This window comes from Streptomyces sp. NPDC058469 (assembly GCF_042721125.1).
Lineage (GTDB): Bacteria > Actinomycetota > Actinomycetes > Streptomycetales > Streptomycetaceae > Streptomyces.
Genome location: NZ_JBHXME010000024.1, coordinates 1 through 45,861 on the forward strand (window position 1 = coordinate 1; position 45,861 = coordinate 45,861).

General features: G+C 70.6%; 41 protein-coding genes. 23 read left to right on the plus strand and 18 right to left on the minus strand.

What is annotated here, in order from left to right:
* The 3 genes from ACFWP5_RS14160 to ACFWP5_RS14170 all read right to left on the minus strand — a co-directional run.
* On the minus strand, positions 1–1,210 hold a 1,210-nt coding region (locus ACFWP5_RS14160), incomplete at its 3' end, for a ThuA domain-containing protein (protein ID WP_384154887.1).
* A 26-nt stretch (positions 1,211–1,236) separates the two neighbouring features.
* Complete coding sequence (locus ACFWP5_RS14165) at positions 1,237–3,459, minus strand: RICIN domain-containing protein (protein WP_384154889.1); 2,223 nt, start codon at positions 3,457–3,459, stop codon at positions 1,237–1,239.
* Between the two features lie 52 nt (positions 3,460–3,511).
* A complete protein-coding gene (locus tag ACFWP5_RS14170; protein WP_384154891.1) occupies positions 3,512–4,882 on the minus strand; it encodes a ricin-type beta-trefoil lectin domain protein in 1,371 nt (456 codons plus the stop codon).
* 305 nt (positions 4,883–5,187) lie between these two features.
* Here ACFWP5_RS14170 and ACFWP5_RS14175 point away from each other — a divergent pair, with 305 nt between their 5' ends.
* Entirely contained in the window at positions 5,188–5,697 is a 510-nt protein-coding gene (locus ACFWP5_RS14175; protein ID WP_384154893.1) for a hypothetical protein, read from the plus strand.
* Here ACFWP5_RS14175 and ACFWP5_RS14180 read toward each other — a convergent pair.
* Positions 5,651–6,544 (minus strand): alpha/beta fold hydrolase, encoded by an 894-nt coding sequence (locus ACFWP5_RS14180; protein WP_384154895.1) that lies wholly within the window; start codon positions 6,542–6,544, stop codon positions 5,651–5,653. The genes ACFWP5_RS14175 and ACFWP5_RS14180 overlap by 47 nt on opposite strands.
* Before the next feature lie 96 nt (positions 6,545–6,640).
* Between ACFWP5_RS14180 and ACFWP5_RS14185 the strand changes: the two genes are divergently transcribed.
* Together ACFWP5_RS14185 and ACFWP5_RS14190 are read left to right on the plus strand one after the other, a co-directional pair.
* Complete coding sequence (locus ACFWP5_RS14185; RefSeq protein WP_384154897.1) at positions 6,641–9,241, plus strand: helix-turn-helix transcriptional regulator; 2,601 nt, start codon at positions 6,641–6,643, stop codon at positions 9,239–9,241.
* A gap of 102 nt (positions 9,242–9,343) precedes the next feature.
* A complete protein-coding gene (locus ACFWP5_RS14190) occupies positions 9,344–10,759 on the plus strand; it encodes an FAD-binding oxidoreductase (RefSeq protein WP_384154899.1) in 1,416 nt (471 codons plus the stop codon).
* A 25-nt stretch (positions 10,760–10,784) separates the two neighbouring features.
* On the opposite strand, the gene ACFWP5_RS14195 is transcribed toward ACFWP5_RS14190, so the two are convergent.
* The gene (locus ACFWP5_RS14195) at positions 10,785–11,558 is read right to left on the minus strand and encodes an NPP1 family protein (protein WP_384154902.1); all 774 of its coding nucleotides are present in this window, start codon (positions 11,556–11,558) and stop codon (positions 10,785–10,787) included.
* Positions 11,559–11,850: 292 nt separating this feature from the next.
* On the opposite strand from ACFWP5_RS14195, the gene ACFWP5_RS14200 reads away from it, so the two are divergent.
* The gene (locus tag ACFWP5_RS14200; RefSeq protein ID WP_384154904.1) at positions 11,851–12,810 is read left to right on the plus strand and encodes a LysR family transcriptional regulator; all 960 of its coding nucleotides are present in this window, start codon (positions 11,851–11,853) and stop codon (positions 12,808–12,810) included.
* Here the strand turns inward: ACFWP5_RS14200 and ACFWP5_RS14205 are convergent.
* The 9 genes from ACFWP5_RS14205 to mgrA all read right to left on the minus strand — a co-directional run bounded on the left by ACFWP5_RS14205 (position 12,761) and on the right by mgrA (position 22,540).
* Entirely contained in the window at positions 12,761–14,086 is a 1,326-nt protein-coding gene (locus ACFWP5_RS14205; protein ID WP_384154906.1) for a VWA domain-containing protein, read from the minus strand. The two genes, ACFWP5_RS14200 and ACFWP5_RS14205, sit on opposite strands and share 50 nt — an antisense overlap.
* Positions 14,083–14,751, minus strand: a complete 669-nt coding sequence (locus ACFWP5_RS14210) for an SRPBCC family protein (protein ID WP_384154908.1) — start codon at positions 14,749–14,751, stop codon at positions 14,083–14,085. Before ACFWP5_RS14210 ends, ACFWP5_RS14205 begins: the two co-directional genes overlap by 4 nt.
* Complete coding sequence (locus ACFWP5_RS14215; RefSeq protein WP_384154910.1) at positions 14,748–15,641, minus strand: AAA family ATPase; 894 nt, start codon at positions 15,639–15,641, stop codon at positions 14,748–14,750. Before ACFWP5_RS14215 ends, ACFWP5_RS14210 begins: the two co-directional genes overlap by 4 nt.
* Complete coding sequence (locus ACFWP5_RS14220; protein WP_384154912.1) at positions 15,638–16,528, minus strand: XdhC family protein; 891 nt, start codon at positions 16,526–16,528, stop codon at positions 15,638–15,640. The genes ACFWP5_RS14215 and ACFWP5_RS14220 overlap by 4 nt, the downstream gene beginning before the upstream one ends.
* Before the next feature lie 14 nt (positions 16,529–16,542).
* Positions 16,543–18,939, minus strand: a complete 2,397-nt coding sequence (locus ACFWP5_RS14225; protein ID WP_384154914.1) for an aerobic carbon-monoxide dehydrogenase large subunit — start codon at positions 18,937–18,939, stop codon at positions 16,543–16,545.
* Positions 18,936–19,445, minus strand: coding sequence for a (2Fe-2S)-binding protein (locus ACFWP5_RS14230; RefSeq protein WP_384154916.1), 510 nt, complete (start codon positions 19,443–19,445; stop codon positions 18,936–18,938). Before ACFWP5_RS14230 ends, ACFWP5_RS14225 begins: the two co-directional genes overlap by 4 nt.
* Before the next feature lie 2 nt (positions 19,446–19,447).
* Complete coding sequence (locus ACFWP5_RS14235) at positions 19,448–20,329, minus strand: FAD binding domain-containing protein (RefSeq protein WP_384154918.1); 882 nt, start codon at positions 20,327–20,329, stop codon at positions 19,448–19,450.
* A gap of 110 nt (positions 20,330–20,439) precedes the next feature.
* Entirely contained in the window at positions 20,440–21,435 is a 996-nt protein-coding gene (locus ACFWP5_RS14240; RefSeq protein WP_384154920.1) for a Dyp-type peroxidase, read from the minus strand.
* Between the two features lie 61 nt (positions 21,436–21,496).
* The gene (gene mgrA, locus ACFWP5_RS14245; RefSeq protein WP_384154922.1) at positions 21,497–22,540 is read right to left on the minus strand and encodes an L-glyceraldehyde 3-phosphate reductase; all 1,044 of its coding nucleotides are present in this window, start codon (positions 22,538–22,540) and stop codon (positions 21,497–21,499) included.
* A gap of 200 nt (positions 22,541–22,740) precedes the next feature.
* Between mgrA and ACFWP5_RS14250 the strand changes: the two genes are divergently transcribed.
* Complete coding sequence (locus ACFWP5_RS14250) at positions 22,741–23,811, plus strand: LLM class flavin-dependent oxidoreductase (protein WP_384154924.1); 1,071 nt, start codon at positions 22,741–22,743, stop codon at positions 23,809–23,811.
* Between the two features lie 5 nt (positions 23,812–23,816).
* Here the strand turns inward: ACFWP5_RS14250 and ACFWP5_RS14255 are convergent, their stop codons facing one another.
* Entirely contained in the window at positions 23,817–24,077 is a 261-nt protein-coding gene (locus tag ACFWP5_RS14255; protein ID WP_384155015.1) for an amidohydrolase family protein, read from the minus strand.
* A gap of 64 nt (positions 24,078–24,141) precedes the next feature.
* Here ACFWP5_RS14255 and ACFWP5_RS14260 point away from each other — a divergent pair, with 64 nt between their 5' ends.
* The 3 genes from ACFWP5_RS14260 to ACFWP5_RS14270 all read left to right on the plus strand — a co-directional run bounded on the left by ACFWP5_RS14260 (position 24,142) and on the right by ACFWP5_RS14270 (position 27,304).
* Positions 24,142–24,366 carry a hypothetical protein gene (locus tag ACFWP5_RS14260; protein ID WP_384154926.1) on the plus strand — a complete coding sequence of 75 codons (225 nt, stop codon included), beginning with the start codon at positions 24,142–24,144 and terminating at the stop codon, positions 24,364–24,366.
* Between the two features lie 122 nt (positions 24,367–24,488).
* Positions 24,489–25,688, plus strand: a complete 1,200-nt coding sequence (locus tag ACFWP5_RS14265) for an AAA family ATPase (protein WP_384155017.1) — start codon at positions 24,489–24,491, stop codon at positions 25,686–25,688.
* A gap of 14 nt (positions 25,689–25,702) precedes the next feature.
* Positions 25,703–27,304, plus strand: a complete 1,602-nt coding sequence (locus ACFWP5_RS14270; protein WP_384154928.1) for a VWA domain-containing protein — start codon at positions 25,703–25,705, stop codon at positions 27,302–27,304.
* 10 nt (positions 27,305–27,314) lie between these two features.
* On the opposite strand, the gene ACFWP5_RS14275 is transcribed toward ACFWP5_RS14270, so the two are convergent.
* Together ACFWP5_RS14275 and ACFWP5_RS14280 are read right to left on the minus strand one after the other, a co-directional pair.
* A complete protein-coding gene (locus ACFWP5_RS14275; protein WP_384154930.1) occupies positions 27,315–27,731 on the minus strand; it encodes an acyl dehydratase in 417 nt (138 codons plus the stop codon).
* Positions 27,728–28,213, minus strand: coding sequence for a MaoC family dehydratase N-terminal domain-containing protein (locus ACFWP5_RS14280; protein WP_384154932.1), 486 nt, complete (start codon positions 28,211–28,213; stop codon positions 27,728–27,730). The genes ACFWP5_RS14275 and ACFWP5_RS14280 overlap by 4 nt, the downstream gene beginning before the upstream one ends.
* A gap of 119 nt (positions 28,214–28,332) precedes the next feature.
* Between ACFWP5_RS14280 and ACFWP5_RS14285 the strand changes: the two genes are divergently transcribed.
* The 8 genes from ACFWP5_RS14285 to ACFWP5_RS14320 all read left to right on the plus strand — a co-directional run bounded on the left by ACFWP5_RS14285 (position 28,333) and on the right by ACFWP5_RS14320 (position 38,368).
* Entirely contained in the window at positions 28,333–29,199 is an 867-nt protein-coding gene (locus tag ACFWP5_RS14285) for an alpha/beta fold hydrolase (RefSeq protein WP_384154934.1), read from the plus strand.
* Between the two features lie 65 nt (positions 29,200–29,264).
* Positions 29,265–31,583 (plus strand): CoA transferase, encoded by a 2,319-nt coding sequence (locus tag ACFWP5_RS14290; protein ID WP_384154936.1) that lies wholly within the window; start codon positions 29,265–29,267, stop codon positions 31,581–31,583.
* Entirely contained in the window at positions 31,580–33,097 is a 1,518-nt protein-coding gene (locus tag ACFWP5_RS14295) for an AMP-binding protein (RefSeq protein ID WP_384154938.1), read from the plus strand. Before ACFWP5_RS14290 ends, ACFWP5_RS14295 begins: the two co-directional genes overlap by 4 nt.
* 50 nt (positions 33,098–33,147) lie before the next feature.
* On the plus strand, positions 33,148–33,585 hold the full coding sequence (locus tag ACFWP5_RS14300; protein ID WP_384154940.1) for a Fur family transcriptional regulator: 438 nt from the start codon (positions 33,148–33,150) through the stop codon (positions 33,583–33,585).
* Positions 33,586–33,619: 34 nt separating this feature from the next.
* The gene (gene katG / locus ACFWP5_RS14305) at positions 33,620–35,833 is read left to right on the plus strand and encodes a catalase/peroxidase HPI (protein ID WP_384154942.1); all 2,214 of its coding nucleotides are present in this window, start codon (positions 33,620–33,622) and stop codon (positions 35,831–35,833) included.
* Between the two features lie 122 nt (positions 35,834–35,955).
* Entirely contained in the window at positions 35,956–37,557 is a 1,602-nt protein-coding gene (locus tag ACFWP5_RS14310) for a serine/threonine-protein kinase (protein ID WP_384154944.1), read from the plus strand.
* Positions 37,558–37,566: 9 nt separating this feature from the next.
* Positions 37,567–38,019, plus strand: coding sequence for a flavodoxin family protein (locus ACFWP5_RS14315; RefSeq protein WP_384154946.1), 453 nt, complete (start codon positions 37,567–37,569; stop codon positions 38,017–38,019).
* A gap of 112 nt (positions 38,020–38,131) precedes the next feature.
* On the plus strand, positions 38,132–38,368 hold the full coding sequence (locus tag ACFWP5_RS14320) for a chaplin (protein ID WP_384154948.1): 237 nt from the start codon (positions 38,132–38,134) through the stop codon (positions 38,366–38,368).
* A 54-nt stretch (positions 38,369–38,422) separates the two neighbouring features.
* On the opposite strand, the gene ACFWP5_RS14325 is transcribed toward ACFWP5_RS14320, so the two are convergent.
* Positions 38,423–39,097: a hypothetical protein gene (locus ACFWP5_RS14325; protein WP_384154950.1), complete on the minus strand. Its 675-nt coding sequence runs from the start codon at positions 39,095–39,097 to the stop codon at positions 38,423–38,425.
* A 266-nt stretch (positions 39,098–39,363) separates the two neighbouring features.
* On the opposite strand from ACFWP5_RS14325, the gene ACFWP5_RS14330 reads away from it, so the two are divergent.
* From ACFWP5_RS14330 to ACFWP5_RS14360, 7 genes are all read left to right on the plus strand, one after another.
* Complete coding sequence (locus ACFWP5_RS14330) at positions 39,364–40,284, plus strand: SGNH/GDSL hydrolase family protein (protein WP_384154952.1); 921 nt, start codon at positions 39,364–39,366, stop codon at positions 40,282–40,284.
* A gap of 116 nt (positions 40,285–40,400) precedes the next feature.
* Positions 40,401–42,041, plus strand: coding sequence for a phosphoglucomutase (alpha-D-glucose-1,6-bisphosphate-dependent) (gene pgm, locus ACFWP5_RS14335; RefSeq protein WP_384154954.1), 1,641 nt, complete (start codon positions 40,401–40,403; stop codon positions 42,039–42,041).
* A 103-nt stretch (positions 42,042–42,144) separates the two neighbouring features.
* Positions 42,145–44,028 (plus strand): Na+/H+ antiporter NhaA, encoded by a 1,884-nt coding sequence (gene nhaA, locus ACFWP5_RS14340; RefSeq protein WP_384154956.1) that lies wholly within the window; start codon positions 42,145–42,147, stop codon positions 44,026–44,028.
* Between the two features lie 94 nt (positions 44,029–44,122).
* The gene (gene rpmG / locus ACFWP5_RS14345) at positions 44,123–44,287 is read left to right on the plus strand and encodes a 50S ribosomal protein L33 (RefSeq protein ID WP_384154958.1); all 165 of its coding nucleotides are present in this window, start codon (positions 44,123–44,125) and stop codon (positions 44,285–44,287) included.
* 74 nt (positions 44,288–44,361) lie between these two features.
* Positions 44,362–44,610, plus strand: a complete 249-nt coding sequence (locus ACFWP5_RS14350; protein WP_200690818.1) for a type B 50S ribosomal protein L31 — start codon at positions 44,362–44,364, stop codon at positions 44,608–44,610.
* Positions 44,607–44,729, plus strand: coding sequence for a type B 50S ribosomal protein L36 (gene ykgO, locus ACFWP5_RS14355; protein ID WP_200690817.1), 123 nt, complete (start codon positions 44,607–44,609; stop codon positions 44,727–44,729). Before ACFWP5_RS14350 ends, ykgO begins: the two co-directional genes overlap by 4 nt.
* A gap of 167 nt (positions 44,730–44,896) precedes the next feature.
* A complete protein-coding gene (locus tag ACFWP5_RS14360; protein ID WP_384154960.1) occupies positions 44,897–45,727 on the plus strand; it encodes a PP2C family protein-serine/threonine phosphatase in 831 nt (276 codons plus the stop codon).
* Positions 45,728–45,861 lie beyond the last annotated feature (134 nt).

The window sequence follows — 45,861 nt, forward strand, 5'->3', positions numbered from 1 at the left end:
CAGCGGTCAGGCACTTGCCGCTGTGCCGGGCGACGAAGTGGTAGCGCCCGCTCGTCTCACGCACGGGCTGCCACTGCTGGTTTGTGCCGCCGGAGTAGGCCCACAGCTGCAACGGCGCGTTGTCCGCCGTCGAGCGGTCGGTCACGTCGATGGCCTGTGCCGGGTTGCCGCGCGCGGTGATCTCCATGTATCCGCTGTCGGTGCTGCGGAACTGGTACTGCTGCGCCGCCGTACCGTTGCAGGTGTACTGCTGGATCGCCGTCCCGTTGGCCGTGGCCGCCGAACGGGCGTCCACGCACGTGCCGTTGCCGCCGTTCTGCACGGAGTACCAGGAGGTCTCCGAGATCGGGGTGTCCGTCGGCGGGGTCGAAGTGTCGCCCCCACCGAGCCACTTGAGCCCGTTCAGCAGGAACTGGTTCTGGGTGGCGCTCGCGAACGTCGACGACAGACGCGTGTTGGTCGTGTAGTTCATCGCGTTGTGGCCGAAGTTCGCGTACAGCATCTTGTACTTCGTGTTGGTCCACAGGATCGGGTAGTACCCGCTGTACCAGGACTGGTTGGGATCGGTGCCGACCGGGAAGCTGCTCGGGTCGATCGACGCCAGGATCTTGATGTCCGGGTTCTGCCGCAGATCGTTGGACCAGCTGTACCACTCGCTGACCGACGAGGTGAACGTGGCCGGCAGGTTGGCGGTGGGCGGGATCGTATGGTCCTCCACCTTCAGCGTCACCGCGGTCGGACCCCAGGTGTTGGACACGAAGTTCCCCGAGCCGAGGAACGTGTTGTGGTACCAGGACCAGCTCGCCGCGTCCGTGGTGAAGGCGGAGACGTGGAAGCCCATGAAGCCGCCGCCGCCCCTCATGTACGCCTCGAAACCGGTGCGTTGGGCGGACGTCTGCGGCAAGTCGTCGAGGAACAGGACGACTTGGTAGGCGTTGACTCCGCCGTTGGCGAGCAGGTCCCAGTTGGTGCTGGCCGTGTAGGTGTAGCCGTTCGCCGCGGCCTGCTGCGGGAACCAGACGTTCGCCTCCTTGTCGAAGTCGATGTGCGCCGCGTCGTAGGTGCCGCTGTAGAGCGCGAGGATCTTGAACGGCGTCGCCGCTGTGCTCGCGTGGGCGGCGGGCGGTACTGCCGCGAGACCCAGCAGCGTCGCCAGCAGGAGGAGCACCCGCAGGGCCGCGCGGGTGGAACCGGATCTGATGGTGTTCATCTGGTGATCGATCCTTTCCGTGCGCTCTACGGGAAGTTGGTCAAGTAGGCGACGTTGGTACTGGAGTTGGACGGTCCGCCGGTGCTGTTGATGATGTGGCTGATCGTGCCGACCCCGCCCAGCGAGACGGTCACCATGTCGTGGAACTTGACCCCGGACACACTCGGCACCTCGAAGGCGCGATCGGCGACCACGCTCGAATTGCTGCTGAAGTAGCAGTAGCTGCCAAGTCCCCATGCCTCATGGCTGGTTACGGACGCGGCGACCTTGTAGGCGGGATAGCCCTTCCCGGTGCCGTTCATCCAGGAGGCCTGGTTCGGTGGGTCGTAGGGCATCTCGTTCTGGAAGAAGTACGTTCTGCCGCCGTTGCCGTTCCAGACGACCTGGGTCTTCTGGAAGTGCTCGACGAACAGGCCGTACGCCGTCACGTTGGCGGCGTTGACGATCAGTCCGGTGTCGGCGGTGTTGGTGGTCCAGCCGACCGTGCCGCTGTTGCCGTGGTCCGCCCGCCAGATCCAGGTGTGGTCGATGATCGTGTTGGCGCTGTTGATGACAAGGGAGTTGGTGGCCTTGCCGACGGTGGCGCCGCCGATGCGGACGAAGACATCGGACAACTGTGTCGGGTCGGCGGCGTGGCTCGTGGTCGAACCGGCCGTGCCGATCTGCACCAGGGTGGGGGAGTTGGTGGTGCCCGCGTCGATCAGCAGGCCCGCCAGCTCGATGCCGTCGACATCGGCGGTGCTGATCGCGGTGATCCCGCCGTCCGGCACGAAGGTCGCCAGGCCCATGCCCAGTACCACCGTGTCGGGGCGCGTGATGTTGAGCGTCTGGTTGAGGTGGTAGACGCCCGGGGTGACCAGGAGGTTCTTGCCGGCCGCGAGGGCGGTGTTGATGTCGGCCGCGGTGGCGCCGGGCTTGACGATGTAGAACTGGTCGATCGGCAGGGACTTGCCCGCCGGGGTCTTCCCGCTCCACGTCGTACCGACGGCGTTGGACTGCAGCCCGGGCACGAACACCTGGTAGGCGCCCGCGCTGTCGACGTACAGGAAGGGCTTCTCGCGGATCGTCGGGGAGCTGGCGACGTTGGTGTACGTCGGGAAGGACTGGGCGGGTGCGCCCTGGTCGCCGACGAAGACCATGTTCCAGTTGGAGCCGGACCAACTGCCCATCTGCGAGTTGCGGGTGAGGAACTGCTGCTGGGTGCCGGACTGGATCTGTCCGTCGACCTTGGTGTCGGAGATGAAGCCGCCGCTGGACCAACCGCCGTCGTCCAGCGCGAGGTTGCCGCGCACGTGCATGCGCCGGTACGGGGCGGCCTGCGAGACGGCCCAACGGTCAGTGCCACCAGTGGGGTTGACCGACAGGTTCTCGGCGTCGCGCCAGAAGTTCTGCGTCGCGTTGCCCTGGAACCAGTCGGCCTCCGCGTGCACCGCGCCGTTGATGGTCACGTCGTCCGGCGAGAAGCCGAGACCGGCGACCTGTGTGTAGAAGCCCACGTTGGCGTTCGCGCTGTAGGTGCCGGGCTTGAACAGCAGGGCCTGGCGGGCCGAGCCGAACTGGTTGGTCTGTTGCTGGGAGAAGACCGAGTCCAGCTTGGACTGGATGCTCGACGCCGACATCGAGGGGTCGAACACCGTCACGTTGGGACCGAAGTCCGGGGTGCCGGGCGGGTTCGTCGAGACGGTGCCGAGCGTGAAGGACTGCGCGGCGGTGCCGTTGCAGGTGTACTGCGCCAACTGCACGCTGTCCGCGGTCGACGCGCTCGGGATGTCCAGGCACTTCCCGCTGTTGCGGTTGACGAAGTGGTAGGCGCCGTCGGCCTCGGCGACCGGCAGCCACTGCTGGTTGTTGCCGCCGGAGTACGTCCACGTCTGGATGAGCGCGGAGTCCGCGGTCGAGACGCCGGTGACGTCCCAGGCCTCGGCGGCGTTCAGGTTGCTGTTCACGCGGTAGTAGCCGCTGTCGGTGGCGACCAACTGCCAGTTCTGGGCGGTGCTTCCGTTGCACGCGTACTGCTGGACGGCCGTGCCGTCGGCACTCGCGGCCGAGCGGGCGTCGACGCACTTGCCGCTGCCCTTGTTGACCACGGTGGTATAGCCGGTCGGTATCGCTGCGGCTGCCGTGTTCGCCGCACTCGCCGAGCCCTGCGTGGCGAACTCGATTCCGGTCACGGTGGTCGCCACGAGCGCGATCGCCGTGAGCGCTCTCGGAATGGGGTGGCGTACGGACAGTCTCTTCCGTCTGAGCACGGATTCTCCTGTGGTGATGGGGGGTGGGGAGGACAGGTCGGAGAGGCGTCCGTCAGCCGGTGTACTGGGCGAAGATGCTGGTGAACTGCCAGTTGCTCTGGCTCACGCCCGAGCAGGTGTCGTCGTTCGGGTAGGCGCCCGGGCAGGGACGGTCACGGTTGGCCGACCAGAACGTCAGCCGCGCGAGGTGGTGCGCCTGCGCGTAGCCGAGGATGGTCTGGAAGTCGGCGGTGGTGACGGTCTCGTTGTTGTCGGTGATGCCGTTCATCGAGGAGATGCCCATGTCCCGGTAGGCCGCGTCGTCGCTGTAGCCGTACGCGTTCTTCAGCGCGGTCTTGAGGCCCTCGGCGGCCCGCTGGGTGAGCGTGCCCATGTTCTGGCCCGCGCCGCCGAAGTCGAACGGCATGATCGTCCAGGCGTCCACGGTCAGCCCGGACGACGCGGCCCGGTTGATGAGACTCGTGTCGGGTCCGCTCTGCCCGGTGCCGATGGTGACGTACACCTTGATGCCCGGGTTGTTGGCCTTGACGGTCTTCAGCGCGTCCACGGTCCGCTGCTGCACGGTCGCGTTGCTGTACGCGTCGGCCTCGATGTCGATGTCGATGGCCTTGAGCGAGTAGGCGCTGATGACCTTCTGGTAGGCCGCCGCCAGTTCGCTCGCGCTGGAGCAGGAGCTCTCCAGCTTGTTGCCGCTGTAGCCGCCGAAGGACGGGACGACGTCACCGCCGTTGGCCCGCACGGTGGTGATGGTCTGCTGGTCGACCCCGCCGGTCAGCGCACGGCCGCCGTCCCACTGCGGGTTGCAGTAGCCGTTGCTCAGGACGAACGCCAGCGTGAACCACTTCACGCCGGTCGCGTTCATGACAGTCGTAGGGCTGGGCGGGTTCCCCCAGCCGTTGTACAGGTACGGCGCGACGGCCATCGGCGCTGTCGTGGGCGGGGTCGTGCCGCCGGCGGCGGGCGCGGTCCACTTCTGGTTGGCGGCGCCGCTGCAGGTCCAGATCTGGGTGCGGGTGCCGTTGGCCGAGGTGTTGCCCGTGACGTCCAGGCACTTGTTGGCGGCCGGGTTGACGATGTCGCGTGCGGCGCTGACCGTCCACTGCTGGTTGGCGCTGCCGCCGCACGTCCACAGCTGGAGCTGGGCGCCGTTGGCCGTCGAACTGCCGGTGATGTCAAGGCACTTGCCGAGGGCTCTGATGGTTCCGTCGGTGCCGACCGTCCACTGCTGGGCGGCGGTGCCGTTGCAGTCGTAGATCTGTACGGCCGTGCCGTCGGCGGAGCTGGCGCCGGCGACGTCGAGACACTTGCCGCCGAGGCCGGTGATCGTGCCGGTGGCGGCCGAGGCGGAGGGGGCTGCGAGGGTGCCGACGGCGCCGAGGCCGAGGGAGAGTGCGAGGGCGCAGCGCAGGGCGAGGCGTTGCATGACGAGGGGCCTTTCGTCCTGGGTGGGGGGTGGACGCCGCCGGCTTGAGGGCGGTGAGAGGTGAACACGGGTGTTCACATATGTGAGTGGGAAATGCATTCATGGGAGGTCTGTTGGCTGGTGAACCTAAAGGTCTGCACCAAAGCCGTCAAGAGGTGCGACCGGAGAAGTCCCGCACGTCATGGCTGAGTTGAGAAGTTGTAGGCGAAGGAAAAGAAATCACCAGGACCATTGAGTGGCCGGTTCTCACAGGTCACACTGTGCAGGCTTCGTGATGATCGCCAGGGGTGCATGTCGGAGGAACCATGAACACAGCGGGGACCGTGCAGGTCGCAGTCCGGCACATACTCAGTGACAAGGTCTCGGGTGGAGTCGTCAGACCGAGGACGCGCACGATCTCGTGGTCCGGCGCGCACTACGTGGTCGAGCGGCCCCTGTCGGGCAAGCGCACGGTCGAACTGACCTGCCCCGAGTGCTCGGCGTCCCTGCTGGCCGAGGTGCGCGACCGCTCCTCCACCCGCACGCGCGCGACCGTGTCCCTCGTCATCGCGGTCCTGTGCCTGTTCGTCTTCGTCGCGGCCTTCGCCTACGCCATCCACGAGGGCGGGAAGACCCTCCCCGAAGGGCAGTCGCTCCCGGCCCTCTTCTCCATCAGCATCATCGCCGTCTTCGTCACCTTCGTCGCAGGCCCCACGTTCTACGTGCACAGTCGGAACTACAACGGCGTCAGCATGCTCGACGGCCCCAAGCCGCGCCGCGGGCACCAAATCAGGCCGATCCCGAGGGCCTTGGAGCGCGCACGAACTCCCCGATGAGCCGGGCGAGTTCGGCGGGCCGGTCCAGCGGGAGCAGCGTGTAACCGTCGGCCACCTCCACCAGCCGTCCCTGCGGCAGGAGTTGGGCCAGCCGACGCCCGTGCTCGGGCGGCATCACCCGGTCCTCGCTCGCCCAGACCACCAGCGCGGGACGGTCGAACTCCTTTAGTCGTACGGCGGTTTGCTCCAGCAGGCGGCGCCCATTCGCCGACGCGGCGCGCAGCACGCGCACGGCATCACGGCGGATCTCCGGCTGCCGCCGGACCGGCTCCGTCCATCGCGCGGTGACCGCGTCCCCGCGCTTCGTCAGCCACCCGAACGCGAACGGCAGGCGGCGCAGCGCGCGCACCCGCATCTGCCGCATGAACTGCCCGAACAGCCACGGCGACAGGCGGCCGGCGAGCACGAGTGTCCGGCCGGTCAGGCCCGGCGGGAAGTTGTCGAACGCCTCGCAGGAGACGAGCACCACCCGCCCCACGCGGGCGGCACCCTCTGCCATCAGCAACTGCACCAGCGCCCCGCCCGTGTCGTTCCCGACGAGCGTGACGTCCCGCAGATCCAGCCGGTCGAGGAGTTCGGCGACGAGCCGGGCCACCCCGGGCAGCGAGAGGTCTGCGTCGGCGTGCATCGGGTGGCGGTGCGCGCCGAGCGGGAGGGTCGGGGCCACGCACCGGTGAGTGGCGGAGAGTTCGGAGATCGGGGCGGCCCACAACGACGCGTCCATCAACAGACCGTGCAGCAGCACCAGGACGGGACCGTCGCCGCCCGTGTCCTCGTACGCGAGGGGCCCGGCCGAGAGCTCGATCAGGTGCTGCGCGGTCGTTTCGGCCGGTTCGGTCCTGTTCATGAACGCCTCCCGTGAGTGTCTGCACTCAAGAGGGCGACGGAGGGCCGAAGTGTGACACCCGGGCGGTAGTTGCCGGTGAGTGGCACAATCAGCGGCGTGGATCGGGGGATCCTCGAGCGTGAGCCCGAACTGGCGCGACTGGCTTCGGCCGCACGTGAGGCGGCGGACGGGGCCGGTTCCGTGGTGCTCGTCTTCGGCGAGGCAGGTATCGGCAAGTCGAGCCTGGTGAAAGCCATGCCGGACCGGCTGCCGCACAGCACGCGCATCCTCCTGGGCCAGTGCGACGACCTTGCCACCCGCCGCCCTCTCGGCCCGTTCCGCGACCTCGTCGGCAGCGTCGGTGCCGAACTGGCCCGGGCCGTCGTGGAGGGCGGCGATCGCCACCGCGTCTACGAAGCCCTGCAAGGGGAGTTGGCCGGTGTACCGCATCCGGCGGTGCTCGTCGTGGAGGACGTCCACTGGGCCGACGAGGCCTCGCTGGACGCCCTGCGCTTCCTGGTCCGACGCATGGATCAGCTGCCCGCCGTACTCGTCCTCACCTACCGCGACGACGAGTTGAGCCGCGAGCACCCGCTGCGGCACCTCCTCGGGCAGATCTCCCGCACGGACCGCGTGCACCGGCTGCCGCTGGCCCGCCTCACCAAGTCCGCCGTACGCACGCTCGGTTCGGCCAACCGGCTCGACCCGGCCAAGGTCTACGAGGTGACGTCGGGCAACCCCTTCTTCGTCACCGAGGTCCTCGCGGCCGGCGGCACCGGGGGAGTGCCCCCGACGGTCGTCGACGCGGTGCTCGCCCGGCTGCGCGGACTCGACGGCCGGACCGTCGACGCGCTGGAGCAACTCGCCGTCGTGCCCTCCGCCGTCGAACGGCCCCTCGTCGACACGCTGTTGACAGGCGGGGTCGCCGTGCTGGCCGCGGCCGAACAGCGCGGGCTCCTCGCCGTGACCCCCGAACGGGTCACGTTCCGGCACGAGTTGATCCGCCGTGCCGTCGCCGACTCCCTGCCCGCCGCCCGCCGCATCGACCTCAACCGCAACGTGCTCACCGCCCTCATGCTCCGGCCGGGCTCCGACCCGGCACGCGTCGTCCACCACGCCGCACAGGCCGGCGACCAGGACGCCATCGCCCGCTACGGCCCCCGCGCGGCCCGGGACGCCACCGAGGCGGGCGCCCACCGCGAGGCCGCCGCCCATCTACGGCTCGTGCTGCGCCAACGGCACCGCTACACCCCCGCCGAACTCGCCGACCTGCTCGAACGCTACGCCGTGGAGTGCTACACCCTCGCCGACTCCGTCGAGGCCGTCGCCGCCCAGCGGGACGCCGTGGCCCTGCGCCGCTCCCTCGGCGACACCCTCACACTCGGCGCGGATCTGCGCTGGCTGTCCCGCATCCACTGGTGGGCAGGACACGCGCAGGAGGCCCAGGACGCGGCACGGGAAGCCATCGCCGTCCTCGAACACGCCGGTGACGACCGGCTGTTGGCCCTCGCGCTCAGCAACACGGCCCAGCTGCGGATGCTCTCGGACCAGTACACCGAGGCCATCGCGCACGGCGAGCGCGCCATCGCCCTGGCCCGTCGCGCGGACGACGCGGCGATCCTCGCCCACGCCCTCAACAACGTGGGCACCGCCCGCTGGCGCAGCGGAGACCCGGACGGGCGACGGCAGGTCGAGGAGAGCCTCGCGGTCGCGCTGGCCGCGGGCGAGGTCGAACATGCCTGCCGGTCCTACGCCAACATCATCTGGTCCCTCCTCGACGACCTCCGCTACGCCGAGGCCGACCGCTACCTGCCCCCGGCCATGGAACTCGCCGACCGCGCCGAGCACTTGGGGTTCTTCAACTACCTCCACGTCGAGCAGGCCATGCGCCGGCTCGCCGCCGCGGACTGGGACGGGGCCGAGCGGCACGCCGAGTACGGGATGCACGACTTCATACCGGCCCGCTGTCCCGCGCTGACCGTCCTGGCCCGCGTGCGGGTCCGCCGCGGCAGGCCGGGCGCCGACGAACTCCTCACCCAGGCCTGGGAGATCGCCGCACGGGCCCGTGAACTGCAGCGGACGGGCCCGGTGGCGGCGGCTCGGGCGGAGGCGGCCTGGCTGCGCGGCGACCCCGGAGCGGTGGCCGACGCGGCGGGGCCGGTCTACGCACACGCGTGCCGGCTGGAGCACGGGCCGTACCGGGCCGAACTCGGCTACTGGCTCAGCAAGGTCGGGCACCCGGTGGCCGTCGACGACAGCGACCATCCGTACGCGCTGCAGGCCGCCGGGGAGTGGAAGCGGGCCGCGGACCTGTGGCAACAGGCGGGCTGCCCCTACGAACACGCCGCCGCGCTCGCGGAGAGCCCCGACCCGGCCGACAAACTCAGCGCGCTCGCCGAACTCGACACGCTCGGTGCCGAACCCCTCGCCCGCCTCGTCCGCACCGAACTGCGCGCCCTCGGCGTCCGCCGCATCCCGCGCGGCCCGCACGCGGAGACCCGGGGCAACCCCGCCGGACTCACCGGGCGCCAACTCCAGGTCGTACGGCTGCTGGTGGACGGCTTGACGAACCCGGAGATCGCCGACCGGCTCGTCGTGTCCGTCCGTACCGTCGACAACCATGTGCGGGCCGTACTGGAGAAGCTCGACTCGCCCACCAGACGACAGGCCGCGGCCCGTGCCACGGAACTCGGGCTGCTGCCGGATGCCGAAACGTAGGTACCCGGCACCGCCGAGCTGGGTGACGCGCACGGATGCCCGCACCCTTCCGGGCGGCATAGAACATGCAGGTCATCCAGAGCACCACGAAACGGGGGACGCATGTCCAGCACACCCGCACAGGCCGCGCGCCGTGAACTGACCGACTTCGCCGGGGAGTTGATCGGCCCGGACGACGCCGGCTATCCGGAGGCCCGCGCCGTCTACAACGCGATGATCGACAAACGGCCTGCCCTCATCGCCCGTTGCGCCGACGCGGACGCCGTAGCCCGCGTGATTGGCTTCGCCCGCGCCCACGAACTGCCCCTCGCGGTACGCGGCGGCGGCCACCACGGAGCCGGACTCGGCACCGTCGACGGGGGAGTGGTCGCCGATCTGTCACCGCTGAAGGACATCCAGGTGGACCCCGAGGCGCGCACGGTGCGGGTCGGCGGGGGCTGTGTCTGGGGCGAGGTGGATCGGGCCACCAACGCGCACGGACTCGCCACCCCCAGCGGCATCATCTCGACCACCGGTGTCGGCGGCCTCACCGTCGGCGGCGGGCTCGGCCACCTCACCCGCAAGTGCGGGCTGACCATCGACAACCTGCTGGAGGCCGACCTCGTCCTGGCCGACGGCAGCCGGGTGCGGGCGAGTTCGGACGAGAACAGCGACCTGTTCTGGGCGGTGCGGGGCGGTGGCGGCAACTTCGGCGTCGCCACCTCGTTCCTGTTCCGGCTGCACGAGGTGAGCACGGTCGTCGCCGGACCCACCTTCTGGCCGGTCGAGATCAGCGCCGAAGTCCTCACCGCCTACCGGGACTTCCTGCCGAACGCGCCTCGCGAGCTGAATGCCTTCTTCCTGCACGGCAGCGTCCCGCCCGCCCCGCCGTTCCCCGACGAGATACAGCTGCGCAAGACGGCAGGAGTCGTGTGGTGCTACACCGGCGGCGACACCGAGGCCGCCGCACGCGCGATGGCACCGCTGCTCGACGCGCTGCCCGCACCGCTGCTGCACGCGGCCGGACCGATGCAACACCCGGACATGCAGGGCATGTTCGACGGGCTCTACCCGCCCGGCGACCAGTGGTACTGGCGCGCCGACTTCGTCAACGACATCCCCGACGACGCCGTCGAACTCCACGCCAAGTTCGGCGCCGAGGTCCCGACCCCGCAGTCCACGATGCACCTCTACCCCATCGACGGCGCCGCCCACGACGTCGGCAACGACGAGACCCCGTGGGCGTATCGCGACGCACGCTGGGCGTCCGTCTTCGCCGGCGTCGACCGGGACCCCGCCAACGCCGGCCTCATCAAGCAGTGGACGGTCGACTACTTCGAGGCCCTGCACCCGTACTCGGCGGGCGGCGCGTACGTGAACATGATGATGGACGAGGGACAGGAACGTGTCCGGGCCAGTTACCGGGGCAACTACGACCGGCTGGCCCGTATCAAGGCCGACCGGGACCCGGACAACGTCTTCCGCCTCAACCAGAACATCCACCCGGCCCCGAAACCGCGCTACGAGACTCGCCCGTGAACCCAGTTCCGAGGCCGGGCCGGCATCACGCGTTCGGGTCGAACGAGATGCCGGACGGCTCGGCGATGGAGAGCGCGTAGTTGAAGTCGCTGTCCCTGATCTTCAGCGTGGCCGAGCCGAAGTCCGCGCCCAGGAGCTTGTCCTTGAGGCCGGCCGGGTAGCCGTTCCAGCCCACCAGACGCGGGTAGAACCAGTTGCCGGTGGCGTTCTCCGCGGGCTCGTCGCTGGTGTTGGCGAAGCGGAAGTCGTGCGAGCCGATGCCGTCCTTGTGATAGACGATCTTGGGGTGCGTGCCGTCGAAACGCACCCCGGAGGCCGCGGACACCTGGTACGCGGAGTGCTGCGACACCGACACGTACTGGACCGTGTTGTCCTTGATCCACACCACGACGTGCTCCCAGTCGTGGGTGTGACCGATCGCCGCCGGACCCAGGGTGACCTGGTCCTTCTCGAAGTAACTGGCGTACATCACCGCGCACCAGTCGTTGTTGCACTTCTCGCGCGAGTACGTGTTGGAGTTGTTCAGCTGGGCGAGGTCGTGGCAGTGCCCGTTGACGTCGCCACCGAGCTTCAGCCCGGGGTTGAGGGTGCCGTCGGTGCCGATGGCGGCCGTGGCGTAGCAGCCGTCGCCGTCGTAGTCGTAGGCCGGGGAGAAGGTCTGCTCCAGGCCGTCGGCGTTCTGCGGGAGCGCCGTCAGTACGGAGGCCTGTGCGGCCGTCGCCTGCCCGACGACGAGGGCCAGCGCACCGAGGACGGTGACGACGGCGGAGCGGCGAAGGCGCCGGGTGCGGGGCTTCACGGCTCTTGCGGGGTTTGTGGTGGGGGGTGTCGATTGAGGCACGCCAACTCCAGGTTCTGGGCTGTGGGGGGCGCTACTGGCTGCGCCAGGTCCAGACCTTCGCAGGCCGGTGTGTGCACGTCAACACCCTTGCGGTGTACGGGTTTTGGCAGACCGCTGAACTTTCCCACCTGTGTTTTTCCTGTGTTCCTGTTGCTCTCGACGCGACCATGGCTCTCGGCGAACAGGTGCGCTAATTTGAGGTCCAGGGCGTGGGTGAATGGGCACCCGCGCCGAGTGCGGGAGGTTCTGGTTGACCCCGGCACAGCTACGGGCCTTCGCCGCGACCGTCCGCCTCGGTTCCGTGAAGGCCGCCGCGGCCGATCTCGCCGTCACCGAGTCCGCCGTCTCCATCCACATCGCGCATCTGCGCAGGGAACTCGGCGACAAGCTCTTCGCCCGGACGGCCAACGGGCTCGCGTTCACACCCGGCGGGCTGCGGCTGGCCAGCCGGGCCGCCGAGATGCTCGGGTTGCAGGACCAGACGATCCTTGAGGTGAAGCAGGCCGGCTCCGGCCGGCGACTGCTGCGCGTCGCCGCGTCGAGCCTGTTCGCCGAGCACGCGGCACCCGGCCTGATCGAGCTGTTCGCGGGGCGCGCCGACGACCTCGACGTCGAACTGAGCGTGCACGGCCCGCAGAAGTTCGCCTCCCTGCTGCTGACCCGCGCCGTGGACGTGGCCATCGGACCCCGGCCCGCCACCCTCGACGACGCCATGACCTGCACGCACTTCCTCAACTACCAGGTGATCGCCGTCGTGGGCCCCGACCATCCGCTCGCGACCACGGGGAGTGCCGGTGCCGCGGAACTGCGCGGACAGACCTGGCTGCTCGGCCCCTCGGCGGTCGGCCGGACGGGCATGGTGCCGTCGGTACTGCGGCGCCTGGGCGTTCCCGAACACAACCAGCGGATCTTCCAGAGCCATGCGGCCTCCGTCGACGAGGCCAAGCGCGGCAAAGGGGTGGCCCTGGCGGTCGCCTTCGCCGTGACGAAGGATCTCGCCGAGGGCGACCTCCGCCAACTCGCCGGCCCCCAGCTCCCCGCCCGCGGCTCCTGGAACCTCCTCACCCTTCCCGACCGCGAAGCGCCGGCCGCTGCCGCGGAATTGCGGCGGTTTGTCACCACGCCGCGGGCGACGCAGGCGATGCTTCGTGGTGCGGGGGTTACGGCTGGGCGGTTTCGGCCGGCGATTCATGTGACGTTGTGGAGTTGAAGTGCTTGGATCTCCGGTCTTCTTTCCGCGGGCCGGTGGGGGCTGGTCGCGCAGTTCCCCGCGCCCCTACGGGACGCTCACCTAGCCGTGCGATTTCGGCCGGCACCCGCAGCAGCGCGCCGAAGCTGTCGGCCGGCAGCAGCAGGTCGACGTACGGCAGGGCCGCGGCCATCGTCGTCGTGCTCGGTGCGAAGCCGGGGGCGGCGGCCCGCGGGTTGAGCCAGATCACCGTGTGGGCGCGGCGTCGGAGCCTGGCCATGGCGGTGGCGAGCCGGTCCGGCGGATCGCCATCCCAGCCGTCCGAGCCGATCAGTACGACCGCGCCGCGCAGGGTGCCGCCGTGGTGCGAGGCGAGGAGCGTGCCCAGGCAGTGGGCGATGCGGGTGCCGCCGAACCGGTCGGTGACCCGCTCCGTCGCCTCGTCGAACGCCTCCTCGGCCGAGCGGCGCGCCAGCACCGTGGTCAGCCGGGTCAAGGACGTGGCGAACGCGAAGACCTCGGCCTGCGTCGTCAGCGCGAGGGCGCGCATCAGATACATGTACGCCACGGCCTGCGCCTGCATCGACCGGCTCACGTCACACAGCACGACGACCCGGCGCGGCCGGTCCACCGGTCCCGACCGGACCAGCCGCACCGGTTCCCAGCCGGTCCGCCGGGCTCGGGCCACCGTCTCCCGGACCGCCACCCGGCGACCGCTCGGCCGAACCGTGTAGCGCCGAGTGCGGCGCACGGGCCAGCCCCGCAGCTGCCCTTCGAGCCAGCGGCCGAGCAACTCGGCCTGCTCCGCGCTCAGTTCACCGAACGGCGTGTCCACGGCGGACGCCAGCTCGCTCGGCAGGCGCTCGGGCACGGTCAGGGCGCGGTCCTCACGGTGTTCGGCAGCGTCCACGGCGGGCGGCAGGGTCACCCACGGCAGACCGGAACCGCCGACGGGGTCACCGCCGTGGGAGTCGGCGCTCACAGAGTCCTGGCGGCCGGCCTCCGCACCGTGCCCGTCGCGGCGCGCGTTCGGGTCGAGAGCGAGCACGGACTGCCCGAAGACCGCGTCGAAGACCTGGTCGAAGCGGGCCAGTTCGGGGTGGTCGCGTACGAGGGTGACGCGGGCCGTCCAGTACAGGGAGGTCCGTGTCCTGGGCCGGGCCGCCGCGAGCGCGTCCACGAAGTCCCGGGTGGCGGTCAGACCCACCGGTACGCCGTGCTCCCTTAGGCGCGAGGCCAGCGCGGTGGCGAAGGCGGCCCGGTCGACGGCGGGCAGCAGCGGACCGCTCGGTGTCATCGGACCAGCAGATAGACCACCACGGCGATGACGACGGCCACGCCGACGGCGGGGAGCAGCCGCTTGTACACCGACGCGCCCGCCACCCGCATCAGGTCCAGCGGCTCGCTCGACACCGACCGCGGTGCGGAGACCGCGACCGTCTCCGGCACCGGGACCGTCTCCGGCACCGTTTCCGATTCCGTTTCCGACACCGGTTCTGCCTCCGGCTGCTCCTCCTCCGTCGCCAGCAACTGCGTCTCCACGTTCGCCACGAACTGCGCGAACAGCTTCTCCGAGATCTCCTTGATCATGCCGCTGCCGAACTGGGCCAGCCTGCCGCTGATGTTGAGGTCCGTGCTGACCGTCACGACCGTGCCGGTGCCCTCGCCGCGCAGCCGGGCGTCGACTGTCGCGGACGCGTTGCCGCCTCCGCGCATGTCCTTGCCGGCGGCGCTGATCACGGCGTGATGGGCGCTCTCGTCCCGCTCCACGAAGCGTGCCGTACCCGCGAACTGGCTGACCATGGGCCCGACTTTGACCCTGACCTTGCCCCGGTGGACGTCGCCGTCGACACCGGTGAGTTCTGCGCCGGGCATGCACGGGGCGAGGGCCTCCAGATCGGTGAGCGCCTGCCACGCCCTCTCGACCGGCACACCGACGCTGAACTCGTTGTCGATCTTCATGGTGTCCTCGCTTCTTCGGGGTAGCCGAGTGCGTCGAGGGCCCCGACGACGGCGGTGCGGTCGTCGGGGCTCTTGGCGACCGTGCTGAGCGTGCGGACGATGTCGTCGCGGGCCAGTCGCGCGACCCGCAGTGCCGCCAGGGCGGAGACCCAGTCGATGGCCTCCGCCATGCCGGGCGCCTTGTCGAGGTCCAACTCACGTACCCGGCCGATGAATTCGGTCGTGGACGCGATCAGCGGCTCGTTCGCGGCCGGTACCGTACGGCGCAGGATCTCCGCCGTGCGTTCGGGCGTGGGGAAGTCGATCCAGTGGTAGAGGCAGCGCCGGCGCAGCGCGTCGTGCAGTTCGCGGCTGCGGTTGGAGGTCAGCACCACGACGGGCGGCCGTACGGCGGTGAAGGTGCCCAACTCCGGGATACTGATGGCGGATTCGCCCAGGAACTCGAAGAGCAGCGCCTCGAACTCGTCGTCGGCCCGGTCGATCTCGTCGATCAACAGTACGGGCGGCACCGGGCCTTGATGGCGGACCGCCCGCAGCAGGGGCCGGTCGAGCAGGAAGTCCTCGGTGAACAGGTCGGCGTCGGACAGCTCCCGCCCGTGCGCCTCGGTGAGCCGGACCGCGAGCAGTTGGCGCTGGTAGTTCCACTCGTACAGCGCCTCGCCCGCCGTCAGCCCCTCGTAGCACTGCAGCCGGATCAGCGGGGTGTCCAGCGCCTTGGCGAGTGCCTTCGCGGCACTGGTCTTGCCCACACCTGGCTCGCCCTCCAGCAGCAGGGGCCGGTCGAGCAGGGTGGCCAGGAAGAGGGCGGTCGCCGTGCCGTCGTCGACGAGGTGGCCGACCGCGTCGAGCCGTCGCCGTACGTCGTCGGCGTCCGTGAACAGTCCGCTCACCCGCCGGCCTGCCCACCCGCGGACCAGCGGTCCCGGCAGCCCGTCCCGCAGAACCAGAACTCGCCGTCCCCGGAGGCGAGATGGGGTGTGTCGGGGCGCACGGTCACGGTCATCCCGCACACCGGGTCCGTGGCTTCGGCCGGGTGTCCGGGCACCGGCAGGGGTGCCTTCGACGCGTGGACGACCCGCACCACGTCCGCCAGGATCGACAGGGCGATCTCGGGTGGTGTACGGGCCCCGATGTCCAGCCCGGCCGGAGCCTGGACGCGGGCCCGTTCCGCCTCGGTGAGGCCGAGTTCGTCGAGGAGGGCGGCGGCCCGGCGGTGGCTGGCGACCAGCGCGATGTGGCCGACGCCCGCGTCGAGGGCGGCGCGCAGCGACTCCGCGTCGCCCCGGCCCTGCCCGGCCACGATCACCGCTGACGTGTGGTCGGAAGGTGGACCGTCGGGCAGGGAGCGTGCCGTGGCGTACCCGAGCAGGCCGGCGAACGCGACGCAGGCCTCCGCGACGGGTGTGGTCCCGACGACCTCGATCAGCGGCGGCGGCAGCACCGGCTCCAGGAAGATCTCCAACGCACCGCCGGACAGACAGGGGTTGACCACGACCCGCGCCCCCGGCGTCTCGGGGAACTCGGCGTCCCCCTGTGGCAGGACGCGCAGCAGCAGCGGCCCGCCGTCGTGCAGGGCGCCGAGCGCGGCCGTACGCACCGAGCCCTCGGCGCACTGGCCGCCGACGAAGCCGTCGATGGTGCCGTCGCCGTGCACGATGGCCTCGTCGCCCGGGTGCGCGGAGGCAGGCGCCTGGGCCCGCACCACGCGCGCGTGGACGAACGGCACGCGCCGTTCGGTGAGTTCGAGCGCACGGGCACTGAGCTTGCCGGTCATCATGACCCTGACCGCCTTCAGATCGGTGGGGTGGGCCGGCCCTGCATCGCCTCCCACACCCGCGAGGGCGTGAGCGGCATGTCCGCGTGCCGGATGCCGTACGGCTTGAGGGCGTCGACCACGGCGTTGACGATCGCGGGCGGCGAGCCGACCGTCGCGGACTCGCCGACACCCTTGGCGCCGATGGGGTGGTGCGGGGAGGGCGTGACGGTGAACCCGGTCTCCCAGTCGGGGACTTCGAGCGCGGTCGGGATCAGATAGTCCATCAGCGAGCCGCTGAGGCAGTTGCCGTCCTCGTCGAAGGAGATCATCTCCATCAGCGCCATGCCGACGCCGTCGGTGAGCCCGCCGTGCACCTGCCCCTCGATGATCATCGGGTTGATACGGGTGCCGCAGTCGTCGACCGCGACGAACCGCCGTACGGTCACCTTCGCCGTCCCCGGGTCGATGTCGACGACGCAGATGTAGGCGCCGTGCGGATAGGTGAGGTTCTCCGGGTTGTAGCAGATCTGCGCCTCCAGTCCGCCCTCCACGCCCTCGGGCAGATCGCCCGCGCCGTGCGCCCGCATCGCGATGCCCTGGATGGTCACCGAGGCCTCGGGGTCGCCCGCGACCCGGAAGGAACCCTTCTCCCACTCCAGGTCGGCGACCGACACCTCCAGCATCGAGGAGGCGATCAGCCGCGCCTTGTCCCGCACCTTGCGGGCGACCAGCGCCGCGGCGGCGCCGGAGACGGGGGTGGACCGGCTGCCGTAGGTGCCGAGGCCGAAGGGTGTCTGGTCGGTGTCGCCGTGCACCACGTCGATGTCCTGCGGCGGGATGCCGAGTTCCTCGGCGACGATCTGCGCGAACGTCGTCTCGTGTCCCTGCCCCTGGGACTGCACCGACAGTCGTACGACCGCCTTGCCGGTGGGGTGCACCCGCAGTTCGCAGCCGTCGGCCATGCCGAGGCCGAGGATGTCCATGTCCTTGCGGGGGCCCGCGCCGACCGCCTCGGTGAAGAACGACACGCCGATGCCCATGAGTTCACCGCGGGCCCGCTTCTCGGCCTGCTCGGCGCGCAGCGCGTCGTAGCCGGCGAGTTCCTTGGCCAGCTCCATGGTGGGCGCGTAGTTGCCGGAGTCGTAGACCCACCCCGTCTTGGTGCGGAAGGGGAACTGTTCGGGCCGGATGAAGTTCTTCATCCGCAACTCGATGGGATCCATGGCCAGTTCGTACGCGAGACAGTCGACGATCCGCTCGATCAGGTACACGGCCTCGGTGATGCGGAACGAGCAGGCGTAAGCCACCCCGCCCGGCGCCTTGTTGGTGTAGACGGCGGTCATCGCGCAGTGGGCGGCCTCGATGTCGTAGCTGCCGGTGAAGACGCCGAAGAAGCCGGCCGGGTACTTCACGGGTGCGGCGGTTCCGTTGAACGCGCCGTGGTCGGCGAGGACTTGGGTGCGGACGGCGAGGATCCTGCCGTCGCGGGTGGCCGCGATCTCGCCGCGCATCACGTAGTCGCGGGCGAAACCGGTGCTGATGAGGTTCTCCGCGCGGTCCTCCATCCACTTCACCGGCTTGCCGATGAGCAGCGAGCCGACGATCGCGCACACGTAACCGGGGTAGATCGGCACCTTGTTGCCGAAGCCGCCGCCGAGGTCGGGGGAGACGACCCGGATCTTGTGCTCCGGCAGTCCGGCGACGATCGCGTAGAGGGTGCGGTGGGCGTGCGGGGCCTGGGTGGTGGACCACAGGGTGAGCCTGCCGTCGACCTGGTCGTAGTCCGCGACCGCACCGCACGTCTCCATCGGCGCCGGGTGCACGCGCGGGTACACGATGTCCTCGGTGACCACCACCTCCGCGCGGGCGAAGACGGCCTCGGTCTCTGCGGCGTCGCCGGTCTCCCAGTCGAAGCAGTGGTTGTCGCTCTTGCCCTCCAGGTCGTCGCGGATGACGGGCGCGTCGGGGGAGAGGGCGGTGCGTACGTCGATCACCGGGTCGAGGGGTTCGTACTCGACGTCGATCAACTCCAGCGCGTCCCGGGCCGCGTAGCGGTCCTCGGCCACGACGAAGGCGACCTCCTGGCCCTGGAAGCGGACCTTGTCGGTGGCGAGGACCGCCTGCACGTCGTTCGAGAGGGTCGGCATCCACGCCAGGCCCTTCTCGGCGAGCATCGCGCCGGTGACGACCAGACGGACCTTGGGGTGGGCCTCGGCGAGGGTGGTGTCGACGGAGAGGACGCGGGCGTGCGCGAACGGCGAGCGCAGGATCGCCAGGTGCAGCATGCCGGGGAGGTCGAGGTCGTCGACGTAACGGCCCTTCCCGCGGACGAACCGCGGGTCCTCCTTGCGGAGCATCCGGCCGTGGCCGCACGGCTTCTGGTCGTTGTCGACGAACGCGGTGCGGTGACCGTTCTCGGAGACGGCGGTCATGACGCGCTCCCCGAAGTCGCCTGTGCGTCAAGGGACGTTCGGGTCCCGGCCTCCTCGGCCGCCGCCCACCGGATCGAGCGGACGATGGTGGCGTAACCGGTGCAGCGGCAGATCTGCCCGGAGATCGCCTCCCGGATCTCCTGGTCGGAAGGATCGGGGTTACGGTCCAGGAGCGCACGCGCCGTCATCATCATGCCGGGCGTACAGAAGCCGCACTGCAGACCGTGGCACTCGACGAACCCGCGCTGCACCGGGTCGAGTTCACCGTTCTGCTCGAGTCCCTCCACGGTGCGCACCTCGTGCCCGCCCGCCATCGCGGCAAGCACGGTGCAGGACTTGACCGGTTCGCCGTCCAACCACACCACGCACGTACCGCAGTTGCTGGTATCGCACCCCCAGTGGGTGCCGGTCAGCCGGAGGTGGTCACGCAGGAAGTGGACCAGCAGCAGCCGCCCCTCGATCTCCCGGGTGACCTCTTCGCCGTTGACGGTCATGCTGACCTGCACGATCACACCTCCTGTCCGTCGATGCGGGCCACGGCCCGGCGCAGCACGCGCACGGTCAATTCCCGCGCCAGATGCCGTTTGTACTCGGCACTGCCACGTCGGTCGGTCACCGGAGAGCTCGCCTCGGCGGCGATGTCCCCGGCCTGTCCGAACAGTTCCTCCGCGGGGCGCCGGCCGCGCAGGGCGTCGGCGATACCGGGGATGCCCGCTGTGTTCGGTCCTACGGCGGCGAGCCCCACCCGGGCGTCCGCGATCAGCCCGTCGCCGTCCAGCCACACCGCGGCACCGGCCGACACCACCGCCCAGTCACCGGCCCGCCGTTCGACCTTCTCGTAGGCGCTGGAGCCGTTCGGGCGGACCGGGAAGCGGACCTCGGTGAGGATCTCCGCGTCGCCCACGGCGGTCTCGTACGGGCCCCGGTGGAAGTCCTCCATGGACACCACCCGTTCGCCGTCCATGCCCTGGATCACGCAGCTCGCGTCGAGCGTGGTGCAGACCGCGGAGAGGTCCTCGGAGGGGTCCGCCTGGCACAGGGAGCCGCCCAGCGTGCCCCGGTTGCGCACCACGGGGTCGGCGATGACGCGCTCCGCGTCACGGAACACCGGGAAGGCGGCGGCGAGTTCGTCGGACTCCAGCAGCTCGCGGTGACGGGTCATCGCGCCGATGCGGATCAGCCCGGGTTCGACGCGGACGTAACCCAGTTCGTCGTGCAGGTCGTTGATGTCGATCAGGTACTCGAAGTTGGCCAGCCGCAACTTCATCATCGGGATCAGACTGTGGCCGCCGGCCACCAGCCGTGCCGTGTCGCCCAGCCGGTCGAGCAGCGCGACCGCCTCGCCCACGCTGCCGACCCGCTGGTACTCGAACGGAGCGGGAACCTGCATACCGCAATCCCCCTGTCCTGCACGGCCGTTGGCCGGTCGGCCGGGCGCCGTGTCCGGGCCTCATTGGGCGCCCGGCGGACAGGGGTGTCAACGGCTGGTTAACCGTTCACTTAAGTCGCTCGTCCCGGGGAACCGGGCACGTCGTCCAGGAAGTCCGCGGAGGGAACGAAGAAGAGGCTCCCGGTGACGGCCGTGGAGAAGTCCAGGATGCGGTCGTGGGACGCGGAGTCCGTGCCCAGGAACATGTTGCGCAGCATCTGCTCGGTGACCGAGGGCGTACGGGCGTACCCGATGAAGTACGTGCCGAACTCGCCCTGACCCGCGCTGCCGAACGGCATGTTGTCGCGCAGGATCTTCCGCTCGGTGCCGTCCGGGCCGGTGATGACATTGAGGGCGATGTGTGAGTCGGCCGGCTTGACGTCGTCGTCCATCTCCATGTTGGTCAGCTTGCTGCGCCCGATGGCCCGTTCCTGCTGCTCCACCGGCAGCGCGTTCCAGGCCGCCATGTCGTGGACGTACTTCTGCACGATCACATAGCTGCCGCCCGCGAACTCCGGGTCCTCGCCACCGACCACCACCGCCTCGCGGGCCGTCTGCCCGACGGGGTTCTCCGTGCCGTCGACGAAGCCCAGCAGATCGCGCACGTCGAAGTACTGGAACCCGGACACCTCGTCGCGCACGGCGACCGCGCCGCCCAGCCGACCCATGATCTCGGTGGCCAACTCGAAGCACAGGTCGGCCCGTACGGCCTTGATGTGGAACAGCAGGTCACCAGGGGTGGAGACGGCACGGTGGCGGGCCCCGGCGAGTTCGCGGAACGGATGCAGCTCGGCGGGGCGCGGGCCGTCGAACAGCCGGTCCCACGCCTCCGACCCGATGCCGGTCACACAGCTGAGCCGCCCGTCCGGCGCGCGGAACCCGATGGACCGCGTCAACCCGCCCAGATCGCCGAGGAGTCGGCGCACCGACTCCTCGCCGCCCGGCTCCACGGTGACGACGAGGAAGGTCGCGCTGGGGGTCAGGGTCTCCAGCACCGCCTGCGTGGTCGGGGTGTACCCGTCGTCGATGGTGCCGTCCGTGCGGTCGACCGAGCCGTCAACTGTCATGTGCTCCCTGCCTCTGCGGTGTCCTGAGAGTTGTCGGCCGCCGTGGCCACGGGCTTGAGACTCAACCGAGCTTTCCGGTCCGCGCTTCCTGCCACAGGTCGACCCCGCCGTCGACGGCGTACGAGTCGATCTCGGCCAGTTCCTCGGCGCTGAAGGCGAGGTTGTCCAGCGCGGCCACGTTCTGTTCGAGCTGTTCCGTGCGGGAGGTGCCGATGACGAGCGAGGTGACCCGCTCGTCCCGCAGCGCCCACGCGAGCGCCATCTGCGCCAGGGTCTGTCCGCGACGGTCCGCGATGCCGTTGAGCGCGCGCAGCCGGCGCACCATGTCCTCCGTCAGCCAGCCCGCGTCGAACGACGTGCCCTGCGCGGCCCGTGACCCCTCCGGAATCCCGTCCAGGTACCGCCCGGTCAGCAGCCCCTGCGCCAGCGCCGTGAAGCCGATGACCCCGAAGCCCTCGTCCTGCGCGGCGTCGAGGAGCCCGTCGTTCTCGATCCAGCGGTTGAGCATGTTGTACGACGGCTGGTGGATGAGCAGCGGCGTGCCCAGCTCGCGGAGGATGGCGGCGGCCTCACGGGACCGCTCCGCGTCGTAGGAGGAGATTCCGACGTAGAGCGCCTTGCCCTGGCGGACGGCGGTGTCCAGCGCGCCCATGGTCTCTTCGAGCGGGGTGCCGGCGTCGAGGCGGTGGGAGTAGAAGATGTCCACGTAGTCGAGGCCTGTGCGCCGCAGCGACTGGTCCAGCGAGGCCAGGACGTACTTGCGGGAGCCGCCGCCCTGACCGTACGGACCGGGCCACATGTCCCAGCCGGCCTTGGTGGAGACCACCAGCTCGTCCCGGTACGGCGCGAGGTCCTGCTTCAGCAGCCGGCCGAAGTTGGACTCGGCGGCGCCGTAGGGCGGGCCGTAGTTGTTCGCCAGGTCGTGGTGGGTGATGCCGAGGTCGAAGGCGCGCAGCGCGATCTCGCGCTGGGTCTCGAACGGGCGGTCGTCACCGAAGTTCTGCCAGTAGCCCAGCGACAGCAGGGGCAGGTCGAGCCCCGAGCGGCCGGTGCGGCGGTAGCGCATGGTTCCGTTGTAGCGCTCAGGATCTGCGACGTGGGTCATCGGGGGGTCTCCGCGAGGTGGATGAGGGGTGTGCTGGCGGCGTCGGGGTGACCGACATGTCTACTCTGCCCGCGTGTGAATCTTGAGTCCAACTGTTCCCCCGCATCGGATTCAGCAGTGTCGTCACTGAATCCGGAAGCGGATCGCTCAATGGACCGCTGGTGTTTGGCGGCACCTTGTTCGTCTTTAGGGTCCTCTTCATGAACAGCGACATATCGGTGAGCGTCGAGGAGAACCCGCTGCGCATCGGGGTGCGCATCCCGCCCTGCGACCGGGCGGACCGGGTGGCCCGGACCGGACGACGCGCCGAGGAACTCGGCTTCGACCAAGTGTGGTTCCCCGACTCGCAGTTGCTGTGGCGGGATGTGTTCACCACCCTCACCGCCGCGGCCTTCGCCACCGAGCGGATCGGCCTCGGGACCGCCGTCACCAACCTGGCGACCCGGCACCCGTCCGTCGTCGCGTCGGCCGCGCGCAGCGTCGCCGAACTCGCGCCCGGCAGGTTCACCCTCGGCCTCGGCGTGGGCAACAGCTCCGTCGCTCCCATCGGCCTGCGGCAGACCGGCTCGGCGGAACTGCGCGAGGGCCTGAGCATGCTGCGGGCCCTGCTGGACGGGCGCGACTGGGACTTCGAGGGCAAGGTCCGCTCCCGGCTGCGCGACCCCCAGCCGTCCGTGCCGCTGCACCTGGCGGCGAGCGGACCGCGCAACCTGCGGCTGGCCGGTGAGATCGCCGACGGTGTCATCCTGCTCAGCGGCGTCTCGCCCCGCACCCTGGCCGCCGCCACCGCCCGCGTACGGGAGGGCGCCGAGGCGGCGGGCCGGAGCACCGAGACGCTCCCGGTGACCGTGTCCGCGTTCTGCGCGGTGACCGACGACATCGCGGCCGAGGCCCGCCAGATCAAACCGATCTGCGCCTCGATCGCCCAGAACGGCGGCGCGTCCTTCCTCGCCCTCGCCGGCATCGACGTGGACGTACCGGCCACGGTGGAGGGCGTCTACCCGGACCTCGTGCACGCCGAGGACTGGGACGCGGCCGTCAGGATCTGCTCGGCCTGGATCAGCGACGAGGCGGCCGTCCGCTTCGCCGAGGAGTTCTGCCTGATCGGCACGGCCGCACAGATCACCGAACGGCTCCGCACCCTGCGCGCGTCAGGGGTGACCGACGTCTTCCTCCAGCACGTCGGCTCCTACGACCTGCCCACCGACCTGATCGAGACCGTCGGCTCCTCGGTCCTGCCGGCCCTCCGATCCGCGGCCCGTCGAGGGTGAGACCGTCAGCGCGGCCCCGCCGCGGGCAGCAGATCCTTGCGTACGACGCCCTCCTGGACGACACACACGATGTTGCCGGGATCGCCGAGCACGCCGATGTCCGTGAGCGGGTCGCCGTCGCACAGGATCAGGTCGGCGGTCTTGCCCGCGGTCAGCGTGCCGAGCCGCTCGGACAGGCCCAGGAGCTCGGCGGAGGTGCGGGTACCGGCCACGATGGCGGTCATCGGGTCCATGCCCAGGTCCACGAGGTAGCGGAGCTCCAGCAGGTTCTGGCCGTGCCCACGCGGCCGTGCCGCACTCGTCGGCTACACCGCCGGCCGCGCGTTCGGCGTGGACCTCGCGGACTTCCTGCTGGCCGACGTGTCCCTGCTCCCGGTGAACCTGATGACGCGGGGCAAGGAGGTCGCGGCGGACGCGAAGGGGTTGCTGGCGGATCTGCGGACGGGGGCGCTGACCCTGGAGATCGAGCGGCACGGCATCGACGCGTTCGCCGAGGCGGCCGAGCGGCTGCGGAGCGGGGAGGCGATCGGCAAGGTGGTGCTGGACCTGGACTGACGCGGCTCGGCTTCCTTCAGCAACGCGCTTCCGGTCTCCGAGATATCTTGCTCGGCAAAGGGCTGTTGGGCTGTTGGGCTGTCTCCAACGCCCAACAGGACGGCGCGGGCGGGGAGTTGACCATCGAGGCACAGGACGCGGAACACACGGCCACGAGGCTGCGGGCGATCGGCGACGAACTGTCGGACCGCTTCTACGAACGCGCCGACGTGGTGCGGACGCTGATCGTGACGCTGCTGGCCGGGCAGCACTCGCTGGTGCTCGGCCCGCCCGGCACGGCCAAGTCCGAGCTGGCCCGGGAACTCACGGGCCGGTTCGAGGGAGCGGCCTACTGGGAGATCCTCCTGTCCAAGTTCACCGCGCCGACGAGGATGTTCGGCCCCATCGACGTCGCCGCGCTGGCCCGGGGCGAGTACCGCCAGGTCTACGACGGCCGCGCCACGACCGCGCACATCGCGTTCATCGACGAGATCTTCAAGTGCTCCACGGCGGCCCTGAACGAGACCCTGGGTTACCTCAACGAGCGGATCTACCACCCCGAGAGCGGCGGCGAGCCGATCCACTGCCCCCTGATCGGCGCCATCACGGCGAGCAACGAGCTGCCCAGCGGGGATGACACGGCCGCGATCTACGACCGGCTGCTGGTGCGGATCGAGGTCGGATACCTGGCCGACCCCTCGAACTTCGCCGCGCTGGTCCGCTCCGCCGTCAGCCGCCCGGTGGCACCGACCCGGACCACCGTCGAACTGGCCGCGTTGCAGCACGCCGTGACCGAGGCCGTCCCGGCCGTGGACGTCCCGGACGCGATCGTGGACGCGGTGTGCACCCTGCGGGCCGCCCTGCGCCGCAAGGAGATCGTCGCCTCCGACCGCCGCTGGCGGCAGGCGGTGAGCCTGCTCCAGGCGTCCGCGTACGTCGACGGCCGTCCGGCGGTCGCCGAGACCGACCTGTCGGTGCTGACCCACGTGTTGTGGGACTCCCCGGCCCAACGCCCCACGGTCGAGCGCGAGGTGCTGCACCTGGTCAACCCCGACGCCAAGGAGGCGCTCGAACTGGCCGACGCCATCGAGGAGTTGGAGGTCCAGCTCGACGCCATGGCCGGGCAGTCCCGTGAGGCGCTCAGCGAATGGGTCATCAAGAAGGCCCACAACCAGCTCGCCACGGCGGGGAAGCGGCTGGAGACGCTGCGCGAGGAGGCGGCGACCGCCGGCCGTTCCACCGCCGCCATCGACCGGGTCACCGGCCGCCAACGCGCCGTCCGCGCCCGCGTTCTCACCGAGGCCCTCGGCATGGACGCGAGCATGGTGCAGGCGCAGCTCTGAACTCCGGGAGAGCCATGGGGGACACACCGAACACGCTCGACGACCTGGCGAACCGGTCCGCGAAGTGGCTGGGCCTGTCCGACGCTCCCGAGCGGCACACCGCGGCGGTGGTCGCGGACCGGTTCGACCGGTTCACCTGGCAGGACACTCATGGGCAGTCGGCCGGATTGCGTGACCTGGCCGAGGAGTTGGACCAGCGCCACGACCACACCGCCGACCTCCTGACCGATGTGTTCCTGGCCGCGTACAAGGTCCGCCCGCGGCTGCGCGAGCACGCGGAGATGGACCCCTCCCGGCTGGTCAACCACCAGGTCATCGCCTCGCTGCTCGACTCACCGGAGTTCACCGAGCTGCGCAGGGAGACGACCGGCGACCCCTACGCCGCCGCCATGGCCGTACTCGCCCAGGCCGCCGCGCTGCGCCGGTTGCTGGAGGACTCCAGTGCTGCCCGGAGAAGTGCCGAGCAGGCGAAGAAGGCCCAGCAGGACGCGGTGAGCGCGGCGACCGCGGTGGCCGAAGTACTTCAGCAAGCGGCCGACGAGGAGGGCGCCGCACCGACCCCCGCCGCCGTACAACAGGCGATCGAGACCGCCGAAGCAGCCGAGGCCGCCGCACGGCAGGCCGCCCGGGCCGCCGCGCAGGCCCTCACCATGGCGATGCCCGGCATCCGCGCCGCCGCGCGGAACGGGGTGGCGAAGGCGGCTGAGGGCGCGCGGCAGGAGACCGCACTCATGCGGGCATGGGGCGTCGCTCCCGGCCAGACGGAGCGGATGCCGTTCGACCAGCGCGCCCGGCTCGCCGAGCGGCTGCGGACCAGCCGTCTCGCCGAGTGGGCCGAACTGATCGGCCGTTTCCGGCAGATGGCCGACGGCGAACGCGCCCACAAGGTCGAGAACGCCACCGGAGAACTGGTCGGCGTCACCCTCGGCGACGACCTCTCCCGCGTCATCCCCTCCGAACTGGCCAACCTCGGCCTGCCCGCACTGCGCGCGGTGTTCGCCGCGCGCTACGCCGCCGGGGAGCTGATGCTCTACGACAGCCAGGGCGAGCAGAGCACCGGCCAGGGCGCCATCATCGCGTGCGTCGACACCTCGCACTCCATGTACGAGGCGGGGCCCGGCGGAGTCACCCGGGAGGCGTGGGCCAAGGCGTGCGCCCTGGCGCTGCTGGACCAGGCCCGCCACGCGGGGCGTGACTTCGTCGGCATCCTGTTCTCCGCCGCCGACAAGCTCCAGGTCTTCCGCTTCCCGGCCGACGAACCCGCCGACATCACGCAGGTGCTCGACTTCGCGGAGACCTTCCTCGGCGGCGGCACCAGCTACCAGCGGCCGTTGTCAGCGGCCGGTGACCTGCTGGAGGAGGAGTTCAACGACACCGCCCGCGCCCGCGGCGACATCGTGATGCTCACCGACGACGACTGCGGTGTCACCGAGCAATGGATGCGCCGGTGGAAGGACACCAAGCACCGCCTGGGCTTCCGGGTCTTCGGCGTGGCCATCGGCGCCCCGCGCGTCGCCGATGCCGACTCGGTCCTGGACGCCCTGTGCGACAACCTGCGCTCCATCGAGGACTTCACGGACGTCCACGCCGCCGCCGACCTCTTCCGCGTGATCTGACCCTGACGCCTCAGCCCAGGACCACCACCGCACGCCCCCGGCAACACACCACGTCACCGGCACCGCAACGCTCGACCAGATCGAGAGTCACCGCACCACCGACCGCGTCCACCGCCCGCACCGTGCCTGTCACCACCAGCCGATCCCCGACACAGGCCGGCGCCCGATTCCGCCACCCCACCTCCCGCACCTGCCCACCCACACCCGCGAACTCCGCGGCGGCGCGATGGAACAGACAGCCGTGCAGCTGAGCCATCACGACCGGCCCCGCCAGCCCCTCCGAACGGGCGAACTCGGCGTCGTAGTGGATGCGATGGGCGTTGCGGGTTACGGCACCGAACCGCAGCAAGGCGATCGCGTCGGGGGTCAGCTCGACGGGCAACACGGCCTGGCCCACGACGACTTGGCGTTCCCGGCGATCCGTCATCGGACGATGAACCTCTCCGTGACCTCGACCAGCGTCCCGCGTTCCGCGCCGTACACCTTCTCCATCGTGAGGAGGAGGAATCCCTCGCCGACTCCCTTGCGTTCCACGGCAGTCAGCGCGCGCCGCAGCTCGATCAGGTCACCCGCACGCACCGCGTCGACCCACCGCACGTCCTGGCCGCCCGCCATCAGGCGGACATCGAGCCCGTCGGTGCCGGGAACCTCGTCGCGATACATGCCGTCCGGCCGGAACTCCGCCGCGTCGGCGCCGGGCGCCCCGCGCAGCAGACTCACCACGTACATGGGGTGGACCGTGAAGTCGACGCGAGCGGGATCGACGAGATGCGGTGCCCGCTCCCCGGCCGCCCGCGCGAACTCCGCAGCGTCCTCGGCCCGTACGACACCCAACGACCGCCGCTCCCACCTCCCCACCGATGCGAGGGCCTGCTCCTCGACCAGTTCCAACGCCGCGTTCCTGACCATGAGTTGTCTCCCCTCGGTGTCCGGACGGTAGGGACCCCCACCCCCGACCGCCACGGAACCGGCCCGCTCAGCGGACCGTTCCGCTTGGGCGGAGATCGTCGCCGTCCCACCATCGGGACATGGACCTCATGGACATCCAGGCGCCCCCGGAGGGCACCTACGCGGAAGCGGACGGCGTCAAGTACCACTACGTCGACCTGGGGGAGGGCAGCCCCACGGTCTTCCTGCACGGCGGCGGCCCCGGGTGCACCGGCTGGTCGGACTTCGGGCAGGTGGCACGGCTGTTCGCGACGGACCGCCGGTGCCTGCTCGTCGACATCCTCCAGTACGGCAAGTCCGCCAAGCCCGTCATCGAGGGCCCCATGTGGGACTACCACGCGGCCAGGACCGTCGCCCTGCTCGACGAACTCGGCACCGACCGCGCCGACTTCGTCTGCAACTCCTGGGGCGGCACCATCGCACTCAACCTCGCCGCCAAGTACCCCGAGCGCGTACGGTCGTTGGTCATCACCGGCAGCATGCCCGTCTTCTACGGCCCCCTCGCGCCGCTGCCGGAAGGCGGTCGCCGAGGCCGCAACGCCCGCGATGTCTACTACGGCGGCACCGGCCCCTCGTGGCAGAAGATGCGTGAACTCATCGCCCGCCTGGAGTGGTTCGACCCGGACGCCATCCCCGACGGCACCGTGACCCTGCGCTACGAGCAGAGCCTCGACCCCGAGGAGACCGCGCTCGCCGGTGCCTGCGACAACCCGCGCGGCGACTGGCAGGACCTCACCGCCGAACTCGGCCGCATTGCCGCGCCGACGCTGTTCCTGTGGGGCATGCAGGACGCGTTCCTGACCCCGGACTACCCGCTGATGCTGGCCCGCATGATCCCCAAGGGCAACCTGCACGTGATGAGCGAGGCCTCCCACCACCCGCAGGAGGAACGGCCCTACGACTACCACAGCGTCGTCTCCGGCTTCCTGAACCAGCAGCACAGCTGAACCGCCAACACAGCTGATTCAGCAGCGCAGTTGACCCAGTGCAACCGACTCTCCGGGGAGGAGACGTGAGCGAGTCCGTGCCGCGTGTCGTCGAACTGTCCAGCCCCTTCACCCGGTTCGCCGGCCGCCTGCTGGTCGGGCTCGGGTACGAGGTCGTGCTCGTCGAACCGCCGGAAGGCGACGGGACCCGACGCGAACTCGACGGCGACGCGTTCGTCCACTGGCACGCGGGCAAACGGTCGGTCGTACCCGCGTCCCCCGAAGAGCTGCGGGGTCTCCTCACCACCGCCGACGTGCTGCTCGACGGGAGCCCGGGCGGCGCCGAGGCACTCGCGGAAGGGCTCGACGACCTCGTACACGTCCGCGTCACCCCCTTCGGGCTGATCGGCCCGCGCACCGACTGGCAGGGCACCGACCTCGTGGTGGCCGCGCTCGGCGGGATGCTCGCGCAGGTCGGCGACCCCGACGGCCCGCCGCTACGGCTGCCGGAGCAGCAGGCCGAGCAGCTCGCCGGCGTCAACGCGGCCATCGCCGCCCTGCTTGGTCTCCGCGCCCGGCGCAGCGGCCCGGGACAGCTCGCCGACGTCTCCGCGCAGGCGTGCGTGGCGGCCGCCCTGGAGGCCGGAACGCTCGCCTACCTGCACGAGGACCGGGTTCCGCCGCGACCCGGCAGCGTCCATCCCCTCGTCCCGCACGGTCTGTTCCGGGCCGCCGACGGCTACCTGGGCGGCGGGCTCGGCGGCAGCCCGCGCATGTGGGACGCGCTGCTCGACTGGCTGCGCGAGGAGAGCGCGGCGGCCGACCTCACGGAACCGCGCTGGCAGGACCCGGTCGAACGCAAGAAGCACCAGGAGCATGTGTTCAAGGTCGTCCAGGACTTCGTGGGCATGTGGCCGAAGGCCGAGTTCGCGGAACGGGCCCAGGCCAGGAAGCTGCCCTGGGCCGCCGTCGACCTGCCCCACGAACTCCCCGACAACCCCCAGCTCACGGCCCGCGACTTCTTCACCCGGGTACGCACACCGGAGGGCGAGCGGACCGACCTGGGCTTCCCGTTCGCGTTCCCCGAAGGCCACCGGGTACGGGAGTTGGACGTCCGGGGCGTGGGCGCGGACCAGGATCTCCTCGACGCCGGACCCCGCCCCACGCGCGCGATCCCGGCCGAGCGGGCCCCCGCGCACCCCGCCCTGCACGGCATCCGCGTCCTCGACCTGACCTGGGTCCTCGCCGGCCCGTACTGCACCAAGGTCCTGGCCGACCACGGCGCCGACGTGATCAAGGTCGAGTCCGCGCGCCGCCCCGACCCCACCCGCTTCGCCCCCTTCATGCACCTCTCCCGCGGCCCCCACACGGACCCGAACACCAACGGCTACTTCAACGAGGTCAACCGCAACAAGCGCAGCATCGCCCTCGACACCCGGACCGACGAAGGCGTCGCGGTCCTCCGCGACCTCATCGCCCACTGCGACGTCCTCGTGGAGAACTTCAGCTCCACGGTCATGGGCAGACTCGGCCTGGGCTACGAGGAGTTGCGCCGCGTCAACCCGGACCTCGTGTACGTCAGCATGTCGGGCATGGGGCACACAGGACCGCGCAACGGCTGGGTGTCCTACGCCGACACGGTCTCGGCGAGCGCGGGCCTGACCGGACTGACCGGCTGGGGACCGGACGACGTGGTCGGCGTGATCTACGGCCACGGCGACATCGTCGCGGGACTACAGGCCGCCCTCGCCACGGTCGCCGCCCTGGAGCACCGCGCCGTCACCGGACGCGGACAGCACATCGACCTCTCCCAACTGGAGGCGATAGCCGCCCACATGGGCACCAGCCTCCTCGGCGGCCCGGCGGTGACACCGAGCGGCAACACCCACCCGAGCTGGAGCCCGCAGGGCGTCTACCGCTGCCTCGGCACCGACCGCTGGCTGGCCGTCAGCGTCCGCGACGACACCGAATGGGCCGCGCTGTGCGAGGCGATCGGCCGCCCCGAACTCTCCACCGATGAACGGACTTCCACGGAGCAGGCGCGGCGCCGCTCGACAGCCCTCGTCGACGCCGCACTGGGGGAGTGGACCCGCACCCTGCCCGCCGACGTCGCCGCCGAGGCGCTCCAGGCACACGGCGTTCCGGCCGGAGCAGTGCAGGACGGTCATGAACTCGTCGAGCACGACCCGCAGTTGAGGGCACGCGGCTTCTATGTGCGCAAGGAACACCCGGTCGCCGGCGCCTTCCTCCATGAGGGCGTCCCGATTCGGCTGACCCGCACACCCGGCGGGATCCGCGAGGCCGCGCCCGTACTCGGCGCCGACACCGACGCCGTACTGAGCGAGGCGGCGGGGTTCTCGACGGAGCGTGTCCAGCAGCTCCGGGAGGCCGGAGTGCTGCGGTGATCGACACCGTCCCCGGCCTTCTCGACGCGGCGGCCGGGGAGTTCGGCGAACGGACCTTCCTGCGGGTGGGGGACGTGACACGGACGTACACGGAGACCCGTACGGCCGCCGCCACGATGGCCGGAGCGCTCGCCGAGCGCGGCTGCCGATCGGGGGACCGCGTCGCCGTCATGGCGGACAACCGGATCGAGGTCGTCGACCTCATCCTTGGCTGCGCCTGGCTCGGAGCGGTGTTGATCCCGCTCAACACCGGGCTTCGGGGCGGCGGGCTTCGGGAAGTGCTGCGGGCGGCCGAACCGCAATTCCAGCTGGTGGACGAGGAGTTGGCGGCGCGGGTCGTAGAGGCTGGATGTCAGGGTGAGTTGTGGGTCGTCGGCGGAGGCGACGTACCGGCGCCGGGCGTGGTCACCGCCGTACCGTCGGCCCAAGTGCGCCCGGACGACACGGCTTTCGTGCTGTTCACCTCGGGTACCACGGGGATGGCGCGAGGTGTGCGGTGTCCGCACGCGCAGACCGTGTGGTGGGGCCGTAACGTCTCCGACTCGCTCCGCCTCACCGCCGACGACGTGCTGTACACCTGTCTGCCGCTGTTCCACACCAACGCGCTGAACACACTCGCGCACGCCATGGCCGTGGGGGCGAGCTGTGTGATCGGCGAGCGGTTCTCCGCCACGCGGTACTGGGAGCGGGTGGCGGAGGCCGGGGCGACCGCCGTCTATCTGCTGGGTGCGATGGTGCCGATGCTCCTCGCCCAGCCGCCGGGCCCCGCCGACCGTGCGCATCGGGCCTGGCGCGGGCTCTCTCCGGCCACTCCCGGCTCCGCGTGGGAGCCGTTTCGGGAGCGGTTCGGGGTCACGCTGGTCGACGGGTTCGGGTCGACGGAGACGAACCTTGTCATCGGGGCCACGCCCGAGGATCAGCGGCCCGGGTACCTCGGTACCGTGCGCGACGGCTTCTCCGCGTGCGTTGTCGACGACCTCCTCGATCCCGTGGCGGACGGCGTCGCCGGTGAACTGGTGGTCCGTAGCGCACATGAATTCGCCTTCTGCACCGGCTACTTGGGGGAGTCGGAGCCCGGCCCCACCGCCTGGCGGCGTACCGGTGACCGGGTGGTGCGGGAAGCCGACGGGTGGTTCCGGTTCGTCGACCGGATCAAGGACGTGATCCGGCGGCGGGGCGAGAACGTGTCCTCGCAGGAGGTGGAGTCCGTCGTCCGCGCGCACCCGGCGGTCGCCGACGCGGCGGCCTTCCCGGTGCCCTCGGAGCTGGCCGAGGACGAGGTCATGGTCGCGGTCGTACCCGCGCCCGGGCAGCTGCTGGATCTCGGTGACCTCGTACGGCACTGCGCGGGCGAGCTGCCCCCCTTCGCGGTGCCCCGGTATATCGACACCCTCCGTGAGCTTCCGCTCACCGAGACCGGCAAGGTCCGCAAGGCCGTCCTGCGGGAACGCGGGGTGACCGCCACCACATGGGACCGCTCCACACCGCCCACCCCGGCACGACATCAAACTTGAACCATTTGTTTTCTTGAATCACTCGTGTTTATGGCTGTAGGTTGAGCGCCATGACCGCATCCCAGCCACCGACCACCGCCGAGGAGCTGCGCGGTGCCGGCCTGCGGGTGACGGCAGCCCGCGTCGCGCTGCTGGAGACCGTCCGGCACGGCGACCACCTCGATGTCGAGGCGGTCGCGTCCGGGGTCCGTGACCGCGTAGGACACATATCGCTTCAGGCCGTCTACGACGCCCTCCACGCGCTGACCTCGGCAGGACTCGTACGCCGTATCGAACCGGCCGGCAGTCCCGCCCGCTTCGAAGGACGCGTCGGCGACAACCACCACCACCTCATGTGCAGGTCGTGCGGTGTCGTCGCCGACGTCGACTGCGCGATCGGCGAGGCGCCCTGCCTGACCGCCGCCGACGACCAGGGCTTCTCGATCGACGAGGCCGAGGTCATCTACTGGGGTCTGTGCCCCACCTGTACCGCCGCCCCCAGTTCCTAAAGTCACGTGATCCACCCCGTTTGGAAGGATTCCCATGTCTGAGAACCACGACGCAATCGTCACGGACGCGAAGTCGGAGGATGCCGGGGGCTGCCCCGTCGCGCACGGGCGCGCCGCGCACCCCACCCAGGGCGGCGGTAACCGTCAGTGGTGGCCGGAGCGCCTCAACCTGAAGATCCTCGCCAAGGACCCGGTGGTCGCGAACCCGCTCGGCGCGGACTTCGACTACGCCGAGGCCTTCGGGGCCCTGGACCTCGCGGCCGTCAAACAGGACATCGCCGAGGTGCTGACCACCTCGCAGGACTGGTGGCCGGCGGACTTCGGCAACTACGGCCCGCTGATGATCCGGATGGCCTGGCACAGCGCCGGCACCTACCGCATCAGCGACGGCCGTGGCGGTGGCGGCCGCGGCCAGCAGCGCTTCGCGCCGCTGAACAGCTGGCCGGACAACGGCAACCTCGACAAGGCCCGCCGTCTGCTGTGGCCGGTCAAGAAGAAGTACGGCCAGTCCATCTCCTGGGCCGACCTCCTGATCCTCACGGGCAACGTGGCGCTGGAGACGATGGGCTTCGAGACCTTCGGCTTCGCCGGTGGCCGCGCCGACGTCTGGGAGGCCGACGAGGACGTGTACTGGGGTCCCGAGACCACCTGGCTCGACGACCAGCGCTACACCGGCGACCGTGAGCTGGAGAACCCGCTCGGCGCCGTCCAGATGGGCCTCATCTACGTCAACCCCGAGGGCCCGAACGGCAACCCGGACCCGCTGGCCGCGGCCCGCGACATCCGTGAGACCTTCCGCCGGATGGCGATGAACGACGAGGAGACCGTCGCCCTCATCGCCGGTGGCCACACCTTCGGCAAGACCCACGGCGCGGGCCCGGCCGAGTCGGTCGGCGACGACCCCGAGGCCGCTCCCCTTGAGGCCCAGGGCCTCGGCTGGGCCAACACCTACGGCACGGGCAAGGGCGGCGACGCGATCACCTCCGGCCTTGAGGTGACCTGGACCACCAAGCCCACCCAGTGGAGCAACGACTTCTTCGACCTCCTCTTCGGCTACGAGTGGGAGCTGACCCAGAGCCCCGCCGGCGCCAACCAGTGGGTGGCCAAGGACGCCGAGGCGATCATCCCGGACGCGCACGACGCGTCGAAGAAGAAGCGCCCGATGATGCTCACCACCGACCTCTCGCTGCGCTTCGATCCGATCTACGGCGAGATCTCGAAGCGCTTCCACGAGAACCCGGCCCAGTTCGCGGACGCCTTCGCCCGCGCCTGGTTCAAGCTGACCCACCGTGACCTGGGCCCGAAGTCCCTGTACCTGGGCCCGGAGGTCCCGGCGGAGAGCCTGCTGTGGCAGGACCCGCTGCCGCAGGCCGAGGGCGAGGTCATCGACGCCGCCGACGTCACGGCCCTCAAGGCGAAGATCCTCGCCTCGGAGCTGACCGTCTCGCAGCTGGTGTCCACCGCGTGGGCGTCCGCCTCCACCTTCCGGGGCAGCGACAAGCGCGGCGGTGCCAACGGCGCCCGCATCCGCCTGGAGCCGCAGCGCGGCTGGGAGGCCAACGACCCCGACCAGCTCGCGCAGGTGCTGCGGGTCCTCGAAGGCATCCAGGCGGAGTTCAACTCCGGTGCCAAGAAGGTCTCCCTGGCCGACCTGATCGTCCTCGGCGGCGTAGCCGCGGTCGAGAAGGCCGCCAAGGACGGCGGCGTCGACGTGGAGGTCCCCTTCACGCCGGGCCGTGTCGACGCGACCGAGGAGCACACCGACGTCGAGTCGTTCGCCGCGCTGGAGCCGACCGTCGACGGTTTCCGCAACTACCTCGGCAAGGGCAACCGCCTGCCGGCCGAGTACCTGCTGCTCGACCGCGCCAACCTGCTCACGCTGAGCGCCCCCGAGCTGACCGTCCTCGTCGGCGGCCTGCGGGTCCTGGGCGCCAACCAGGGCCAGTCCGCGCACGGTGTCCTCACGGACAAGGTCGGCACGCTGACCAACGACTTCTTCGTGAACCTGCTCGACCTGGGCACCACGTGGACGTCGACCTCCTCGGACCAGCAGACCTTCGAGGGCCGCGACGCCTCCGGCGCCGTCAAGTGGACCGGCACCCGTGCCGACCTCGTCTTCGGCTCCAACTCCGAGCTGCGCGCGCTCGCCGAGGTCTACGCGAGCGACGACGCGAAGGAGAAGTTCGTGACGGACTTCGTCGACGCGTGGGTCAAGGTCTCCAACCTGGACCGGTTCGACCTCGTCTGAGGCTGAGTCCTACGGGAACGCACCACTGACGTCCGGGTCGGCCCTTACGGGTCGGCCCGGACGTTTCTCATCCTCTGAACTCGCAGCACAGGCGTGCACGTTCGTCACATAAGCTCCTCCGCATGAACGAGGGGGAGCCCGACAGACGGGTCGTCGACGGCCGCTTCGAGCTGGAGTCCCGGCTCGGCGGCGGTGGCATGGGCACGGTCTGGCGCGCCCGTGACCTGCTGCTGCACCGTCATGTCGCGGTCAAGGAGGTCCGGCCGCCGGACGTCGACCTCGCCGAGTACGACCCCGACGCGGCCGAGATGCTGCGCCAGCGGGTCCTGCGCGAGGCACGCGCCCTGGCCCGGGTCGAGCACCCGAACGTGGTGACGATCCATCACATCGTCGACGGTGGCCCGGGCACCTACCCCTGGCTCGTCATGGAACTCGTCCAGGGCGGCTCGCTCGCCGACCGGCTGGCCCGCGGACCCATGGCACCGGCGGAGGCCGCCCAGCTCGGCCGCGGAGTGCTCGACGCCCTCAACGCGGCGCACGCGGCGGGCGTCCAGCACCGCGACGTGAAACCCGCCAACGTCCTGCTGCGCACCGACGGCCGCCCGGTGCTCACCGACTTCGGCATCGCCGCGATCCGCGACGCCACCGCCCTCACCGCCACCGGCTCGATCATCGGCACACCCGACTACATGGCCCCGGAACGGGTCTCCGGCCACAGCGGCGGACCCGCCGCCGACCTGTGGTCGCTGGCGATGATGCTGTACGTCGCCGTCGAGGGCCACCACCCGCTCCAGCGCGGTACGACCCTGGCCACGCTGGCCGCCGTACTCCAGGAGGACGTCCCGCCACCGGTACTGGCCGGATCGCTGACGCCGGTGCTGTCCTGTGTGCTGGTCCGCGATCCCGAGGCGCGGCCGGACGCCGGGACGGTCGGCCGGATGCTGGCCGCCGCCGCGGCACAGCCGGAGGTCCGGGGCCACGAAACCACCTCGTACCCGCTGGCACCACCGGCCCCGCCACCACTGCCGCCCACCGACGACATGCAGGCTGCGCGCCGACGCGGGCGGAAGCCGAAGCGGTCCCCGGGCGTCGCGGTCGCCTCCAGTGTCGTAGGCGTACTGCTGATCGGCACGCTCGCCTGGAAGGTGTTGCCGGGCGGGAACGACGACAACAACGGCTCTACGGCGTCGCCGGGTGCCACCGGCCAGACGCGGCAGGAGACCACGCCCACCGCCTCGGCGAGCCAGAGCAGCGCCGCCGTGAAGACCCAGGACATGCTGACCCCGTCCGGCATCCGGACCGCGATCAAGGCCTTCAAGGACAAGACGGGGAGCGACAGGTTCGCCAGCCTCTCCGTCTACCCGGGGTATGTCATCGCGGAGGTGATGGTCAAGGGCAGCAGTACCAAGTTCGACAGCTACACCTACCGCTCCGGCACCGGTTTCGACGACGCCTTCGACAACCAGGACACGTTGTCGGGCGGAGACCAGCCGGTGAAGCTGGACGACTTCGACTGGGACGCCGTTCCCACGTTGCTGAAGCGTGCGAACAAGGACCTGAAGGTTGAGAAGCCGACATCCCGATACCTGTTGCTCCGGTCGCCGAACAACCTGTTCGGCACACCTGCGGGTATGGCGATCTATCTGAGTGACGACTACGGCGGCGGCTACCTGGAGGCCGATCCCCAGGGCAAGGTGACCAAGGTGGAGCCGGTCGACGGGTAGGTTCGCCCCGTGCCCACCTTGCTGATCGTGCATCACACGCCCTCGCCCAACTGCCAGGCGATGTTCGAAGCTGTCGTCTCCGGAGCGACGACACCGGAGATCGAGGACGTGCGGGTCGTACGGCGTTCCGCCCTGTCCGCGACCGTGTCGGACGTGCTGGCCGCCGACGGCTTTCTGCTGGGCACGCCCGCGAACCTCGGTTACATGTCCGGCGCGCTCAAGCACTTCTTCGACCAGATCTACTACCCGTGCCTGGACGGGACCCGGGGCCGGCCCTTCGGCTACTACGTGCACGGCGGGAACGACGTGACGGGAGCCGTGCGCGGCATCGAGTCGATCACGACCGGGCTGGGCTGGCGGCGCGTCGCCGACCCGGTGACGCTGACCGGCGAACCGGACACGGCCGGCGTCGAGGCGTGCTGGGAACTCGGGGCGACGGTCGCCGCCGGTCTGACGGCCTGAGCGGTCGCCCTGAGGGGTCACCGCCACCCGTTCGGCCGCCGAAGAGTGTCGTGACCCCCCGAAGCACCCTCAGCGTGGAGGGACATGCCCCTCCGAATGACAGGAGTTCTTCATGAGGAATCGTCTGACGGCCGCGGTGGGTCTGGCTGGTGCGGCGTTGCTGCTGTGCGCCGGTACGGCGAGCGCGGACCCGGAGCCTGTCGGTACCGCCAGCGACAGCCCGGGCGTGCTCTCCGGAAACGTCATCCAGGTGCCGGTCGACCTGGACCTCAACCTGTGCGGCAACTCGATCGACGTCATCGGTCTGCTCAACCCCGCGTCGGGCAACCACTGCCAGACCGCGGACTGACGAGCCGTACCGTGAACGAGCCGTGGGCCCCGCGCCCGCGGCTCGTTCCGTGTGTCAGGGGACGTCGGTCAGCCGGTGCAGGGGAGTGCCGTGGGCCCAGCGCCGCAGGCGTGAACCGTCGACGAGCTGGATGCCGCCCTGCCGGCGCGCCCACTGCACGTCACGTCGGCTGAAGGTGCCCCGGTGGACGACGAGGCGGAGGTGCGGTCCGGAGCCGGCCGAACGGGCTGATCGGGTCGGCGCCTCCTCGTCGGGCAGCGGTTCGGCGACCGGCCGGAAGGCCACCTCCAGACGGCGACCGAGCCGGTCGCGCGCCCGGACACGGGGCCGGCCGTGCGCGTCGGGCCGGGCGAGCGCCCGCCAGCCGTCCCGGCGCAGCATCCGGGACACGGCCAGGGCGAGCCCCTCCACATCCAGGTCGGCGATCTCCTCGGGCGTGTAGTAGCCCAGGCGGCGACGGGCCAGCGGACGGTTGTGCCGGACCACGGCCGCCGTGATCACGGCGAGCAGCGCCAGCCCGCCGGCGAGCGCTCCGGTGCCGAGGACGCGGTACGCCACGGCGAGCCCGGCCACGATCCCGCACACGACGAGGGCGACCACGACGAGGGCGGGCAGCACCTCGCGCAGTCCGGGGCCGTAGCGTCCCTGGGCGCGCAGCGCACGGATCGCCTCCCGCCGACGGGACCGTGGCGACGCGTGCTTCTCGTGCCTCCCCAGCCTCTGCGGCAACAGGGCCAACTCCCCCCACCCCCAAGCGTGTTGACGCCTGCGGTAGGGATACCCGCCGGAAGTGGTCCACGTGCGTGGGGACGGGAACCGGCCACCAAACCGGCCGAACTGTTTCGGCGGGCGCCGTGACCCTTCGGGCAACGAACTCGTCCCTCCCGACCTCTGGCCCCCGGGACTTACCGACCGGTATACAAGGCCAGTTGAACGAGAGACGACCGCATCGGGTGTGTCCCGTCGCACCGTCTCGTACCTGGGGGAGGAACCTCATGAAGCGTGAGACGCATCCGGCCACGACGGCGCACCACCGCGGCAGGGCCGTGGCGGTCGCCGCGGCGGTCAGCGGCTGCGCCCTCGTCGTCGCGTCCGCGGCACCGGCGGCCGCGCACAACTCGGGCCACGGGCACGGCCGTTCCACTCAGTACGCGGCGCTCGGCGACTCCTACACCTCGGGCCCGTACATACCGACCCAGGTCGACGCCAACTGCGCCCGCTCCGACCACAACTACCCCTCGCTGGTGTCGGCGGACCGCAGAGGAACCGCGCTCAAGGACGTGAGCTGCGGCGGGGCGACGACCGCGGAGATGTGGAAGGCGCAGGGCACGAACGGCCCCCAACTCGACGCAGTACAGCGGAACACGGACCTGGTGACCCTTCAGATCGGCGGCAACGACATCGGGTTCAGCACCATCATCGGCACCTGCGCCAAGCTCAGCGCCACGGACCTGACCGGCAACCCGTGTCAGCGCTACTACACCTCCTCCGGCGTCGACCAGTTGGCGCTGGCCATCCTCAACACCGCGCCGAAGGTCACCAAGGTCCTGCGGGCGGTGCACAAGCAGGCACCGCACGCGCGTGTGCTCGTCGTCGGCTACCCGGACCTCCTGCCCGACGACGGCAGCGGCTGCTACCCGTCGGTGCCGTTCGCCGCGAAGGACTTCCCCTATCTGCGGGACGTCGGCAAGCGCCTCAACCTGATGCTCCGTGTGGTGGCCGCGCTGAACGGCGCGGAGTACGTCGACACCTACGGCCCGACCGTCGGCCACGACATGTGCAAGGCGCCCGCGGACCGTTGGATCGAGCCGCTGCAGCCCTCCTCCCCGGCGGCCCCGGCGCACCCCAACGCGAAGGGCGAGGCGGCCATGGCGGGCGCGGTGCTGAAGCAACTGGACAGGCACCACCGGTACTGACGGACAGCGGCGGCCCGGGTTTTCCACAGGCGGAGGGGGTGTACTCGCTAAACGCGCCCCTGACGAGGAAAGATGGGGCCGTACGCGAAGTCGGTCGATGCGGAGGAGCGGGCAACATGCCACACGAGCGAGCGGGCGAACAGGCCCGTGCAGAGGATCTCGTCGACGTGGCCCGCCTGGTCACCGCGTACTACGCGCTGCACCCGGACCCCGCCGAGCCGGGGCAGCGCGTCGCGTTCGGCACCTCCGGGCACCGGGGCTCGTCCCTGGCGACCGCGTTCAACGAGGACCACATCGCGGCCACCAGCCAGGCCATCTGCGAGTACCGGGCCGACCAGGGCACCGACGGACCCCTCTTCCTCGGGGCGGACACCCACGCGCTGTCCGAGCCCGCGAGGGTCACCGCGCTGGAGGTGTTCGCCGCCAACGAGGTCACGGTCCTCATCGACACCGCGGACGGCTACACCCCGACGCCGGCGGTGTCCCACGCCATCCTCACCCACAACCGCGGCCGCACCTCGGGCCTCGCGGACGGCGTCGTGGTCACCCCGTCCCACAACCCGCCCGCCGACGGCGGCTTCAAGTACAACCCGCCGAACGGCGGCCCGGCCGGTTCCGAGGCCACCTCCTGGATCCAGGACCGCGCCAACGACATCATCGCGGGCGGCCTGAAGGACGTCCGCCGCATCCCGTACACCCGCGCGCTCGCCGCCCCCGGCACGGGCCGCTACGACTTCCTCGGTACGTACGTCGCCGACCTGCCGAGCGTCCTCGACCTGGACGCGATCCGTACGGCGGGTGTGCGGATCGGCGCCGACCCGCTGGGCGGGGCGTCCGTCGCCTACTGGGGGCGGATCGCCGAGGAGCACCGGCTCGACCTGACCGTGGTCAATCCGCTCACGGACCCGACCTGGCGGTTCATGACGCTGGACTGGGACGGCAAGATCCGCATGGACTGCTCGTCGCCGTACGCGATGGCCTCGCTGATCGCCCAGCGCGACCGGTTCGACATCGCCACCGGCAACGACGCCGACTCCGACCGGCACGGCATCGTCACCCCGGACGCGGGCCTGATGAACCCCAACCACTATCTGGCCGCCGCCATCGCCTACCTCTACGCCCACCGCGAGCAGTGGCCCGCCGACGCGGGCATCGGCAAGACGCTGGTGTCCTCCTCGATGATCGACCGGGTCGCCGCCGACCTCGGGCGCCGGCTCGTCGAGGTGCCCGTCGGCTTCAAGTGGTTCGTGGACGGACTGGTCGACGGCTCGCTCGGCTTCGGCGGCGAGGAGTCGGCCGGGGCGTCCTTCCTGCGCCGGGACGGCTCCGTGTGGACCACCGACAAGGACGGCATCATCCTCGCCCTGCTCGCCAGCGAGATCACGGCGGTCACCGGGAAGACGCCGTCCCAGCACTACGCGGCCCTCACGGACCGCTTCGGCTCGCCCGCCTACGCCCGGATCGACGCCCCGGCGTCACGCGAGGAGAAGGCGCTCCTCGCCAAGCTCTCGCCCGCGCAGGTCACCGCCGACACCCTGGCCGGCGAGCCCGTCACCGGCGTCCTCACCGAGGCACCCGGCAACGGCGCGGCCCTCGGCGGCATCAAGGTGACGACCGCCAACGCCTGGTTCGCGGCGCGGCCCTCAGGCACCGAGGATGTCTACAAGATCTACGCCGAGTCCTTCCTCGGTCCCGACCACCTCGGCCAGGTGCAGGAGGAGGCGAAGGCCGTGGTCGGGGCGGCGCTGGGCGGCTGACCCGGACTGTCGGCCGTGTGCCGGTTGCCACAGGAATGAACGGTGTGGCAGCCGATGTTTGGCCGACACGTGAGTCGCGACGCAAGGTGGATGTGAACCCCGTATGTCCTTCGAAACGACCGACTACATGGGGCAGACGTCGTGTGGGGAGGACGCGCGCTCCCCACTGCGTGACTTCCTGCGGACCGAGACCGGAAGTGCCGCCGTCCTGGTCGCGGCGGCACTCGTCGCGCTCGTCTGGGCCAACGCGGCACCGTCGGCGTACGAGACGTTCTGGCAGACCCACCTCTCCGTCCGGCTCGGCTCGCACGGTGTCTCCCTCGATCTGCGCGAGTGGGTCAACAGCGGGCTGATGACGCTGTTCTTCCTCGTCGTCGGCCTGGAGGCGCGCCGCGAGTTCGACATGGGCGAGCTGCGCGAACGCAGGCGCCTCGCCCTGCCGATGGTCGCGGGCGCCAGTGGCATGCTCGTGCCGATCGCCATCTACCTGGCGATCAACAGCGGTCACGGGACGGCGAGCGGCTGGGGCGCGGTGATGTCCACCGACACGGCGTTCGCGCTGGGCATGCTCGCCGTCGTGGGCCGCCACATGCCGCCCGGGCTGCGTGTCTTCCTCCTCACGATCACCGTCGTCGACGACTTCCTGGCGCTCGTGGTGATCGCCGTCTTCTACAGCGACCACATCGCCGTACCGGCACTCCTGGTCGCCGTGGGCATCTTCGCCGTCGTCGTGCTGCTCCGGCGGTTCCGGGTGCGCCGGGGTCCGCTGTACGCGCTGCTCGGGGTCGTCGCCTGGGTCGCCCTGCTCAAGTCGGGTGTGGACCCCGTCGTCATCGGACTCGCCATGGGGCTGATCACGTACGCCTATCCGGCGGGGCGCGACGACCTGGAACGCGCCACGGGCCTGTTCCGGCTGTTCCGCGAGCAGCCCACCCCCGAGCTGGAACGTGACGTACGGGCGGGCATCGCCTCCGCGATCTCCCCGAACGACCGGCTCCAGCGCATGTACCACCCGTGGGCGAGTTACGCCGTGGTCCCGCTGTTCGCGCTGGCCAACGCCGGTCTGCAGATCAGCGGGGAGCAGCTCGCCAGGGCCTTCACCTCGCCCGTCGCACTGGGCATCCTCATCGGGTACGTCGTCGGCAAGCCGCTCGGCATCGTCTCCTCGACGGCGCTGACCAGCGTCCTGTCCCGGGGCCGCATCCGGCCGCCGGTCGGCTGGGGCGCGGTGACCGCGGGCGGCACGCTGGCCGGCGTCGGCTTCACGGTGTCGCTGCTGATCGCGACCCTCGCCTTCGACGGGACCACCCTGGAGGACGCGAAGACGGGCATCCTCAGCGCTGTCATCTGCTCGTTCCTGGTCGGCCGGCTGGTCACGGGAGTGATCGGTCTGCTGCCGCCGCAGATCCGGCCCAGGGTCCTGTTCGGCAGGGCGGAGACCATTGTCGACCTGTCGGTCCCCGTCGACCCCGACCGCGATCACCTGCGCGGACCGCGGCACGCCCCGGTGACAGTCGTGGAGTACGGCGACTACGAATGCCCCTACTGCGGGCAGGCCGAGCCGGTCGTCCGTGAGCTGCTCGGGTCCTTCGGGGACGAGGTGCGGTACGTGTGGCGGCACCTCCCGCTCGTCGACGTCCACCCCCACGCCCAGCTCGCCGCCGAGGCCGCGGAGGCCGCCGCGCTGCAGGGCGGCTACTGGGAGATGCACGACCTGCTCCTCAGCCACCAGGGCGCCCTGCGCTTCACCGACCTGCGGAAGTACGCCGAACAGATCGGCCTGGACACCGCCCGCTTCGAACGCGACATGCGGGCCCACGAGGGGGCGGGCCATGTCGCCGAGGACGTGGAGTCGGCCGACCTCAGCGGGGTCGCGGGCACGCCCACCTTCTTCGTGAACGGTCGCAGGCACCATGGCGCGTACGACATCGAGGGCCTCTCGCAGGCCGTACGGGCCGCCCGTGAGCGGGCCGCTGTGGCGGCCTAGACGGCGGGAATGGACCGAGGGGTGCCGGTGTTGAGACGTACGTAGCTGACATGCTCGGGACAAGATCCCGGGATGTGGGCGGAAGGAGGTCCTCATGGCACGCACCACGAACCGTCCCGTCGTCACCCTGAAGTCGACGGCCGGGACCGGCGTCACCTACGTGACGCGCAAGAGCCGTCGCAACGACCCCGACCGGCTGGTCCTGCGCAAGTACGACCCGGTGGTCGGGGAGCACGTCGCTTTCCGCGAGGAGCGTTGAGCCGAGTTCCGAGAGGAACGGCGAACCCAGCAGAGCGGCCGTCCCACCGCGGACGGCCTGAGGAAGGAAGCACCATGAGGTCTGGCATCCACCCCGTGTCCCGTCCGGTCGTCTTCCGCGACCGCGCGGCGGACACCGCGTTCCTGACCACCTCGACCGCGCGGTCGGCGCGCACGATCGAGTGGGCGGACGGGAACACCTACCCGCTGATCGAGGTCGAGATCTCGTCGGCCAGCCACCCGTTCTACACCGGCAACACGCGCGTCGTGGACACCGCGGGCCGTGTGGAGCGCTTCGAGCGCCGCTACGGGAGGCAGTCATGAAGGTCCGCAATTCCCTGCGCGCGCTGAAGGCCAAGCCCGGCGCGCAGGTGGTACGCCGCCGCGGCGTGACGTTCGTGATCAACAAGAAGGACCCGCGCTTCAAGGCCCGCCAGGGCTGACCCAGCGCATACGACCGGCCGGCCCGGCCCCGCTTCACGCGGTGGCCGGGCCGTTGTCGTACTGTCCCCGCGCGTCCCGCCTTTGTGCGTCCTGTTTTTGCGCGTTCCCGAGGGAAGAAAATCCGTTCTTTATGCTTATAGCGGTACCAACCCCCTTGGAGTGGTCAATGTCCCGCAAGCACCCCATGGACGACGGCGACGAACTGCTGGCCAGACTCGGGACGCTGACCGCCCAGGCGCGCGAGCGGGCGGAGCTCCAGCGCTCCCTGGTCGAACTGGCCGTCGCCCTGCAACGCGGCATGCTGCCCGGCGACATGCCCGTCACCCCCCGGTTCCACCTCGCGGTCAAGTACTCGCCCGCCAATCACGGCCTCAACGTGGGCGGCGACTGGTATGACGCCTTCACGATGCCCGACGGGCGCATAGGCCTGTCCATCGGCGACGTCCAGGGCCACAACATCGAGGCGGCCGCCTTCATGGGCCAGGTGAGGGTCGGCCTGCGCGCCCTCGCCTCCGTCACCAGCGAGCCCGGCGAACTCCTCTCCCTGACGAACGACCTGCTGCTGTCCCTCGGCACCGAACTCTTCGCGACCTGCACCTTCATGCGGCTGGACCCGATCACCGGGGTGCTGGAGAGCGCGCGGGCCGGACACATACCCTCCGTCTGGGCCACCGCCGACGGCCGCTCCGGCATCACCGACGACGAGGGCGGACCGCCCCTCGGCATCCTCGCCGGACAGCGGTACCCCGTCACCGAGCACCGGCTCACCACCGGCGGAGTCTTCGTCCTGGTGACCGACGGCGTGGTGGAGGGCCCCTCGATGAGCGTCGACGAAGGCCTCGACCAGGTGATGCGCCTCGCCGGAGTCGCCGCCGTGGCGGGCATGGAGGCGGGCTCGCTCGCGGCCGCCGTGATCAAGGGAGCCGAGCGTGTGGGACACGAGGACGACGCGGCGGTACTGGTCGTAGGACACGACGCGCCCGACCTAGGGGCGTAGGGGCTGGTCCGGCGGGGCATGGCCCGGCTGCCGCTGACGCCGCTGACGCCGCTGACGCCGCTGACGCCGCTGACGCCGCTGACGCCGCTGACGCCGCTGACGCCGCTGACGCCGCTGACGCCGCTGACGCCGCT

Excerpts from the sequence above, each read along its gene's own strand:
- ACFWP5_RS14170 (WP_384154891.1), bottom strand. The coding sequence starts at position 4,882 with ATGCAACGCCTCGCCCTGCGCTGCGCCCTCGCACTCTCCCTCGGCCTC.
- ACFWP5_RS14175 (WP_384154893.1), top strand. The coding sequence starts at position 5,188 with ATGAACACAGCGGGGACCGTGCAGGTCGCAGTCCGGCACATACTCAGT.
- ACFWP5_RS14180 (WP_384154895.1), bottom strand. The coding sequence starts at position 6,544 with ATGAACAGGACCGAACCGGCCGAAACGACCGCGCAGCACCTGATCGAG.
- ACFWP5_RS14190 (WP_384154899.1), top strand. The coding sequence starts at position 9,344 with ATGTCCAGCACACCCGCACAGGCCGCGCGCCGTGAACTGACCGACTTC.
- ACFWP5_RS14205 (WP_384154906.1), bottom strand. The coding sequence starts at position 14,086 with ATGACACCGAGCGGTCCGCTGCTGCCCGCCGTCGACCGGGCCGCCTTC.
- ACFWP5_RS14210 (WP_384154908.1), bottom strand. The coding sequence starts at position 14,751 with ATGAAGATCGACAACGAGTTCAGCGTCGGTGTGCCGGTCGAGAGGGCG.
- ACFWP5_RS14220 (WP_384154912.1), bottom strand. The coding sequence starts at position 16,528 with ATGATGACCGGCAAGCTCAGTGCCCGTGCGCTCGAACTCACCGAACGG.
- ACFWP5_RS14225 (WP_384154914.1), bottom strand. The coding sequence starts at position 18,939 with ATGACCGCCGTCTCCGAGAACGGTCACCGCACCGCGTTCGTCGACAAC.
- ACFWP5_RS14235 (WP_384154918.1), bottom strand. The coding sequence starts at position 20,329 with ATGCAGGTTCCCGCTCCGTTCGAGTACCAGCGGGTCGGCAGCGTGGGC.
- ACFWP5_RS14240 (WP_384154920.1), bottom strand. The coding sequence starts at position 21,435 with ATGACAGTTGACGGCTCGGTCGACCGCACGGACGGCACCATCGACGAC.
- mgrA (WP_384154922.1), bottom strand. The coding sequence starts at position 22,540 with ATGACCCACGTCGCAGATCCTGAGCGCTACAACGGAACCATGCGCTAC.
- ACFWP5_RS14250 (WP_384154924.1), top strand. The coding sequence starts at position 22,741 with ATGAACAGCGACATATCGGTGAGCGTCGAGGAGAACCCGCTGCGCATC.
- ACFWP5_RS14270 (WP_384154928.1), top strand. The coding sequence starts at position 25,703 with ATGGGGGACACACCGAACACGCTCGACGACCTGGCGAACCGGTCCGCG.
- ACFWP5_RS14275 (WP_384154930.1), bottom strand. The coding sequence starts at position 27,731 with ATGACGGATCGCCGGGAACGCCAAGTCGTCGTGGGCCAGGCCGTGTTG.
- ACFWP5_RS14280 (WP_384154932.1), bottom strand. The coding sequence starts at position 28,213 with ATGGTCAGGAACGCGGCGTTGGAACTGGTCGAGGAGCAGGCCCTCGCA.
- ACFWP5_RS14285 (WP_384154934.1), top strand. The coding sequence starts at position 28,333 with ATGGACCTCATGGACATCCAGGCGCCCCCGGAGGGCACCTACGCGGAA.
- ACFWP5_RS14300 (WP_384154940.1), top strand. The coding sequence starts at position 33,148 with ATGACCGCATCCCAGCCACCGACCACCGCCGAGGAGCTGCGCGGTGCC.
- katG (WP_384154942.1), top strand. The coding sequence starts at position 33,620 with ATGTCTGAGAACCACGACGCAATCGTCACGGACGCGAAGTCGGAGGAT.
- ACFWP5_RS14310 (WP_384154944.1), top strand. The coding sequence starts at position 35,956 with ATGAACGAGGGGGAGCCCGACAGACGGGTCGTCGACGGCCGCTTCGAG.
- ACFWP5_RS14320 (WP_384154948.1), top strand. The coding sequence starts at position 38,132 with ATGAGGAATCGTCTGACGGCCGCGGTGGGTCTGGCTGGTGCGGCGTTG.
- ACFWP5_RS14330 (WP_384154952.1), top strand. The coding sequence starts at position 39,364 with ATGAAGCGTGAGACGCATCCGGCCACGACGGCGCACCACCGCGGCAGG.
- pgm (WP_384154954.1), top strand. The coding sequence starts at position 40,401 with ATGCCACACGAGCGAGCGGGCGAACAGGCCCGTGCAGAGGATCTCGTC.
- nhaA (WP_384154956.1), top strand. The coding sequence starts at position 42,145 with ATGTCCTTCGAAACGACCGACTACATGGGGCAGACGTCGTGTGGGGAG.
- rpmG (WP_384154958.1), top strand. The coding sequence starts at position 44,123 with ATGGCACGCACCACGAACCGTCCCGTCGTCACCCTGAAGTCGACGGCC.
- ACFWP5_RS14350 (WP_200690818.1), top strand. The coding sequence starts at position 44,362 with ATGAGGTCTGGCATCCACCCCGTGTCCCGTCCGGTCGTCTTCCGCGAC.
- ykgO (WP_200690817.1), top strand. The coding sequence starts at position 44,607 with ATGAAGGTCCGCAATTCCCTGCGCGCGCTGAAGGCCAAGCCCGGCGCG.
- ACFWP5_RS14360 (WP_384154960.1), top strand. The coding sequence starts at position 44,897 with ATGTCCCGCAAGCACCCCATGGACGACGGCGACGAACTGCTGGCCAGA.